At 69.7% G+C, this 57,671-nt stretch carries 42 protein-coding genes, 1 tRNA gene and 2 pseudogenes (1 of these 45 only partly in view); 5 read left to right on the top strand and 40 right to left on the bottom strand.

Going from position 1 to position 57,671, the window contains the following annotated elements:
• The 11 genes from ACFV4F_RS20080 to ACFV4F_RS20030 all read right to left on the bottom strand — a co-directional run.
• Window positions 1–521, bottom strand: the 5' end (the start) of a protein-coding gene (locus ACFV4F_RS20080) for an ATP-grasp domain-containing protein (RefSeq protein WP_380504125.1). It extends 697 nt beyond the left edge of the window; only the first 521 of its 1,218 coding nucleotides appear in the window; its start codon is at window positions 519–521; the stop codon falls past the left edge of the window.
• Entirely contained in the window at window positions 518–1,039 is a 522-nt protein-coding gene (locus tag ACFV4F_RS20075) for a flavin reductase family protein (RefSeq protein ID WP_380504175.1), read from the bottom strand. Before ACFV4F_RS20075 ends, ACFV4F_RS20080 begins: the two co-directional genes overlap by 4 nt.
• Window positions 1,026–2,288 carry a methylaspartate mutase gene (locus ACFV4F_RS20070; RefSeq protein WP_380435630.1) on the bottom strand — a complete coding sequence of 421 codons (1,263 nt, stop codon included), beginning with the start codon at window positions 2,286–2,288 and terminating at the stop codon, window positions 1,026–1,028. The genes ACFV4F_RS20075 and ACFV4F_RS20070 overlap by 14 nt, the downstream gene beginning before the upstream one ends.
• Window positions 2,289–2,301: 13 nt before the next feature.
• The gene (locus ACFV4F_RS20065) at window positions 2,302–2,802 is read right to left on the bottom strand and encodes a cobalamin-dependent protein (protein ID WP_380504122.1); all 501 of its coding nucleotides are present in this window, start codon (window positions 2,800–2,802) and stop codon (window positions 2,302–2,304) included.
• 135 nt (window positions 2,803–2,937) lie between these two features.
• The gene (locus ACFV4F_RS20060) at window positions 2,938–4,188 is read right to left on the bottom strand and encodes an MFS transporter (RefSeq protein WP_380435626.1); all 1,251 of its coding nucleotides are present in this window, start codon (window positions 4,186–4,188) and stop codon (window positions 2,938–2,940) included.
• A gap of 13 nt (window positions 4,189–4,201) precedes the next feature.
• Window positions 4,202–5,443, bottom strand: a complete 1,242-nt coding sequence (locus ACFV4F_RS20055; RefSeq protein WP_380504119.1) for an acetyl-CoA carboxylase biotin carboxylase subunit family protein — start codon at window positions 5,441–5,443, stop codon at window positions 4,202–4,204.
• A 48-nt stretch (window positions 5,444–5,491) separates the two neighbouring features.
• Window positions 5,492–6,562: an LLM class flavin-dependent oxidoreductase gene (locus tag ACFV4F_RS20050; RefSeq protein WP_380435622.1), complete on the bottom strand. Its 1,071-nt coding sequence runs from the start codon at window positions 6,560–6,562 to the stop codon at window positions 5,492–5,494.
• 11 nt (window positions 6,563–6,573) lie between these two features.
• A complete protein-coding gene (locus ACFV4F_RS20045; protein WP_380504116.1) occupies window positions 6,574–7,749 on the bottom strand; it encodes a hypothetical protein in 1,176 nt (391 codons plus the stop codon).
• Entirely contained in the window at window positions 7,739–8,959 is a 1,221-nt protein-coding gene (locus tag ACFV4F_RS20040) for a hypothetical protein (protein ID WP_380435618.1), read from the bottom strand. Before ACFV4F_RS20040 ends, ACFV4F_RS20045 begins: the two co-directional genes overlap by 11 nt.
• Window positions 8,956–10,359 carry a diaminobutyrate--2-oxoglutarate transaminase family protein gene (locus ACFV4F_RS20035; RefSeq protein WP_380504113.1) on the bottom strand — a complete coding sequence of 468 codons (1,404 nt, stop codon included), beginning with the start codon at window positions 10,357–10,359 and terminating at the stop codon, window positions 8,956–8,958. The genes ACFV4F_RS20040 and ACFV4F_RS20035 overlap by 4 nt, the downstream gene beginning before the upstream one ends.
• A 130-nt stretch (window positions 10,360–10,489) precedes the next feature.
• The gene (locus ACFV4F_RS20030) at window positions 10,490–11,650 is read right to left on the bottom strand and encodes an acetyl-CoA carboxylase biotin carboxylase subunit family protein (protein WP_380504110.1); all 1,161 of its coding nucleotides are present in this window, start codon (window positions 11,648–11,650) and stop codon (window positions 10,490–10,492) included.
• Between the two features lie 497 nt (window positions 11,651–12,147).
• Between ACFV4F_RS20030 and ACFV4F_RS20025 the strand changes: the two genes are divergently transcribed.
• On the top strand, window positions 12,148–12,300 hold the full coding sequence (locus ACFV4F_RS20025) for a hypothetical protein (RefSeq protein WP_380435612.1): 153 nt from the start codon (window positions 12,148–12,150) through the stop codon (window positions 12,298–12,300).
• 263 nt (window positions 12,301–12,563) lie between these two features.
• Here ACFV4F_RS20025 and ACFV4F_RS20020 read toward each other — a convergent pair whose 3' ends face one another.
• From ACFV4F_RS20020 to ACFV4F_RS20005, 4 genes and pseudogenes are all read right to left on the bottom strand, one after another.
• Window positions 12,564–12,839, bottom strand: coding sequence for a helix-turn-helix domain-containing protein (locus ACFV4F_RS20020; RefSeq protein ID WP_380504107.1), 276 nt, complete (start codon window positions 12,837–12,839; stop codon window positions 12,564–12,566).
• Entirely contained in the window at window positions 12,836–13,384 is a 549-nt protein-coding gene (locus tag ACFV4F_RS20015; protein ID WP_380504104.1) for a hypothetical protein, read from the bottom strand. The genes ACFV4F_RS20020 and ACFV4F_RS20015 overlap by 4 nt, the downstream gene beginning before the upstream one ends.
• Before the next feature lie 446 nt (window positions 13,385–13,830).
• Window positions 13,831–14,740, bottom strand: a pseudogene (locus ACFV4F_RS20010) (phosphorothioated DNA-binding restriction endonuclease).
• Window positions 14,741–14,790: 50 nt separating this feature from the next.
• Window positions 14,791–15,201: pseudogene (locus ACFV4F_RS20005) on the bottom strand (NUDIX hydrolase); the annotation flags it as partial.
• 400 nt (window positions 15,202–15,601) lie between these two features.
• Here ACFV4F_RS20005 and ACFV4F_RS20000 point away from each other — a divergent pair.
• The 3 genes from ACFV4F_RS20000 to ACFV4F_RS19990 all read left to right on the top strand — a co-directional run bounded on the left by ACFV4F_RS20000 (window position 15,602) and on the right by ACFV4F_RS19990 (window position 19,501).
• On the top strand, window positions 15,602–15,985 hold the full coding sequence (locus ACFV4F_RS20000; protein ID WP_380504101.1) for a hypothetical protein: 384 nt from the start codon (window positions 15,602–15,604) through the stop codon (window positions 15,983–15,985).
• Between the two features lie 88 nt (window positions 15,986–16,073).
• Window positions 16,074–17,531 (top strand): ATP-binding protein, encoded by a 1,458-nt coding sequence (locus ACFV4F_RS19995; protein ID WP_380504098.1) that lies wholly within the window; start codon window positions 16,074–16,076, stop codon window positions 17,529–17,531.
• Window positions 17,528–19,501, top strand: a complete 1,974-nt coding sequence (locus tag ACFV4F_RS19990; RefSeq protein WP_380504095.1) for a Druantia anti-phage system protein DruA — start codon at window positions 17,528–17,530, stop codon at window positions 19,499–19,501. The genes ACFV4F_RS19995 and ACFV4F_RS19990 overlap by 4 nt, the downstream gene beginning before the upstream one ends.
• A 144-nt stretch (window positions 19,502–19,645) precedes the next feature.
• On the opposite strand, the gene ACFV4F_RS19985 is transcribed toward ACFV4F_RS19990, so the two are convergent.
• From ACFV4F_RS19985 to bldG, 18 genes are all read right to left on the bottom strand, one after another.
• On the bottom strand, window positions 19,646–20,818 hold the full coding sequence (locus tag ACFV4F_RS19985; protein WP_380504092.1) for a hypothetical protein: 1,173 nt from the start codon (window positions 20,816–20,818) through the stop codon (window positions 19,646–19,648).
• The gene (locus tag ACFV4F_RS19980; RefSeq protein WP_380504089.1) at window positions 20,815–21,381 is read right to left on the bottom strand and encodes a DUF4365 domain-containing protein; all 567 of its coding nucleotides are present in this window, start codon (window positions 21,379–21,381) and stop codon (window positions 20,815–20,817) included. The genes ACFV4F_RS19985 and ACFV4F_RS19980 overlap by 4 nt, the downstream gene beginning before the upstream one ends.
• A gap of 138 nt (window positions 21,382–21,519) precedes the next feature.
• Window positions 21,520–27,087: a DEAD/DEAH box helicase gene (locus tag ACFV4F_RS19975; RefSeq protein WP_380504086.1), complete on the bottom strand. Its 5,568-nt coding sequence runs from the start codon at window positions 27,085–27,087 to the stop codon at window positions 21,520–21,522.
• A complete protein-coding gene (locus ACFV4F_RS19970) occupies window positions 27,084–28,175 on the bottom strand; it encodes a hypothetical protein (protein ID WP_380504083.1) in 1,092 nt (363 codons plus the stop codon). Before ACFV4F_RS19970 ends, ACFV4F_RS19975 begins: the two co-directional genes overlap by 4 nt.
• On the bottom strand, window positions 28,172–31,066 hold the full coding sequence (locus ACFV4F_RS19965; RefSeq protein ID WP_380504080.1) for a hypothetical protein: 2,895 nt from the start codon (window positions 31,064–31,066) through the stop codon (window positions 28,172–28,174). Before ACFV4F_RS19965 ends, ACFV4F_RS19970 begins: the two co-directional genes overlap by 4 nt.
• 643 nt (window positions 31,067–31,709) lie before the next feature.
• Window positions 31,710–31,783, bottom strand: a tRNA-Thr gene (locus tag ACFV4F_RS19960).
• An 80-nt stretch (window positions 31,784–31,863) separates the two neighbouring features.
• Window positions 31,864–32,523 carry a leucine efflux protein LeuE gene (gene leuE / locus ACFV4F_RS19955; protein ID WP_380435570.1) on the bottom strand — a complete coding sequence of 220 codons (660 nt, stop codon included), beginning with the start codon at window positions 32,521–32,523 and terminating at the stop codon, window positions 31,864–31,866.
• 102 nt (window positions 32,524–32,625) lie between these two features.
• Entirely contained in the window at window positions 32,626–34,218 is a 1,593-nt protein-coding gene (locus ACFV4F_RS19950) for an alpha/beta hydrolase (RefSeq protein ID WP_380504077.1), read from the bottom strand.
• Window positions 34,219–34,300: 82 nt separating this feature from the next.
• Window positions 34,301–35,446: a hypothetical protein gene (locus tag ACFV4F_RS19945; protein WP_380504074.1), complete on the bottom strand. Its 1,146-nt coding sequence runs from the start codon at window positions 35,444–35,446 to the stop codon at window positions 34,301–34,303.
• A 223-nt stretch (window positions 35,447–35,669) separates the two neighbouring features.
• Complete coding sequence (locus tag ACFV4F_RS19940; protein WP_380496686.1) at window positions 35,670–36,881, bottom strand: DNA polymerase III subunit delta'; 1,212 nt, start codon at window positions 36,879–36,881, stop codon at window positions 35,670–35,672.
• Window positions 36,882–37,256: 375 nt separating this feature from the next.
• On the bottom strand, window positions 37,257–40,673 hold the full coding sequence (gene tmk / locus ACFV4F_RS19935) for a dTMP kinase (protein WP_380504071.1): 3,417 nt from the start codon (window positions 40,671–40,673) through the stop codon (window positions 37,257–37,259).
• Between the two features lie 260 nt (window positions 40,674–40,933).
• Window positions 40,934–43,813 (bottom strand): type I DNA topoisomerase, encoded by a 2,880-nt coding sequence (topA, locus tag ACFV4F_RS19930; protein WP_380504068.1) that lies wholly within the window; start codon window positions 43,811–43,813, stop codon window positions 40,934–40,936.
• Between the two features lie 367 nt (window positions 43,814–44,180).
• The gene (locus tag ACFV4F_RS19925) at window positions 44,181–44,639 is read right to left on the bottom strand and encodes a DUF3592 domain-containing protein (protein ID WP_380499075.1); all 459 of its coding nucleotides are present in this window, start codon (window positions 44,637–44,639) and stop codon (window positions 44,181–44,183) included.
• Between the two features lie 214 nt (window positions 44,640–44,853).
• Window positions 44,854–46,386: a methyltransferase gene (locus tag ACFV4F_RS19920; RefSeq protein ID WP_380445073.1), complete on the bottom strand. Its 1,533-nt coding sequence runs from the start codon at window positions 46,384–46,386 to the stop codon at window positions 44,854–44,856.
• Between the two features lie 81 nt (window positions 46,387–46,467).
• Window positions 46,468–47,238, bottom strand: coding sequence for a small secreted protein (locus tag ACFV4F_RS19915; protein WP_380504065.1), 771 nt, complete (start codon window positions 47,236–47,238; stop codon window positions 46,468–46,470).
• Between the two features lie 198 nt (window positions 47,239–47,436).
• Window positions 47,437–47,805, bottom strand: coding sequence for a cyclophilin-like fold protein (locus ACFV4F_RS19910; RefSeq protein ID WP_380499072.1), 369 nt, complete (start codon window positions 47,803–47,805; stop codon window positions 47,437–47,439).
• A gap of 240 nt (window positions 47,806–48,045) precedes the next feature.
• On the bottom strand, window positions 48,046–48,465 hold the full coding sequence (locus ACFV4F_RS19905; RefSeq protein ID WP_380445076.1) for an ATP-binding protein: 420 nt from the start codon (window positions 48,463–48,465) through the stop codon (window positions 48,046–48,048).
• Window positions 48,466–48,623: 158 nt separating this feature from the next.
• Window positions 48,624–48,965 carry an anti-sigma factor antagonist BldG gene (gene bldG / locus ACFV4F_RS19900; protein WP_049659132.1) on the bottom strand — a complete coding sequence of 114 codons (342 nt, stop codon included), beginning with the start codon at window positions 48,963–48,965 and terminating at the stop codon, window positions 48,624–48,626.
• 223 nt (window positions 48,966–49,188) lie between these two features.
• On the opposite strand from bldG, the gene ACFV4F_RS19895 reads away from it, so the two are divergent.
• A complete protein-coding gene (locus ACFV4F_RS19895; protein WP_380504062.1) occupies window positions 49,189–51,546 on the top strand; it encodes a DEAD/DEAH box helicase in 2,358 nt (785 codons plus the stop codon).
• Here the strand turns inward: ACFV4F_RS19895 and ACFV4F_RS19890 are convergent.
• The 7 genes from ACFV4F_RS19890 to ssd all read right to left on the bottom strand — a co-directional run bounded on the left by ACFV4F_RS19890 (window position 51,541) and on the right by ssd (window position 57,514).
• The gene (locus ACFV4F_RS19890; protein ID WP_380504059.1) at window positions 51,541–51,864 is read right to left on the bottom strand and encodes an Rv3654c family TadE-like protein; all 324 of its coding nucleotides are present in this window, start codon (window positions 51,862–51,864) and stop codon (window positions 51,541–51,543) included. The two genes, ACFV4F_RS19895 and ACFV4F_RS19890, sit on opposite strands and share 6 nt — an antisense overlap.
• A gap of 292 nt (window positions 51,865–52,156) precedes the next feature.
• Complete coding sequence (locus tag ACFV4F_RS19885; protein WP_380445079.1) at window positions 52,157–52,558, bottom strand: TadE family type IV pilus minor pilin; 402 nt, start codon at window positions 52,556–52,558, stop codon at window positions 52,157–52,159.
• A complete protein-coding gene (locus tag ACFV4F_RS19880) occupies window positions 52,548–52,820 on the bottom strand; it encodes a DUF4244 domain-containing protein (protein WP_380445080.1) in 273 nt (90 codons plus the stop codon). The genes ACFV4F_RS19885 and ACFV4F_RS19880 overlap by 11 nt, the downstream gene beginning before the upstream one ends.
• A 124-nt stretch (window positions 52,821–52,944) precedes the next feature.
• Window positions 52,945–53,505: a type II secretion system F family protein gene (locus ACFV4F_RS19875; protein ID WP_380499067.1), complete on the bottom strand. Its 561-nt coding sequence runs from the start codon at window positions 53,503–53,505 to the stop codon at window positions 52,945–52,947.
• 203 nt (window positions 53,506–53,708) lie between these two features.
• Window positions 53,709–54,851 carry a type II secretion system F family protein gene (locus ACFV4F_RS19870; protein ID WP_380504056.1) on the bottom strand — a complete coding sequence of 381 codons (1,143 nt, stop codon included), beginning with the start codon at window positions 54,849–54,851 and terminating at the stop codon, window positions 53,709–53,711.
• 159 nt (window positions 54,852–55,010) lie between these two features.
• Window positions 55,011–56,390: a TadA family conjugal transfer-associated ATPase gene (locus tag ACFV4F_RS19865; protein WP_380445083.1), complete on the bottom strand. Its 1,380-nt coding sequence runs from the start codon at window positions 56,388–56,390 to the stop codon at window positions 55,011–55,013.
• A complete protein-coding gene (gene ssd / locus ACFV4F_RS19860) occupies window positions 56,390–57,514 on the bottom strand; it encodes a septum site-determining protein Ssd (protein ID WP_380499064.1) in 1,125 nt (374 codons plus the stop codon). The genes ACFV4F_RS19865 and ssd overlap by 1 nt, the downstream gene beginning before the upstream one ends.
• Window positions 57,515–57,671 lie beyond the last annotated feature (157 nt).

Here is a 57,671-nt window from a genome sequence, read left to right as displayed (position 1 = left end):
TCACCGGCGCGGGCCTGCGCCACGGCACGGAAGCTCTCGGCATCGGTCACCAGTTCCACACCGGCGCTGCCGGCGGAGGACAGCGGCTTGACGATCACCGGCCAGCGCTCGGCGGCCCAGGCCATCTCCTCGGCGAGGGAGTCGGTCACGGTGTACGCCGGCTGAGTGATCCCGGCCGCGGTGAACAGCGCTCGTTGCAGCGCCTTGTTCCGAGAAGCCGTCGCGGCGTGCAAGGACGGCCCGGGGAGACCGAACCGATCCTGGATCATGGCCGCGGCGATGACCTGGGGCTCGTTGAAGGCGATGACGCCGTCGAACGGGCCGTCCTGAAGGGCGAGGCAGGCACCCTCCATCCAGTGCTCGTCGAGCTCGCCCCGGGCCTGCGCCACACTCGCCGTTCCCGTCACCCGATCGGCACGGGAGGCCGCCTCGACAGCATGGACGCTCACCCCGAGTCGACCTGCGGCGGCGACGTACGGCCGACCCATCTGGCCGACCCCGATGAGAAGGAGCTTCTTCACAGGGCTCCCTCCAACACGGGCAGCGACGCGTCATGGTGAGACGACCAGGCGCTGTATTCGCCGCGGCGATACATCAGCGGGACGCGGGGGAAGACAGCGGTGCCTTCCACCCGGGCGATGAAGAGCCAGTGGTCGTCAGCACGGGTGGTGCTGACGATCCGGCACTCGGCGTAGCCCAGGGCGATGTCCGTCAGGAGCGGTGCCCCTGCCGCGAGGGCGGAGGGCTCCCAATCCACGTGCGCGAACTTGTCGGTCGCCTTGCTCGCGAACAGCTCCGATGCCGCCTGGCCTTCCACCGAGAGGAAGTTCACCGCGAACGCCTGCGAGGCGACGATCGCCGGCAGCGTCCGCGAGCCCGCACCCACCGAAATCAGTAGCGATGGCGTCGCGGCCGACACCGCGCACACCGCATTGCTGGTGAAACCGAACGGGGTGTTGCCCGCACCCATCGCAGTCACGATTGCGACCGGGGAGGGAAAGGAACCGAAGAGTTCCCTGAAGCGGTCAGAACTTTCCATCATCGCCCTTCTCTCTGTTTGGCTGACCGTGGTCATAGCGATGGGCGACATGATTCAACATGCGATAGAGCTCGCTCGACTGGAGCTGCCCCCTCGCATTCTGCCGCACCGATCCCCGGAATGGTAGATTCCCAATGTCGCCCCACTTGAGAGCACCCTGATCGTCCAGCACACACGTTGTCCTGTTCTGGTTATCGGCGTGCAGGCAAAAGGGAATGTCGAGCAATCCCAACGCGAAGGCACGGGTCAGCGCCGCGCCGACATCGGCGTCCAGATTGAGGACTCCTTCGATCAAGCACCGGGCTTCTTCCATTATTTCATCGAAGTATTCCTTTTCCTGCGGGACGGCAGCTGCCGGCGGCCCACCGGCGGCAGCGGATGCCACCCGCAGCGCGTCCAGGTTCTCCGCCACGCTCGGTATCTGCCACGCCTCGGAAACCGTTTTCACGATGAGGCGTTCACAGCGCGTATCACGGGCCAGCCGCGCGCTGCTGCGAATCAGCTCCGTGGCACCGTCAGGAGTACTCGGGAACAGCCCCATGTAGGTGTAGAGGACGACGTGCCACGTGACCGAAGGAAGATATTCCTGCGCCAATGCCCGCAGCACGCGCACAGCCGCTCGGTCCTGATCGTCGTGCGTCCCCTGGGCGTAGCTCAGCGACATGGACCGCACGCCGTGCTGTGCGAAGAACAGTCCTTCGAGCACCGTCATGGCGATCAGCAGCGACGGCGGGCACAACTGCCCCAGCAGGCACCCTCCGAAGCTCTCGATGTGCCCGTGCTCCACCTCGCCGACGAGGTAGCGGCAACTCTCGGCCCACGCCGACACCGCATGCTCGAGCGGGAGACGGCTGTACGGCATGCAGTAGGAGACCGGCCCGCCCTCCGTCGTGTCCAGGCCGGCGAGCACCAAGCTCTCGATCACCCGCAACGGCAGGGCAGTGCCGTGCCGGACTTGAATGGGGAACCCGGGCCCGTACAGTCCGGCGAGCATTTCTCGGGTTTCTTCCACCGGGTGGGAGACGATGGGGTACCCGTTGAGTTCCTCCCCCGCCCGCAGCCGCTCGATCGAGCTCACATGGTCGCCGACGCGGGTATAGCTGTCGACGGTGATGGTTCCGACGACCGGGATATCGAGGTCATGTACGTCGCGCAGGCCCGCGCGCATCGTGGCGATATTGCCGAACCCCATCCGGGGCTGCACCACCAGGGTTTCACGTCGGCGAGCGTCGGCGATGAACCGATCCATGTAGCCGGACATGCTACTGGGCCACGGACAGGCTGGCGGCGTACCCGTCCCACGGCGCGACCACCGGAACGCCGGGCTGCCAGGCAGCGAACCCGTAACGGGCGCCGAAAGCCAGGAATTCCCGGAAGCGATCGACGGCATTCTCGCCCAGGAAGACGTCGGCGCAGCCCTGGGAGAGCAATTCCCGGCGCACCCGGTCATTGTCCGACGGTGCCGTGGTGAGTTTGCCGCCCGCAACGCAAGGAACGTTGACGCCGGCGCGCTTGAGCTCCGTCAGCACGACGCTGGTGCCGTAGTAGCCATGACCGTTGACGCTGGAAACCACGAGCAGATCCGGCTGAAAGTCGTTGACCTCCTTGACGACCAGGTCCGCGGGCGTGCAGCCGCCCAGATTGCGAACCTCCCCGCCGTTCTCGGCAATGAACTTCTCCAGAAAGATGAGGTTCCAGAAATGCGAGTCGGATTCGACAGTGGTCAGCAGGCAGCGAAATACTCCGCCTTCCCCAATGCTCATGGTACGGGCTTTCTCCTATGTGGAAAGTGCGAAACTGAGCGAACATACCGTCAGCAACGAATGAAATGAGCCGACCCCATCAAGCGCGACCGCGGAGATCCCGATCGATGGCTGCAGCCGGCGGCTGGACGTCGCCTAGCTGTTCAATGCGCGATGGAAGGAACGCATCGTCAGCGGGAACAGGACAGCGGCGACTCCACTCAGCGCGATCGCGGAAACCGCGATCAGCGACTGCGGCCCGAGACTGGAGCCGAGGCCGGCCAGCAGCAGTCCACCGAGCGGTGCCGCCAGGAGATTGATCATGTAGAACGGCCCCATGACCTTGCCCAGGTGCTCCGGTGCGATCACCCTGATCCGCTGGGTGCGGTTGTAGACGTTGAAGTAGGTCACCCCGACCATCGCCATGACGAGAGCCGGACCGTAGATCAGCAGCGACGGCGCGAAGCCGAGCACCACCAGACAGGCACACAGGACGGCGAGTCCGACCACCCCGACCACCCTGACGCTGAACAAGCGCAGCAGGAACGGGATGGCCAACAGGTTGACCAGCCCGACCACGCCGATACAGACGTTCAGGAGGGCGAATGCCGATTCCGGACCGGCGAACACGTCGGTCACCAACGCCGCATTGGCGCTGAGTGCCGTGCCGAAGACCAGGTTGATCGAGAAGTTCAGACCGGCCAGCAGGACCAACGGCCTGCTCCTGGCCAGAAGTTTCCAGCCCAGGCCGAGCTCGGCCATGGTCTCCCTCGCGGTGCCGGGCTTCGCGGCCCGCGGTCCGCGGGGTATCGGCAGCCAGCAGCAGGCAGCGGCCATGAACACCGCTCCGGCGACGCCGAGGAGCATGGTCTTGTCGAAGAACATCACGCCCAGCAGCGCGAGCGCGGGGCCGACGGCCATCGCCGAAACCTCCATGCTCTGGACCAGCCCCTGCGTTTTCGGCAGGTCCTCGCCCGTGGCCACTTGTGGCACGACCTTCTCGATCGCCATCTGAACCGGCGCCATGAGCAGGGTGAGGAGCGCTCCGCAGGACATCAGGATCGGGGTCTGCCAGTCCGACAGCAGCAGGCAGCCGGCCAGGGCGAGGACGAGAACGACCGACCGGCCGGCGGTGACGACGGAGAACAGCCGGGGACCCCCGTCCCGGTCGGCTATCAACCCCGCGAACGGATAGGCCAGCAACGCCGGAAGCCATTCGATGGCATAGGCGAGGCCCAGGAAGCCGACATCGTTCGTCTTCTGGAAGACGAGCAGGGGAATGGCGAAGGCCACGACCTGTTCTGCCACGGCGACCAGCAGGACCCCGGTCAGGAAGAGGGGGCGTTGCCGGCCGGCGCGCTTCGCCACTGCCGGAATCGGCGTGACGGTCTTTACTGGCGACGACATCTCTCTCCCCCCTTCACGCCGGAAGCAGACTGGTCTCGATACGGAAGTTCTCAATGATGTACTGAATGTCCGCTTCGACCTGTGCTTCGTCCCCGACGAGGATGTACCGCCCGCTGTGGATGGCGTCATAACTGCCGTCCGGGTCCAGCACCTCCCCCGGGCTGGGCACGAGTTCGCGCCAGACCGTCGGGACCGAGGACCGCATCGAGGTCCGATGGAGCACCTTGGCAGGGAGCTGGTCACGCTTGGGAATGATCAGCCAGCCACCGGACGGGTCCGACGTCTTGGCCGGGAGGGAAACGGGCTCTCCGCAGATCGCCTTCAGCCAGACCCAGCTCAAGTTGACGCCGAAGAGCCGGTTGATGAGATGCGGCACCTCGGCACCGCCGACCCGCCCGGCGATCTCCAGGAAGACGATCTCCTCGTCCTTGGTCACGAAGAGTTCCAGGTGAATCGCCATCGACCTCATGTCGAGCGCGGCGACACAGGCCCGGACGAACTCTTCGACCCTTTCCCTCAGCGCGGATTCCTGCACGACCACGGAACCGAGTGGTGCTCCCGACGTCTCGAAAGCAAGGCAGTCGTTGATGTAGCGGGACACCACCTGGAAGGGCACCCGCGCCTCGTGGTCGGCGAATCCGTCCACGTGGTAGACGGTCCCGTCGATCAATTCCTCGATCTGGTAGTCGGCACTGTCGACGCTCGCCAGCCACGACCGGAGCGACGCTTCGTCCGCCACGCGGTGTACGCCCTTGCTGGCCGCCCCGGCGACCGGCTTGAGGATCAGGGGATAGCCGATGTCCCGGGCGATCCGGGTGGTCGTCTCCACATCCGCGCAAGGGGCGAACCGAGGCACCCGTACACCCGCGTCGGCGAGGAGCTGCTTCATGGTCAGCTTGTTCCGATAGGTACTGACCTCCGCCGGGCGCGGACCGGGGATCTCCAGTTCCTCGCGGACCTGGGCGGCCACGTCCAGCAGATACTCCGACAACGCCACCAGCTGATCGACGGGTCCGACGCGATCGGCTATTGCCCGTACGGCGGCGCACACCGCGGCGAGATCTGTCAGATCTTCGAGCATGACGAAATCCGCGATCTGCGAACGATCGGCAAGGACTCCGGTAGCCCCTTCCGCGTCGACCACATAGCTGATCCGGTGCCGGTCATGGTCGAGATCCTCGAATCGCTCAAGTTCGTTGTCCCAGCGCCGTTCGTCGGAGAACCTGGGCCAGCGGTTGAGAACCACGATGTGCATGGGGATCCCTCTTTCAGTGAGTTGATTTCAGCGGGCTCGAGCGAGCAGTCATGACTGCGGCTGCGCGTCACGCTCCAGCTCACGGATGAGGGGCACCACGTGGGTGAAGAAGGTCCTCATCTCCGGCCGGGTCGGCCAGCCGGAGAAGATGAACTCGCTGATGCCGGCGAGCTTGTACTGGAAGAGGTAGTCGGCCACCTCCTGGTAGCTGCCGACCAAGCACAGCGCCGGGCCTCCGCGGTAGGGGACGGCGCCGGTGTAGATGTAGGGCGAGAGCCAGTTTCCGTTCGCCTGATCGGCGAGCCGGAAGGAGGACTTCACCGCTTCGGAGTCGACGTTCTTGACGAATTCGCGGATCCACGCCTCGTGTTCGAGATCGGGATCGCCCATCAGCTCGGCGAGTTCGGCCAGCGCCTCCTCGCGGGTCTCCCGGGCGAGCACATGCATCCGGGTGCCGACCCGGCAGCCCCCCTCGATCAACGGCAGGCTCGCCTGCCGCATCCCTTCCGGGGTGTCGGCGTAACGCATCCAGCAATCGCCGTAGCTGAGGGCGGTCTGCTGCGCCACCTCCGAGGCACCGCTGATGTAGATCTGGGGACGCTTGCCACCCTTGTAGCCGAGGTGCAGTTCCGCGTCCTTGATCGAGTAGTGCTGCCCGTCGAAGGTCTGCGGGACCTCGCCCTCCCAGAATTCCCGGAGGATGTGGAGGAACTCACCCGCCCTGGCGTACCGCTGGTCGTGGTCCAGGAAATCACCGTAGCCGGCCTGCTCGGCCACCGAGATCCCGGCGACCACGTTGAGGGAGAGGCGGTCGTCGGACATCCAGGAAAGGGTGTTGACGATCTGCGTGAAGAGCGTCGGCGAAAGGAGCCCCGGGCGGTACGCGAGCATGAACTTCACCCGCTCCGTCTGCTGGGTGAGGGCCGCGATGATCGGCACGGGATCCGGCAGGTAGTGCCCGATCCCGAACAGGAGGCTGTCGACGCCGAGTTCCTCGGCCTCCTTGACGAAGTCGGTGATCTCGCCCATGTCCAGGGCGCCCAGCTTGTACTTCTCCGTGGGCTTGGCCTGGCCGCCCCCGTCCGTCGGTACGTCCCAATGAATGCGCAGCGGTTCCACTGTTGTTCTCCTCACTCCGGAAGGTTTACGGGTCGGTGTCCGGCGGAGCCGATGAGCAGCCCGCTGTTGGCCGAGCGGGCCTTCGGTGCGAGGCGCGCCGGATCCGTGGAACCGGGCTGCTGATACAGCCGGGCGTGTTCGCGCCGGACCTGGGCGTCCACCTCGTCCAGTGGGGCCAACCACCGCCGGGCGGTGCCGTCCGGTTCGACGACCGACATCAACCCGGTTCCGTGCACGGCCTCGGCCATGACCCCGGCGCCGGCCAGGGCTTCGGCCACGCCACGCTGGTCACCTGTGAACGCCAGGACGGGCTCGGCGGAGGGCACTGCCACGGCGACGAGTCCCGTCTCCCGCATCAGCGTGGCGACCTGGTCGGGATCGACACCGGTCGCAAGCCGGAAGACCTGGGCCTTCCGGTCACCGACCACCGCGGTCGTGCCCGCCCCCGGACCCACGACCGTTCCTCGGTCGTCGCCCAGGGACCGGCACGCGATGGCGACGCCGTACCGCCTGGCCGCCGCCACCGAGCCGCCGAACAGGACCTTGGCCCCGCTGTCCGACATCGCTTCGCACTGCGCGTAGGACAGCTCCGGCATCAGCCGAGCCGCTGGTTCGGTGTAGGGGTCGGTGGTGTACACACCGGGGACATCGGAGTAGATCTCACACTCGGTGACGCCGAGTGCCCCGGCGATGGCGACCGCGGTGAGGTCCGAGCTGTTGCGGCCGAGCATGGTGATGCGGCCATCGGGCCGTACCGCCTGGCCACCGGCCAGCACGACGACCTGATGCTCGGTCAGCGCCTTGAGCACGGGCGCGGGGTCGATCGTGACGATCCTCGATCGGGTGGCGGTGTCATCACCGACGATGCCCAGCTGGTGCGCCCAGAGATCGATCGCCGTACTCCCCTGTGCGTGCAGGGCGGCCCGGAGCAGAGTGGCGCTCAGCATTTCGGCGGTGGCCAGCGCCTGGTCCTGCACCTCCGGCTTCAGGTCCGGATCAACCGCCAACGCCGCCTCGAGCAGACGTCCGGTGGAGCCGGACATCCCGCTCACCACGGCGATCACCCCGGTGCGGCCATCGCCGGTCAGCTCGATCAGATGAGCAGCGACCCGGGCGTAGTCCGCCAGCTCCACGAAGGATGATCCACCGAACTTGACGACACGCAGGTGCTGGGGGTCACGCGGCATCGTTCACCATCCTCGACGACGAGTTCGCTGCCTGCGCGCCCTCGGACGTGCGCCTCTTCTCGCCGCCGAGCCCCCATTCGGTGGGCTTCTCCTGGCTCAGAATCGTGAACACCCGGCCGATGGCATCGCCCATCCCCCAGACGTCGGTGTACGCGGGCCACTTGGGGTGTCCGGCGTCGATGTCGTGCTGACGGGCGTACGCCGCACGGACCCACTCCTTGGTCGAGGGCCGCCGGTGGTGGAAGTCGTGCTGAGCGAGATCGCCGGGTACGACGAGGACTCGAGCCGGGATGTGGTAGCAGACGAGGCGGGCGCCCCATCGGAACCAGGCGCGGAACGCGGCGGCCCCGCCGAGGCCCACCGGCGGCAGCGGGTCACCGCAGAACCGTCCCCAGGAGTGCGACACATGGAAGGCCCGGCCGCTCAGGCTGCCGTCCTTGGCCTTGAACCAGGCGTGCTCGCTGAGGAACTCCAACAGCGCGACGACGTGGTAGATCGGGAGCATCGGGACCAGCACGGCGACGGTGAACTCCCACCACACCCCCTGCCAGGTCACCAGGCCGAGAATGACGGCCAGGTAGGCGAACCCCATGACCCGTCGGTACGGCGCACAGCGGACGAGGTTCTGGGCCAGCCGGGTGTACAGGAACTCGGCGTGGAACCGCGGGGACACGATCATCAGAGCCAGCCGGCGCCGCAACGCCCGGGTGGTCATCCCGGGCCGGAAACCGAGCATGAGCAGATGCTGGATGGTGGGATCGGCGAGGGTCGCGAAGGTTTCCTTGCGATGGTGGAGATTGACGTGGTCCTCGTAGTACTGATCCGCGTCGTCGGTGCAGACGAGCGTGGACAGCACTTGGTGGATCAGTCGGTCCTGCCGTATCCGCCCGGTGAAACGGGTGTGGATGGCGTGGTGCGCGATCACTGTCGAGCACACGCGCGCCGCGGACGCGGTGAGGCACCAGGCCAAGGGCAGCAGTGCGAGCGTCCAGAGCGGACCCCGTGCGACGATCCACCAGGCACTGCCGATACCGGCCGCGAGTGCGACGAGGTCGCAGATCAGGTACGTGACGGGGTTCAGGCGAACCAGTGGCTGCTGGCCGGGGAGCGCCTTACCGGTGATCCAGGTCCAGCCGTGTTGCGTCCACCGGGGGAAGCGCTGATAGGAAGCCCTGATCTCTTCCGAACGTGCTGCGGATGTCGCCGTCATACGTGGATCCCTTCCTTCTCGTGACTACCGTCTTGGCGGCCGACGGGGGCACCGAGCGCTTCGGCGCTCACTTCGGCGAAGGCCGCGCCCAGGATGTCCAGGGCCTCCTGGGCTTCCCCGCGGCTGAGGTTCAGGGGCGGCAGGAACCGGGCGACGCAGTCGTCCCGTCCTGCGAGCTCGAAGAGCAGCCCCCGGCGGAGCGCAGCCATCCGGACCCGGCCGGCGACCTCGCTCGCGGTCCAGCTGCCGAGCGGGTTCAGCTCGACACCGAGCATCAGCCCGCGCCCCCGGACCTCGCCGATCATGGGGCCGATGGCGTGGTTCAGCTGCAGCGCGTCCAGTCCCGCCCGGAGGAACTCCCCGATCTCGCGCACATGCGCCAGCACGTCATCGCGCTCGACGATCCGCATGAGGGCGGCACCCGCGGCGAAGGCGAGCTGGTTGCCGCGGAAGGTTCCGGTGTGCGCGCCGGGCGCCCAACCGTCCAGCCGCTCGTCGTAGATGATGACCGAAGCCGGGTGGCCGCCGCCCAGGGCCTTGGACGAGACGATGACGTCGGGTTCGATCCCGTACTGCTCGAAGGCGTACCACGTACCCGTCCGCCCGCAGCCGGTCTGCACTTCGTCGACCACCAGCGGGATGTTCCGCTCGCGCGTGATCCGGCGGAGCTCGGTGACGAACTCGGCCCGGGCCGGGACCACCCCGCCTTCGCCCTGGACCATCTCGAGCACCACAGCGGCCGGGAGGCGCACGCCGCCGTTCGGATCAGCCAGCAGATTCTCCAGGTAGCGCACGCAGTTGACCTGGCAGCTGTCCGGGTTCAGAGACAGCGGGCACTTGAAGCAGTACGAGTACGGGAAGAACGTCGTACCGGGCAGCAGGTTGTGCAGGTGCTCCTTCGAGCCACGCAGCCCGGTGATCGCAAGCGTGCTCTGCGTGCTGCCGTGAAAGCCGCCGTGGAACGAGATCACATCCGCCCGCCCGGTCGCGGTCTTGCAGAGCTTCAGCGCGGCATCGATTCCGTCCGCACCGGTCGGCCCGCAGAAGTGGATCTTCATTCGGTCCCGCATGGCCTCGGGCAGCATCCCGAGGAGCCGGGTGGAGAATTCCGACTTCGCTTCGGTGGGGAAGTCGAGCATGTGGGTGGCGACATTCAGCTGAGCCTGTGCTGCGGCGATCAGTTCGGGATTGCCGTGGCCGAGAGCCAGCACGCCGGCCCCGCTCAGAAAGTCGAGGAACCGGTTTCCGTCGACGTCGTGCAGATAGGAACCCTGTCCGCCGGCGACCGCGATCGGCGTGTGTCGCGGATAGGTACGGGCCGAGGACTCATCCCGCTCCTGCTGCTCCAGCAACCGCCGCGAAGCGGGCCCCGGGAGACTGGTGACAACGGACGCACTCACGACGAATTCCTTTCGCCCCACTCAGGAGCCGGGTTTGACTGCTTGATGCCCTGGTCGAGAGGGGCGACGAATGCGAAGTGGAGCGCGTCGCGCGCAATCTCGATGAGCCGTTCCGCTCTGCTTTCCGCTGTCACGGTTCGACGCTGAAGAGGTTCTCGCTGTGTGCCGCCGCCAGCTCCGCCACCCGCGCCTGGAATTCCTGGGAGTCACCAGGACCGCGCCCGTGCTCGAAGCACTCGATGAGGCCCTCGCGCCCCAGGTAGTCGGTCGGCGGGCGGGAGTGGTCGCCGGGCTTCGCCGTCACATAGAGCGCGCGCTCGACCGGATCGAACCCCTGCGGCCGGTGTACACCGGTGATCGTGCCGCCGGCGGCCTTGAGGAAGCTGATCGCCGCGATCCCTTGCGGCGTGTCGGGGATCTGCGGCAGCTCTTCGATCGTCCGGCGGTACGCCGCGATGTGCAGGTCGTACGGGCTGAACCCGTAGACCCGGTCGATGAGGTCCATGATGCCGTCGCCGCCGGGGCGGGCCCCGACCTCGACCACGCTCAACTCGTCCCCGTTGACCAGGATCTCGACGTGGGCGATGCCGCGGTCGATGTGGAGCGCCTCGCAGGCCTTGAGCGCGAGCTCGCGCAGTGCGGCGTTGCCGGTCTCCCGGCTCGGCACCAGCTGGCCGGTCTCGGCGAAGTACGGGGGTGCGCTCTTGCTCTTGTCGGTGACGGCCAGCACCGCGCGGCTGCCCTCGTAGTTGATGACCTCGACGGAGACCTCGTGCGTCGAGACGAAGTACTCCTCCACCTGGAAACGTCCGTCAGTGAGGTCGAAGGTCCCGGCGACCTCCATGAGCGAGGAACGGCAGTGCTCATAGGCGTCGTCGAGTTCGTCAGCCGCGTTGACCCTGATGATCCCGACGCTCCCGGCGAAGTCCCTCGGCTTCAGCACCAGGGGGAACTCCAGCTCCGCGGCTATTGCTCGCAGCTCCTCGGCGGTGGAGAACAACCGGTGCCGGGCGCAGGGAACACCGGCTTCCTCAAACGCCACCTTCATCGTGTGCTTGTCCCGCGAGAGCCGGAGCGCTTCGTCGGAGAGCGCCGGCAACCCGTAGTGGTGGGCGATCGTCACCGAGGCCTGCAGGGTCATCTCGTAGATGGGAACCACCGCGTCCGGCTTCAGGCCGGTCTGCCGCTCGAATTCCTCCACTGCCTTCAGCGCGGACTTGGCGTGGTAGGGACTGGCCGGGAGGACGTGGTCGAAATACCGGTTCGCACCGGAAACGGGATCCTCCGTCATACCAATCACCGGGCCGGGATAGGCACGCAGGGCGGAAACGATGGCTCGCTCACGCAACATCAGATCGGCACCGAGCAGCAGAAGGTACCGGTCCCCGTTAGCGTGGGCACGCTGCAAACTGAACATGGACTTCCTTAGCGCTTCGTCACCATGACGTGGCGAGGGTCTCAGCGCTGGTTCCCGAAACGTTCCCCCTCTGGTACTCAGGGCTTCGGCGCAGTCGCGTGACGTCCGTTTTGTGATCACGCGAGGCCGAGGAGGACGAGGGGCCGGGTCCGAGGAAGGCCAGGAAGTGTCCGCCCTGCTGTTCGTAGCGGACGGTCGGACGGCGGTAGCCGAACAGCCAGGCGGTGCCTGCCCAGGCGCTCCTTGGACTCCACGCCCGGCCGCGTGCACGTTCGCCCCGGAGGCGGCGACCACCAGGGGCAGGCCCTGGGCGTCGCAGGCCACGTGGATTTTTCTAGTGGTTGTCGCAACACTCCTGTTCGGGGAGTGCGATGGACTTCGGGATTCGGGTGGATCGACGGCCGAAGGGCCGGGTGAAGCCGGTGCGGGAGCGGGAGGCGTACTCGCGGCTCGTGCAGCAGGGCGTGAGCTACACCGAGGCGTACCGGATCGTGGGCGTGGACCGCAGGACCAGCCAGCACTGAAAACCACGAAGGCCCAGGTCAGACGATGTCTGCCCTGGGCCTTCCATGGAGCCGCCTGCGGGATTCGAACCCGCGACCTACGCATTACGAGCTCGAGAGTGATCATGATGGCTGCTGCCGGCATCGATCACTTGGTGATAAAACCGCAGGTCAGAACATTGCGCCGTGATCCACGATCCCGCCCGAACCAGCACGTGCTGCCCCGTCCGCTCACGCATCGCTCACGCAGAGACGCCCGCGCCGACGCCACTCATGCGTCGTCATCATGGTCGGCGGCGGCGCGGTTCAGGCGGCTTGCGGGTGGGGTCGAGCTCCAGGTTCGAGCGAGAGTCGTTGACCTCGCCTTTGGCAAGCCAGGCGTCGAGCGCAGTACGCCGGTAGTACACGCGGCCGGCCAGCCGGAAGCTCGGCGGCCCCGACCTTCGGTCACGCAGGCCGTACATGGCCTTCGGCGTCCTGCGTACATAGACCGCAGCCTCCGCCAGCGTCAGGACCGGCGACTCCACGTGGGTCCCGTGGGCCCGATTTGCGGCAGTCATGTTCGGTCTCCGTCGTCAGCACCCGCAGCGAGCTGCGCCCTGATCTCGTCGATGCGGCTCTGTGTAGCAGCGGCGGTCTTCTGCTGACGCTTGAGCTTCGCTTCCACGGACGTCAGCTCGGCGGCAAGACGCTCCCGCTCAACCGGACCAGGCGTACCGGGCTCGCGCGCGACGTCGTTGTCGCAGAGCGGCCCGATGCGCTCGCTGGACACCACTCCCCGGTCTGCCTCACACACCGGGCAGCGGGCGATCCCCAGCGAGTAGTAGCTATGGCTGCGGTGCTGTGTCGTCTCCTTAACGTGGTCGCAGGTCAGCGTCAGCTTCCAGACATCCAGCTCCTTCTTCCGGTCCTCCGGCCGCGAGGAGAAGAGGATCTTCGCGATCTTTTCGGCCTGCTTCGGGCCCATCGGCGGCGTAGGGCAGCAGCCGAAGCAGTGCAATACCGCAGAGCCAGAAATACCCCAGCGTCCCTCGTGGCACTCGCCGTGCCGCTCCTGAAACTGCTTCTCAGCGAGGTCACGCTCCTGACGCTCCTGATCTGTCATTGGCGACGGGGCCGGCCGATCGCCCGCTCGACCAAGAAGGGGTTGCCCACAGCCGCGACATGGCACGCCGGCCTTGTACTCCTCCCAGCTGAGGTACTTGCCCTCGCGTCGCCATCGTTGGCGCCGTTCCTCGTCCCGCTGGTGCCGTTCCTCACGGGCCAAGGCCTCGCGACGGGCCCGCGCTGCGGCCCGTTGCTGCCGTTGCTCCTCCGTCAGTTTCGCCATGACGCCTGCCGCATTTACGCCTCCTTGTTCAGGCCATTCGCAGCATCTTGGGCAGGCCTCCACCGTAATTGGCAGGGATGCACCAAACGGCCAGGAAACGACGGACCCTACCGAGGATTTGACCGAACTTGGCGGGACAGCAATGGAAAATGAGAGCTCCGAGATCGTTCTCCCCTCCACGGCGGGCCGCACCGACGATGTGCCAGATCTCCGCCGATTAGCTACCCGGCACACACCTGGTTCAGCGGTTGGCGGGGAGCGCCATGGAACACCTGCCGCACATGCCACTCCCGGTACCGGTCCGCGACCGGCGGGAGACCCAACTTCGGGCCGATAACGGGGCGTCCGGCGAGCACAAGCACATGCTGCCGGCTGGCCTCACTGCGGCCGCCGAAACGCTGGGAACAAGGATGCAGCGGTCCTTTCCCAAACCGAGAACGCCCTTGTCGAAGAGCTTATGGTGCAGTGAGCACAGGCACAGCCCGTTGTCGACCTCGTCCGGTCCATCGTGCGACCACCAGCGCACGTGCGCGGCCTCCAGCCCGACTGTGCTTGCGCCGAGTGTTCCGCCATAGCCACAATACGCGCACTGGAACTCGTAGACGGTGAGTATGAGTTCGCGCATTCGCCGGTTCCGCTGCCTCCGGGTGGCAGCATCGGCATTCAAGATCCCGGTCTCGGCGTGCTCCAGGTCGAGTCCCACGACTTCGCAGAGGTCTGCATGTAAGGACGATCGGACGTGAGCGTCCAGTAGCACCCTGGCATCCGGCCCAGCAGAGACGGTTCCTCGGCGAACAGCCCGGAGCCCGGGGGCGAGCCTGCCAGCGGCTCCGCTTGAACAAAGGACCCGAACCCCGCTTCCGGGGCTTCCCGGGCCTTGGTCGGTTCTGACTTCCCACACACCGTCACGGACCAGGTGGAGGAACGGGTAAGCAGGGGTGTCGGGCGCGACGGTCCGTACTCGGCGAGCAACCGCTTGAGCGCCTCTTCAACCGCGCTGTAGCGCAGTTCGCCGTCGGCGTCCTGCTGGTAGCCGCCCAGGGCGTACAGCCGCAGCAACGGCTTGTGTGGAGCGCGAACGCCGTTGTTCGTCCAGCGCCTCAGCCTCGCGACCCGATCGAGCCAATCCATAGCCGCCCAGTAGTTCGCGATACGGCCGGGGGATCGCCGTTGGCCGATGAACCGAGGTAGGGGTGGGCGCCGGCGACGTAATCGTCGATCTGCTGGCGCGTGCTTGGGAGGATGTCGTACTGACCGAGGTCGGCGGGCTGGACGAACCGGACGCCATCGACCTCGTCGTTGATCGTCGGCTGGCCACCCATTGGCGGCCGATATAGGTGCTCTCGTGCTGCTGCTGGCTCTCACCGTCGGTGTAAGCGACGATGTGGTTCGGGTTCGTGTAGACGCCGAGGAAGCCGGTGATCTCGGCGAGGATGCCAGTCTTCCTCCAGACACTCGCGCACGGCGCACTGGGCGGCGATCTCGTCGATGTCCTGGGCGCTGCCGGGCAGCGCCCACTGGCCAGCGTTACGGCGGCGCTAGAGCAGGATCGCGCCCTGATCATCGACGACGAGCAGGTTGCTAGCCGGGATGAGCGTGCGCGCCTGTACGAGTTGACCGCGAAGGCCGCGGGGCTGCTCGCTTACATGTCCGTCAACGCCGGACGGCTGTCACTCGCCTGTGCCTACAGCCAGGAAGCCCTCACGCTCGCCGCCGCCATCGCCTACAGCGACCTGATCTCCTGGGCCTGCGGCACCCAGTCCCCGGACGCCCGCGACGGTGACCTCCCCGGCGTCGGCGCCGACCCCACCCGCGGCTTCGCTCCCCGCTCCCCCAATCCCTCTGGTGCAGCGACGTCCCCGAGCCAGATGACATCTACCAGAAGGGACCCATCACCAACCGCGCCCTGCGAAGCAAGCGGCGAGCCCGTATCTTCACCCTTTGCCATAGGGGGTTGCGCACACCTCCCCCGGCTTCAGCCATGATGCTCACATGGCTACCATCCAGTCCGCAGCGGAGATCAACCACCTCCTGGCGCACCTCAAGGGGCGGACAATCGCAACGCTGCAGGTACTCGGCATCAACTCGCTGAAGTCCGTTTCACCGCCGCCAGAAGCACTCTCGGGTGAAGTTGTAACGGCGGTCGAGATCGTCGAGCGAACCATCAGCATCAACACTGCCAGCCACCTCATCACGTTCGATCTTCAGCGGACCGGTCGTGTTGTCCTGCACGAGGCCACGGAACCATTTCGGCTGGTGGCGGGGACCGCCCGCCCCACCGTCCGCCTCCTCATGGACGACGGATCGGGCCTGGATCTCACCGAGCCCGCGAAGACGAAACGGATCACGGCCACGATCTCAGCCCAGCCTGAATGACCTGCGCTGCATCGAAACGATCAACTTCCCAGGCGGCATCGATGCAGCTACTCTCGACGCAGGACTCGAGCACGTCATCGGGAGAGCCATGGCCCAGCAGAACCACCGCAAGGACGACCTCCTGGTCTCCTACAACTTCATCCGTGCAGTCCGAGAGTCGGGCTACGTCAGCCTCTCGACGGCCCTCGCCGAACTGGTCGACAACTCCCTGCAGGCAGCCGCAACGGTAATCTCGGTCACACTCACGCGTCCCGTGGCCGGCGGATTCCCGGAGATCCGGGTCGAGGACAACGGGGTGGGTATGTCGCGCCCAGAACTCGAGGCGTGCCTACGGTTCGGCGGTTCATCGCGCTTCGACGAGCGGAAGTCGTTCGGCCGGTTCGGAATGGGCCTGCCTGCTGCGTCCCTTAGCCAGGCTCGGCGAGTCGAGGTGATCTCCTGGCAAGGCAACAAGGCTGCCCACCAGGTCTGCTTGGATGTTGATACAATCGTCGCAGGCGATCCTGTCGACCTTCGTGCTCGCCGACGGAGCGGCGATACCACGGGGTCGGGCTGCGTTGTGGTCTGGCAGAACTGTGACCGCATCGAGTACCAGCGCCTCGCTTGGCTCGAACGTGCTTTGCGCCGCGACCTGGGCCGCATGTACCGAAGGTTCCTCAGTAACGGCGATGTCACCCTGAGTATCAACGGGAAGCAGGTTGACCCGGTCGACCCCCTGCTCCTCACAGCCAATATCGAGGGTCACAGCGCCCGCCTGGCCTTCGAGCCGCTCCGCTACGAACTCGCATCATCTTCAGGTGAGACAGCCTTCGTCACAGTTCGGTTCGCCATGCTTCCTGTTCATCACTGGCACCACCTCGACAACGCGGCCAAGCGACGTGTCGGCATCGTAGGCGGCGCTGGCGTCTCGATCCTCCGCGCTGGCCGTGAGATCGCAAGCGGCTGGCACCTCATGGGTGGGAAGCGAAAGGAGAACTACGACGACTGGTGGCGCTGCGAGATCGAGTTCGACCCTGTGCTCGATGAGCACTTCGGCATCACCATCAACAAGCAGGGCGTACGACCCTCCCAGGTGCTCCAAGAAGCACTCGGGCCGGAGTTGGAGTCGATTGCCCGACTGTTGAACTCTCGCGCACGCCAGGCCTTCGAGGAGGTCAAGTTTCGAGCGGCGACGGAGACGTCATGCCGGATTGCCGAGGCCGCTGATCTCGACCTGCCCGTGATCCGGAGGACCGGGAGGGGTTCAGGCGCTTTGTCCTACCGGATCGGATCACAGCAACTCCCAGTCGGAACCATGTTCACCTCGGCCCTGAAGCGGCGCACGCTCGACGTAACGCTGAACGTTGATCACCCTGCTTTTGCCGCGCTCTACCATCCGCTACAAACACTAAGCGACGAGGCGGCAGGAGAACTGCGCGTCGCCCTCGAACTCTTCCTCTTGTCCCTTGCTCGCACCACAACACTCCTGGGCCGCGATGGCCAGAACTGCGATACGCTCCTGCAACTTTGGAGCAGGACCTACGGACGGATGCTCCAGAAGTCATGAAAGAAAAGGCCGCGCTCCTTCGCCTCAGCCTGCCGACCGACGCCTCTCGCCAGGAACGCCAAGGCTTCGCCCGCCTCTGCGCCCTTCTGGAGACTGCGGCGGCCGACGGCAAGGACGTGAGTGACCACGAGCACTGGATCCGGGCCGCCAAGATCACCAAACTCTATGAGCAGCCTATGCTCGCGGCGGCCGCTCACTGCGTCATCGACCTCGTGGACCAGGGTTGGACTGTCAAGTGGGAAAGGTCCGCAGCGGTCTTCGCGCCCCCGTCCGCACATGGTGACCGCGAGACAGAGAAGGCCCGGATCCGACGCCAGGAACTTCTCCGTCGAGATGAACAACTCTGCAGGAGCAGCGTTCGACGATTCGTCGAGGGGATGGAGCGCACGCATGAGCACGGCGGCCGACTGGTCTCCGTTTTCAACCTGATGCGAGATGGCCGTGAATTGGCAGACGCGCTTCAGAGCGCGACCATGGCCGCGGACGCCATCAAACCCTATGTCCAGATCGTCGATTCCTCGACGTGTGAAAGGACCGGATTCAAGCTCCACGACATCTGGCGCTACTTCCGCCATACCTGGTCCAACGCCTACGCCACCGTCCCCGGCCGCTCGATGCCAATCTTGATCCGGGATGCCGCCACCGAGTTTCACACCGTGATTGGACTGGCGGCGATCTCCAGTCCGGTCGTCCAGATCGCCCAACGCGATCACTGGATGGGCTGGGAAACCGATCAGTTCCTTGAACATCTGCGCGCTGAGCCGACCGACGATGGCGCTTCATGGCTAGCCCAGCGGATCGAGGCCCAGCGGAGCGAGATCTACGTCGATGACCTCCTGCGTGACGACATCCTCCAACCCACTGACCTGGCAATGCCCACCCCGGAGGCAATCGCTGCGCTGCGAAAAGATGCCGATCGACACCACAAGAGGCATCACCAGGCCAGCACGATCCGTGAGGTCCGCAACATCGGGCGCGACGCGTGGGTGGAGCGTGCCAAGACCGACCTGTTTCGCAGCAAGCGCTCGGCAGCACTCGCTGATGCGCTGGAAATCGGAACCTTGCTCGGGGCCTACCTGTCTCCGCCCACAGCCGAGGGGCTCGCCAAGGCCTTCTCGGATCGCAAGGCCCGTACGCAGATGCGTCGTGTGGTCCGTCGCGCGCGAGGAGAGCGAGTCGGCACTGTCATCGCCGACCTCACGGTCTGTGGCGCCGTGGCACCCTACAATGCCCTGGCCGCGGGCAAACTCGTGGGCGCTTTGGCTGTCTCCCCTCCCGTGCTCGCGGCCTACCGTGAGAAGTACGCGCGACCGAGTGAGATCGCATCCGCGATGGCCGGCCGTCCGATCATGCGGGAGGCCCGCCTCTCCTTTGTGGGAACCACCTCCCTCTACGGCACCGGGTCAAGCCAGTACAACCGGCTGTTCTGGCCCTCCGAAGTTATGGGGGGAAGCCGCACCACTCGGATGGGCTTCCACGAACTCGGACGTTCCCGCTCGTTCGGAACCTCCCACTTCTCCGAGGAGACCGTTAACGCCCTAACCCGGCTGCCGGCGCTGCGCGGCTCGCTCGTCCGCGTGAACAGCCTCTTCGGCGAGGGCGTCAGTCCTCGCCTGCGCAAGGTGCGGCTGGGGCTCGCGGCACTCGGATGGCCGGCCAACGAACTCCTCCGGCACGGCCGGGAACGCATCCTCTATGGCGTTCCGCTGGTCGAGAACCTCCGTGACTACTCACTAGGTGTCGACCGAGAACCGCAGTACCTGCTGGATCCAGAACTGCCAGAGGCTGACGCCAAGGTCGCCGATTGGTGGCTCGAGCGCTGGTGCCGGCCGCGGGCAAGGCGCAACGAAGTCCTGGAGTCCATGCGTGCGCACCGGCTGGTCCGTCCGGTTGAGCACGGTGCCCGCGTGCCGCTGCCTTCCAGAGAGGTAGAACTGCCTGTCGGCGAGGGGATGCTCCCGCTCGCCTAGCACGCACCCACACGGCCAGTACAGATAGGCCCACGTCGCTGGCTGCCGCACCCAGAGATCTAAAGGTGCGGCAACCAGCGGCAATGGCGCACTGGCGCGGTGAATGCATCTATCGGGAACCGTAGGGGTAAAGCACAGCCAGCCCTAGGCTCCTCCGAGGTCCGGAGCCGAAGAGCCTGAAATGTGACGCAGGAAACTCGAATCGACCGCGATGTCGCCCCTCAGGCGCCATGCACGGCGCTCGTAAATCAGGTCCCCGGTCACCACGAAGGGGATTTTGCGCTCGTACGACATAATGGCCCAGCCATGATTCTCTCCCGTCAGAGGAACCTGAACCCGCAGGGACTTTCCGTCCACCTCCGCCACAACGGTAACGACCGCAGCCTCGTCGCCACTGGGCATGGAGTCGTCTCGCGAGAGTGATTTAACGAGTCCAACGAGTGTTTCTCGCCGGGCGGGCTCATCCCTCTGAATGAGCCTCTCCCGGATATGAGGAAATTCGCCAATCAAGTCCCGGTCGAACACAATAGTGGCCAGCCCGACATCCGGCTTTCGTTCTGCCGCAGCCCACTCAAATGACAAATCCAGCGAATTGAGATGTTCCGGCGCCGACAAGTCTTCGAGCGACTCAACCAGGTCCACGCTAAGCCCCGAACCGCCCGCAGAGGCAAGGGATTGATGTCTCCCAACTTGCGCCAACAGTCTCGTGGTTTCCAGACCTCTCGCCAGAGTCTCCATTACTCGTCGGGGGAACGTGATCGTCGATTCCTCGGCGTCACCCAGGCGCGTCACAACGGTGAACACAAAACTGCCCTGCTTAGTGTGGCCGAGCCGTACAGCCCGATCTAGGAATTCCCCTACCGCCGCCGGCCGGCGCCCCTTGTGCGGGTGATTGGGGTCCGCTGTTGTCGTAGCCGACGCCTTCATCATCTTGTGGATCCCCTGCAGTGTCCTTTCGGCCTGCCTGAAGGGGATCGTACCGTCGGTCATGCGCTGGTCGAGGCGAACGAAGAACAGATCTGCGCGCGTTGCCAGGACATGCTCGAGAAGTTGACCTGCGTCCCAGTCATGGATGTGCGCCAGCGATTCCAGCGCATCGATGAACCGTGGTATGAAGTCGACGTAGTCCGTGGCCAAGGGGATCATGACCCGCGGTGCCGTCAGAAGTGGACCATCCGATCGGTAGCGCCAGACTTCACGGACTTTAGCCTGACGCTGTTCCAATTCCCAGTCTTGGGAAGCGAGAAACTGAGACACTGCCCCCGGATTCAGCGCGGACGCGACCTCGCGATACGTGTCAAATTCCGTCCGGCTCACCTCTGCCTCTCCTCTGCATCGCCAATGGACTTCATAATGCCCCGAAGCTGATCCACAGTGAGCAGGTTCCGACGCGGCAGATGGACCGTGTGGTAGTCCTTGATCGGTCCGTCGTATCTCAGGTTTTCGGCCGACTCCCAGAACATGCGGCTACGCGTGAACAGTCCCCATTCGTCTACGCTAAGCCACGGCTCTGGTTCACGGGGTATCAGGAGCACGCCAAGGTATGCCGGAATAAATCGCTTGCCGCGCGTTAGCTTCCGGAATGGCTTCGCCTTCATCCGCCAAGTCATGCTGTCGTCTTTGAGAAGACTTTCTTGATAGGTACACTTCAACTGAAGCTCGAATTGAGGACCGTAGTATCCATGGTACTCACGCGAAGAGGCGATCGTAATGTCGACGCCTTCGTAATCAGTCTCGTGAGGCTTGATGGAGCATCCAGCCGCATAGGCGATCATTCGCGTGAACGAAACGCTGAAGTGTTCCTGTAGTGCGGTTATGGGAACCTGGCCTTCCGCAAGGTCGTCTTCACCCATCTGGTCTTCGCTGGCGTCTGTTGACATATACCCCCTCCTGGCTTCTCCTGACGGCAGTCCGACACTGTCGCTCTGATTGCCACTTCGACGCGTACCGTGCCGTAGCCACAGAAGGCCCGCCGCCGCCGGATTGCGGTGGGGCGGCGGGCCGCTGTCCGCTCTCGCCTAGGTCAATGTCTGAAGCACCTGATTGCTGGCGAACGGGAGGTTGCGTGAGATGACCGTGTCGTCGATCAGATAGACCGGCACACTGCCCGCCTCCTTCGCGCGACGCAGTTCGTCGGTGGGTGCCACATCGGGACTCAGCGGGTCGTGCACGCCGAAGATCCACTGCTGGTTGCCACGCTGCGCCAGAATGGGCACGGTGATTACTCCGAGGCCCTCGATTTCGATCTTGGCGCCACGCTTAAAATGCGCATCGCTCCCTCGGCTATTGAGGTCCTCGAAGAGAGTGTCGGCCGAGAGTTCGAGCCGTTCCTCGCTCAGGGTAGGTGCCGTCCCGTGGATCAGGTACCGCAGGAGGCTGGCACCGACATGACGGTCGAGGAGGCTGTGCTCAAAGCGATTCCGGAAGCTGCGCAGACACCTGTAGCAGGACTGGTCGCAGTTCTCCGGGCAGTCCTCAAGAAGGTTCAGCGTCTCCTCGAGGATCTCCACACCGTAGTCGTTGACCCTTCGAGCGAAGCCGGCTCCGCCCGCAAGCGTGTCGTAGAGGTAGATCTCGGCTTCCAGGCCTTCGTTACCTAGGGCAGTCAGCGCCGGCCGGTACTCCGCCTGCAACTCCGTGGCTTCAATGCCGAGCTTCAGGGTCGCCGCGATCGTGAGCGCCTCAGCAACTGAGCGCAGTGCGATGTGCGTCGAGAGATTCGCTGGCCTCAGCGTGATTGGCGAGTCGACCCTCAAGCGAACCAAGAGCACGTCGGAAATGAAGTCGGTGCCCAACACCATCCCCCGGGTTGAGCCGGTGCCGGGGCATTCTGGTGCCTTCAGGTCGGGGAAGGGCTTCTTGTGGGTAGCGAGCAGCCTTCCCGTGGCCATAGCGGTCGGTTCGATTAGGCCGCAGCGGGTGCAGTACGTGTATCCCTCGTTGCGGGGGCCGGTGTTGGTGACCAGCAGAGTCTCTCTGCGGTACGTCTGTGCCACGCGTTCAGTGACTCGCTTCCAGGCGGTCTCCTCCGTCGGCCCAGGTGCCATGAGCTTGGCGCGCGTCGCGTAGCTGCGCGCCGGGGCGTCGTCCGGGCTCGTTCCCGGATCCTGGTCTGCCGGGTGCGCGAACCCGGGCGGTCGCATCCAGGTCTTGGCCTTGCCGAACTTACCCTCGGCCCCGCAGGCCGGACAGTTGCGCTCCTTTCCGCGCTCTGCCTCATCGAATGGGAAGTGCTTGGCGTAGTGGCAGTCCTGGCATTCGAAGTAGAGCAGCCGTTCCTGCCATGCCTGATAGCGCTCCTTCTGGACCGGTGAGTAGATGGCCCCAGAGGTCCATTCCTTGTTGTCGATCCACACCACCTTGCCCGGCGCATACTGGCTGAGCGCCACCGTGAGACCCTGACTGGCAGCATATTGGAACTGGGTGTTGAACCGCGTGGACGAGTTGACATCGAAGACGTGGAAGGCGACCACATCGGTCGGAAACGCATAGCGCGGCAGGACGCCCTTGTACAGGAGACGGTCGAGCAGGTTCTTCTGGCTCCGTCGGGCGTTCGGCTCCTCCGCGTCGAGCTCTACCGGGGGTTCAACCTCCTCCTCAGAGTTCAGCAGCGGGTCTTCGACCGTATTCACCTCTACGGGCGACCCGTCAAGGTCAAGCTCGAGAGCTCTGTCGATCTCGAAAAGCGTTCGCGTCACGATGGCTTGTAGGATTTCTGTACGGGCGTCTGCGCTCAGTTCGTCGGGAAGCCAGGCCGCGACCTCTTCGCGAAGCACGTTCTCCTTACTCCTCAGCCACTCTTCCAGGTCCGTTCGGTTGAGCGGGGATGTCGTCCCTGTGAATGAGGTGACCCGTCCCAGAACTTCGAAGAGCTGAGGCTGGTCCTCGGGCTGGATTGCTGGCAGTCGATCCTGGTGGTACCGCTGCAGCAGATAGGCGATGACATGGCGCCGCACGATTTCTTCGTTGTCCATGGTCAACACCGGATCATCGACCTTGCCGCGGATCATCAGGTCTGGCTGGCGGAAGTAGTGGTCGTCGTGCGTGTCAGCGCTGCCGAAGGCAAGCACTGTGGCGACCGCATTGCCACGGCGGCCGGCCCGGCCCGCTCGTTGTTGGTAGTTGGCACGAGACGGCGGCATGTTGCGCAGGGCCACACCGGTCAGGTTGCCGATGTCGATGCCGACCTCCATGGTGGTCGTGCAGGAAAGCACGTCAATGGCGGCGCGCGACTGCTCTTCCTGCGAGGATCGGCCGAGATCAACGTCCTGGAAGAGCAACTCGTGCTCCTCGGCCTTAGAGAAGACGGCGTCCGACTGCGCGGCGTTGAGCTGGGCCGTGTGCTCGGCGGCGATGATACTCATGGGCAGCTCAGGCGGGCTGTTGAGAGCCCGGACGGCACTGGCTCGGTAGTAGCCCTTCCGGGCCTGGAAGACCGGATCGGTATCGGGGTCCAGGGTGCGGACTCGATCGGCGCCACAACTGCCGCACTTGCAACTGCCAGGAAGTGGCCGCTGCGTGAAGCGACACCGCTCGCAGTAGCCCCACTGCCCACCGAGTTCCAAAGCCAAATTCGAGGCCAGCATGCGGTAGTTACCGCTACCTACCGATTCACAGAAGGCTGTGAGCAGTGTGGGCAGCCACTCCTCCCTGAACTTCTTCCTTGCGGCGTTCGATCCGAGCAAGCGGTCGACGGACTTGAACCTTCCCGCGTGTGGCTGGACGCCACCCCTCTGCTTCCACCAGTCCCCGTCAGTCATCGACGGAAACCAGATGCCAGGGCCACTCCAAGCAGCCAGCCACAACCGGACAAAAGCCAGCTTGGCTTCGGCACCCTCTGCGATGCCGCCGATGTCCGGCAAATTCGCGAGCAACTCGTCCGTGAGGTTCGCCCGCTCACGGATCGAGGCCAACCCAAGCGATGACAGCCCGTAGTACTTGTCCGTGAGCGTTGCATACATAGCGCGCAACAGCGACTGCGGCGGCTGGGCGGTGGTGAAGAGCGCACCCATCTCAGCGAGGTTGCCTGTGAGCGCGCCCTTGTCGATTGCCCGTGCGACCGTGCCCATCACCTGGAGCGACTCTGTCGGGCGCAGTTCTGGACGCAGCCGCACTGACAGCACATGTGATCCGGCCATAACCGCCACATACAGCCTGTCCAGAGCGAGAATCGGCCCCAGAACTTGGTGATTAGCGAGTTCCCGCCACCCCCGCAGGATCACCGGCCGCATGACATCGCGCAGCGAGTAGGTCTGCAGGTTGGGCGCAAGTCGCGCGGCAACTTGCCGGGAGTCGGAGAACGCGAGCACCTTGCGCCCGCGCAACGGGGCGAAGTCGCTGTACGGTTGCGCGCCAGGCGGTTGGACCTCGACTTGACGAGTCACCAATGCCTGGAAGGGCTGATCACCCTTCGTCTGGTGATCCTGTACCGATGATCGACCGAAGCCAGCGAGTCGCCCGCACACGCCGCAGGGCTTGAACTCGCCGTTCGCCTCGCCCTCTTCGCCATCATCGTCATTTCCGACGGACTCTCCCCCGCGGAGCCGAGGGATGAAGACGCTGCGCGTGCGTGGCCCGAGCTCCCCTGGTGGATTGAGTCGCCCGGTGATGAGATCAAGGTCCGCAGGCTCCACGTTAGCCGCGTCATGCGACGGGGCCTCCAGCAGTAGATCGAGCGCTTGGAGTTCGGGGATGGAGCCAGTGGAGGAATAGAAATCCGCGCCTGGCTCGTGCCAGAGATGGGATGGTTCAAGTACATCGTCCGTATAGGCTCGCGCATAAGCGGAGCCGCAGTGCCGGCAGGTGTACAACTCGAAGACACGGGCTCCGCATCCGCATGTGGCCTGCGGCTGGGCGTAGAGCTTGCCGACCGGGCCAGGTTCCGAGTTCGCCTCCCGGTCGGCCTCTGAACATTCGGGGTCGAGACAGGCCCACAATCCTGCCAGCCCTCGGAAGAACGCGTGCACTCGGCACGGCAGCAGCCCGGCGTCATCCGTTGACCGGCGGGCGGCGCTTCCGAGCGCTACCAGCGTTGAGGCCGCTCTATCGGCAAGCTCCTTCTCCGCAGCGGGAAAGATGCTGACACCCAGTTCATCGAGCGGATGAGCCCTTTGCATCGTCTGGTTGACGAGCAGATTCATCGGGGCGAAGTCGACAAGGGCCTCGTGGAGCAGTTGACCCGCACTGACTCCGGGCGCCTTCTCAGTGACCTCCCGGTAGTCCAGCAACCCGCGGACCGCGTCAATGCGGCCAGCGTCTGACTCCGCCTCGTAGAACGTGTGCATCGGTACGGCAGCGAGGACCTCTGCGTCCTGGATGGTCCCGGTGGTGGCGGGTTCCCGCAGGGCGAGTCGTCCTTCCACCGTCTTGAAGTCGTCCGGAGACTTGCCGCTCAACTGCGCGGCAAACAGGCGCGCGTACTCCGCGCTGGCAAAGCTCGCGCTTGTGCAGATCACCTGCAGCCGATCGGGCGTGATCCCAAGCCTTGCGCGGAGTCGCCGGAGCAGGAGCGCTACCTCGGCGCCAGCCGCTCCGCGGTAGAGGTGGGCCTCGTCTACAACCAGGAGGAACCTCTCGTCCGGGTTGTTCTCCAACCATGCCCGGGTCGCATCGAAGACCGGCCGCTCGAGCGGACGCATGAGCATGTACTCAAGCATCGAGTAGTTCGTGATGAGCACGTCTGGTGGCGTGTCCAGCACTTCATGGCGCGTCAGGAGCTCGGGGTCCTCCGGCCGGAGGACCGCACGAATGAACTCGCCCTCCCTGTTCTTCCAGCGGGAGCCGCGTTCTCCGTACCAGGCTTTCAGGTCCGGTTTGGCCGGCCACTTTCCACGCGACTGCAACTTCTCAATGAGAGCGGTGGCTTCACTATGTCCTTGTGCCGAGGAGTTGGATGCCCGGTCAATGAGGTCGATGTAGAAGTCCTCAATCGACCGCAGCCGCTCTTGATCCTTCTCGACCCGCCGAACACCGGGGTACAGCGTGCGGCTCGTGTAGCGGGCGAAGCGTGCTGGACGTCCGGCCCATGCGGTGAACTGCGCGGTGACTCGCGGGTCGCCGAGCAGCAGCCGGAGACGTCCCAGTTGGTCGTTCACCAGCGCGTTCATCGGATAGAGAATCAGGGCCCGTACGGAGGGTGCTGCGAATGACTCAGGCTTGTGTGCAGCCTCCGTTGCGAGCTTCGCCAGCATCGGTTCGAGGAACGTCTCCGTCTTTCCGGAACCTGTGCCGGTCGTCACAGCCAGGCTGAGGCCATCTCGAGTCGTCCACTCCAGGGCCTCCGCCTGGTGGGTGTACGGCGGGTCGTAGAGGAGTGGCTGGTGAGCACCGACACGTGCGCTCAGGGCACCAAGGAGCGTCTTGGCTGCTGCATCGAGGTCGAGATCACCGAAGCATCGGCCAGTCTGGTAGCGGGGAGTGCTCTCGATGAACGGCGCGCGGAAGAGCACGCCCTCCCGCTTCAGCAACTCGCGACGCTGCTCGATCACGGTGGGGTGTCCCACGTGGTACGTGGCCTCGATGTAGTCCCGAAGAGCCGCCTGAATGCTGGCGACCGTCTCTGCGATCGTGGGCGCTTCCGTGGTCACGCCACTCCTCCCTCATCGTTGACGTGCATCCACAGCATGTCAGTGAAGAACTCCGTTAGTTCGCCGATCGCCCAGAGCGGCACGCGATAAGTGATCAGCGCATCCCTGGCCCGCGGGACAGGAACGGCCACGAGTTCCAGGTAACGCTGCGCCCACCCAGGCACGGGGCCGAAAAGATCAAGAGTGTGACTCCCTGGAGCTCCGCCGGCAGGCCGAATGCGCACAAGTTGCGGCTCTCCCCGTGCGGCGTCGATCGCTGCCTGAAGCCGCCACGCCTCGTCGCACGCTGAGCCAGCAGGATCGTCAGTCGGCAGATCGATGAGGGCTAGGGGCCGACCACTATCCACGCGAACGAAAGACCACAAGTCAGCGCCATATGCCTGCGGTCGACGAGCAACGTAGTCTCCGGAGTCACCGTCGGTGGGAAGCCGCCAGCGGGCCCGATAGTGGAGGACCGACGACTCAGGATCGAGGAGCTTCAGATCGCTCACAAGACCTGACTGTGCTGCCCTGTCCAGGCGTTGACGCATCCCGCCGACGATACTGGTGGCGCTAGCCACGCTCGGTTGCCTGCGCCAGTCGTGAATGCTGATCTCATGGAGTCCGGCAGCATGCAACCGGGCCGGCCCCGTCGTGGCATCCAGTTCGATGGACCGCACATGGCCCTCGTGGCGCACGTCCGCGCCGACGGACTCGTCCAGGAGCAGGAGGCCGTCGGGACGCACACCCAGCAAGAGGTAGCGCCCGGGTGCCTGCGTCACATACGAGGGCGGCGCAAGATAGAGCTTCCTACTTCCACGATCCTTCCGGTTCGGGAGTTCGACCAGGTCGCCGATTGCCACCAGCAGATCCAACTGGGTGGCTAGCTGGCCACGACTGGCTGAGGACGAGACGTCGAGCGGACCGAGCACCTCCATCACCGCGTCGACGAGTTCACGCGGTGTCGCCGGGCACAGGAACGAAGCTGCCCGGCGCAGTGACGAGCAGATCGCTTCGGGTGCGCTCAAATCGATCGCCGTATCATCCAAGCCGAGCGTGTGGACGGTACGTCTGGCGACTTCATGGCGGCTGAGCGCGCTAACACTCATCGGCGGACCCCCGAAGCCGGCTGGTCCGGTGCGTCCCGGAGGGCTTCAGTCCCCAACACCGCGAACCTTCCCGCCCTGATGAGTGCAGGGGAGATCAGCACACACCTCAGGAGCCGGTTCCTTTCGGGCTCTGCCCAACTCGCGACCGACCCCGGCTTGCTCGCGAGCGCCAGAAGGAAGTCTGCTGCAGCATGAGGATCACCCATGCCGCTGGACTTCACGATGACTTCAATGGCGTCAGCCAATCCGTCACTCAGCGCAGCCGGTGAATCCACCCACTGCCAAAGATGACGAGCGATCTGCTTGGCTGTGGCACGTTGTTTGAAGCCCTCGCCTACGAGCTTCTCCATTTCATCGAGCAACTCGATCTGCCGGTGCGCACCTGCTGTCTTGCGCTTGCGCTCGAGGTTTGCCCATCGGTGCCCGGCGATGACGGACACAAGCGCCGTAGTGACCGCCTCGAGGACTTGCTCCTGCTGGTGACGAGCGAACAGGTCAGCCGGGAGATCGGCATCGAGCCACCGGCGGTGACCTTCGATGAGCCGCTGGACCTCATGGAGCGCGTCACCCGAAGATCGCGGCACGGCTGGGTGGGTGTGGCGCAGTAGGTTTGGCTCGGGTGGCAGGATGATCGCTGCTGCCAGTTTGCCGGAGGTCGCTTGGAGGAGTCCGCCTGTAGCTGGCACAGTGATGGGCCCACGAGGATCCCACTCCTTGCCGACCAGCGGGTCCTCCACCGAGAACATATGCACCTGAGTGTCGTCGCTCCCTGTCCGGTCTACCAGCCGAGCATCGTGTTGCCCGCTGTGCCGCTTGACGAGCACCCAGCGGAGCGGGTCGAAGCCGCGTTCGCATACCAGGGATGCGAATCCAACTCCATTCCGAAATACCGACACCTCACATGACTCGGCCTCTTCGAACGCGCTGAGCATCTTCTTCTTGCGCGAGACCTGCTCCGTCAGCCTCTCCCACGCTCCATCACTGAAGGGCACCGAGATGCCGTAGAGCTGCGTTTCCAGATCCGCACCATCACCGCCGCGAAGCGTGATCGATAGTTCGGCCCTTGTCTCCAGCGGACCGTCAATCGAGAGACTCGCCCTGCCATCCCATAGTTCAGTCATCTTTGGGCGCGCCGGTGTGGTGAACAGCCGGATCGCAGTACCTTCCGTCGCGGCTTCACGGCTGCTGTGCGGGTCACGGATCGTAATCGCCAGGGAGCCGCTGAAGCGGGGCCGATCCGTCTCTGGAGTGAGCAGCGCAACGTTCACATCGTGCGTACCCACTGTGAGGTTCTCCAGAGCAAAGAACAGCTCCGGTTCGCCTTCCGGGAACTCCAGCACGAAGGGGAGGCCGCGGTCTACGGTCACGGCACACTTGTCCGCGGCGTGCGCAGACTTGACGGCCAGCATGGCCGGCTCCCCGGCAAGCCACTCGATGGCACCGTCTCCGTCCCAGGATCCTGGCACCAGTCCGACTGGTCGAATCGCGACGTCGGACGTCACTGTTAGCCCGACAGCTTTAAGTTGCTCGACTTCCGCCGCGCCGATGATCTCCGGGACCGCGCACTCGAAGACATGGACGCCTTCCACCGGGGTCATGGTCGGCACGATCCAGGGCAACGACGGCGGGCTACTGCCGGCTCGTCCAACCAGGTAGTACTCCTTGCCGGGTCGGACGAACTTGCCCTTCACCTCAATGGCTTCCCTGACTGATCGTTTCGCGAACAGCCACCACGGCCCCGGATCGATGGAGCAGTGCTCGGCGATCAGCTCATTGACGGCATCCGATCCACGCTCCAGTGCGATGGCTGGAGCGCCGGGTCGGGGCCAGGTTGACAGCAGCACTTTGTCGGGCCACAGCAGCCGCCCGCGCGCAAGCGGGCGAGGAATGCCTTCGACCCGTGGACGCAGACTCCGAAGCTCCTGATCGATTTGTGGGTTGCTTGCTTGCAGCGGTGTGAGATCGGGCAGTTCGAGATACGGCTGCCAGCCACCATTTTGGTTGCGCAGGAACAGCCTTGGGTTGCTAACAGCCGGGACGCGGCGCCTTCGCTGGACAGACGCGGAACCGGCTCCTGTCGGAAGGAAGCCGCTCGAGCGGATCACATTGGCGGAGTGCCTGGCACGCGACAGCCAACTACGCGAGACCTGTTCATCGCTCAGGCCGGCGACCAGGCGAACGAGTGTCGACCGCACCAGGTATGGAGACTCGTCCTCGTCGCCCGAGAGCAGTGCAACTGCGACCTGGCCCAGGAGGCTCTGATTGTCGCAGAGGATGCGGAAGCGCTCGCTGTATCCGCCCGTGCGCGACGCCAGACATGCACCCAGCGCGTCAGGATCAGCCAGCAACTCAGCAGTCAGCACTCCTCGCGAATCGAAGAGGAGTTGGGCCATCTGTCGTTGAAGGTCCGCAGGCATCACGGCATGTGTGATCGGCCACGCAATGATGGTGAAGTTCGAGGCGAAGCCGCCTGTCGGCTCCGCCCCTCCGTAGGCGTCTGCAAACCGCCTGAACCACTGCCTAATGCGTTTCCGGTTGGCTGGGACGTTCCAATCGGGCCCGCCCTCCCACCCCGGCGCCCGCTGTGCCCAGAGAGGCCAGAACTCGCCCCCGCCATAGTCGTAGCCGATCTCAGCGGCAAACACCACGAAGGGCAACCACCATGCGCGATAGCGCGCGTCGAGTCCGTCAGCGACGGCCCCACGCACTGCGGCCAGGAGCAGTTCGAGTTCCTCACCGACGAGGTCGTGCTCCAACGCGTAGACGGGAGCTGGCGGTTGCAGGGCCTGGCGACGCTTGTGGAGTATCCGAAAGTGGTGATCGAGTTGCAGGTGTAGGTGTTTGAGCACCTCCACCGACCCGCCGCGTGCTATCCCCTCCACGCTCGACACCACCTCCTCCCCTGTCACGTCTAGTGAGGTGTCGTTAGACAAGGATAGTGACGCTCGGAGGATAGATCGCCACTTACCGTAGATCGCGACGTCGCAGTCCGTTGAGTACGTGGCCGCAGGTCGGTCGCTCCGTATTGATCGCCAGCCCCTCCTGGACCAGTGCCTCGCGCAGGTTGGGAGACACCTCCTTCCAGTACAGGTGGGCGACGTGCCCCTGCGGCCGGTCGTCGTGGCCGACGCGCGCCAGCGACTGAGGAACGTAGGCGTTGGTACGGCGTAGTGCTGGCGGGACTGCGAAGCTGCGGCCCCACTCGTCGACCTTGGTAGTACCGCCGGAGAACGCCGACGATCTGCCGCATGGCCTCCCGCCTCCCCAAGCCGATCCCGTTCAGCCGCCTACACCGCTCATCATCCCCGAGGCCGACCACGGTCTGCTTGTCGGGTTGCTACATACCGCCTCGCGGCTCCGCTCCCACCGGGATCAAGTCCGTGTCCACCGGCGTGCACGCTCGCTGCACGAATGTCCACCGGATGTCCACCGGGAGTGATCATGAAGCGATTTCCGCTCACGCGCGCCCGACACCAAAGATCACAGGAAGGCAAAAAGCCCAGGTCAGAGGCTATCTGACCTGGGCTTCATCTGAGCCGCCTGCGGGATTCGAACCCGCGACCTACGCATTACGAGTGCGTTGCTCTGGCCAACTGAGCTAAGGCGGCGTCGCTGCCCTACGCGCTGGCAACGCGGGCCAGTCTACACAGGTTCGCGGGTGATCCGTAACGGGATATCGCGGCGGGGGTCAGGCGGAGGAGACGGCGAGCTTGGCGGCGAAGCCGGCGAAGAGGACGGCGACCCCGCTGGTGAGGGTGGCGGAGAGCCGCTTGCGGCGGCGGAAGGCGGTGGCGAGGGTGGTGCCGGCGAAGATCAGCAGGGTGAGGTAGAGGAAGCTGAAGGTCTGCAGGATCCCGCCGAGCAGGGCGAAGGAGAACGCCGGCTGGCCGTAGGACGGGTCGACGAACTGCGTGAAAAATGACAAGAGGAACAGGATCGCCTTCGGGTTCAGCAGGCTGATCACGAGCGCGCGCCGGAACGGCCGCTCGACGGTCCCGGTCGTCTGCTCGTCCGCCGTCGTGCCGGCGTCGGCGGCGGCGCGGTGTTCGCGCCACAGCTGGCGGGCCGCGCGGAGCATGCCGAAGCCGATCCAGAGCAGGTAGGCCGCGCCGCCGAACTTGACCACCGCGAAGACGGCCGGGTTGGCCTTCAGCAGCGAGGCGGCGCCCAGCGAGGTGAGGCTGATGAGGGTGAAGTCGCCGACGAAGACGCCGGCGGCGGCCCGGTAGCCGGTCCGGACGCCCTTGCGGGCGGCGACGGACAGCACGTACAGGGAGTTGGGGCCGGGCAGCAGGACGATGACGAGGGCGCCGATGACGTACGTCGCCAGGTTGTTGACACCGAGCACGGTGCGCTCCGGGGAGAGGAGGGGGCGGGGAGGCGCTCATCGTAACGTCGTACCGGTGATCGATTGAAGCTGAAACTACCTGGTGGGACGGCCCTTGCTCGTCTACCGGCCGCAGCGCTTGCCCTGCTCCGGCGGTTCACCGGTCAGCAGGTAACGATTGACCGCGCCGTCCACGCACGCGTTGTGCCGCCCGTACGCGGTGTGGCCGTCCCCGTCGTAGGTGAGCAGCCGCCCGGACTCCAGCTGGCCCGCCAGCGCCTGGGCCCACGCGTACGGCGTGGCGGGGTCGCGGGTAGTGCCCACGACGACGATCGGGGCAGCGCCCGCGGCCCGGACGGTGTGCGCCGAGCCGGTGGCCTTCACCGGCCAGTAGGCGCAGGTCAGCGCCATCCACGCCATGTCGCGCCCGAAGTGCGGCGAGGCGTGCTCGAAGTCCGGCACCGCCCGCCGGACGTCCTCCGGGCCGGCGAAGGGCGCGGGCAGGTCGAGACAGTTCACGGCCGTGTTGGCGAACATCAGGTTGGGGTAGGAACCGTCCGGCTCGCGCCCGTAGTACGAGTCCGAGAGCTTCAGCAGGCCGGTGCCGTCCCCGGCCGCGGCGTCGGTGAGCGCGCCGCGCAGCTTGGGCCACAGGAAGTCGGCGTACATCGCTTCGAGGACGCCCGTGGTGGCCTGGGCGTGGCTGAGGCGGCGGCCGCCGTCGGTGGTGGCCAGCGGCTGCGCGCGGACGGCCGCCAGCAGGGCCGCGAGCCGGTCGCCGGCCTCCTGCTCGGTGCGGCCGAGCGGGCAGTCGTCGCGCCGGGCGCAGTCCTTGGCGAAGGCCGCCCAGGCGGTCTCGAAACCGCCGGCCTGGGTCCGGTTGCCGGCCACGGAGTCGAGGGACGGGTCCATCGCGCCGTCCAGGACGAGCCGCCCGACCCGCCCGGGGAAGAGCCCGGCGTACGTGGCACCCAGGAACGTGCCGTAGGACTTGCCGACGTAGCTGAGCCGCTCGTCGCCGAGGAGCGCGCGCAGCACGTCCATGTCGCGGGCGGCCTCGACGGTGCTGACGTGGCCGAGCGCCGCGCCGGCGCGCTCCCGGCAGCCCTCGGCGAACTCCTTGTCGGCGGCCACCAGGGCGTCGACCTCGCGCTGGTCGGCGGGGGTGAAGCCGACGGACGTGAAGGCGTCCATTCGGTCACCGCTCAGACAGGTGACGGGGCTGCTGCGGCCGACGCCGCGCGGGTCTAGCCCGACGAGGTCGTACCGGGCGCGGACCCCGCCGTCGTACGTCCGGGCGGCGGCCTCCACGTACTCGACCGCCGACCCGCCGGGCCCGCCCGGGTTGAGCAGCAACGAGCCGATCCGGCCCCCGGCCTGCGAGGCCGCCGCGCCGGGGATCGCGGGGGCGCGGACGGCCGTCAGGGCGAGGTCGCCGTCAGCGGGCCGACCGTAGTCGACCGGCACCTTGAAGGTGGTGCACTCGAACCCGTCGTCGCACGGCTGCCACGCGAGCCGCTGCGCGTAGTACGCACCGAGCTCGGCGGGCACCTCGGCGGGCAGCGGCTCCAGCGCCGTGACCTCGGCGGGCGGCGAACCCGGCGAAGACGCGGCCTCCGCCCCGCCGCCCGAACCGGGCACGCCCGCACTGCACCCGCCCGCCAGCAGCCCGGCCGCGACGAGCGCTGCGGCCAGTACCCGCCCGGTGGCCTTCATCCGGATCCCTTCGATTCGATTCGGTCCGCTCGACTTCGCCCGGACCGTCCGACCACCGGCGACTGCCCGCCGAAAGCGCAGCTCAGGAGGCCTTCCCCAGCGTGTCGGCCAGGTACTGCGCCGCCTGCCGCACGAGCCGCAGCCGCTCCCGGTCGGGCGTGAAGTCCTGCACGTTGTCCGAGATCCGCACGTCCGCCTTGGCCGCGGGACCGGCCCCGCCGTGCAGCGCGGCCTGGAGCTTGCGCGCCGCGTCCAGCCCGGCGGCGTCCGCCTTCGCGGCGGCGAGCATCAGCTTCGCCGCCGTCCCCGTGGGCGCCTCCGCGCCGGCCTGGGTGAGCGCGGCGGCGTCGTACCGCCCGGAGACGGCCGCCGCGGCGCCGTACAGGTCCGGGCGGGCCAGCCCGGCCGCCGCGGCGCACGGCGCACCGCCCTCGACCCCGAGGGTGCCCCAGGAGGCCGGGCCGGGCGGCAGGGCGCGGAAGGTGGCGGCGATGGTGGTGCGCAGCGCCGCGTCGTCGGCGACGGCCTGCGGGGCGGCGGCGACGAGGTCGCAGGGGTGCGCGGTGCCGTTCGGCGCCTCGGGGGCGACCAGGATGAACGGCCGCGCCTTGCCGGTCTGCAGGGCCGAGCCGATGCCCTCGAAGACGTCCGGGACCTCGGCGTCGGCGGTCTTGCGCGGGGTCGCGGCCTGCATCACGACGACCGGGAAGCGGGCGTTCGGCTCCTTGGCGTACTGCGGCGGCAGCCAGACCCGGACGTTGCGCGGCTTGCCGTCGGGACCGAGCACGGCGGACTGCAGCAGTTCCCCGCCGCCCGGGTGGCCGACGCTGTCGAACCGGCTCGGCACGGCGGCCGGCGACGTCGCCGCCGCGGCCTGGGCCACGGCGGCCTCGGCCGTGGGCGGCACCGCCTGCTGCCGGGGGCCGGCGCCCTGCGCACCGCCCGCGGCGGCCGCGTCCACGGCGGGCTCCGCGCGCTCCGCCGGCTCCTCAGCGGTCCGGGTCATGCCGCCGAACGCGCCGAAGGCGGTGAGCAGCGTCAGCGCCGTGACGCACACCCCGCAGACCATCGCCCCGGCCGCCCGCAGCAGCATCGGCCACCGGTCGCCGGCCAGCTCGTACGCCTGGGCGGCCCGCAGGTCGCGCCAGCGCAGGTGGGCCCCGCGGGCCAGCCAGAGGCCGCCGAGAGCGGCCGCCAACAGGGGGATGACGAGGAGCGAACGGACCACGGAACGCACCACCTAGGGCGGAGGACCGGACGACCGGGGCGGACCCGGCGCCGTACGGGACGCGACGGCCCCGGCACCGGGGCGCAGTCGGCCCCCAGCGTGCGGGACGACCCGGCGGTCACACGCGGGTGTGCCCGGCGCGTACCGACCGTTCACTCGAAGGTGGGACACCGGGGTAGGGCGGGAAGCGGAACGCGCCCGCCCCTGGACCGCCCCGCGCGCCTCAGCCCGCGCGCAGTGCCACCGTCATCGCCTCGACCGCGAGCAGCGGGTCGACGTTGCGGTCCAGCGCCCGCCGGCAGGCGAGCACCGCCTCGATGCGGCGCAGCGTGCCCTCCGCGGGGCCCGCCTGGGCGACCCGGTTCAGCGCCTGCCGCTGGTCCTCGTTGGCCAGCGCGCCGGTGGAGCCGAGCTGCAGCGCGAGCACGTCGCGGTAGAAGCCGAGCAGGTCGAGCAGCGCGACGCCGAGGGTCTCGCGGCGGGTGCGGGTGGCCCGGCTCTTCTGCCGCTTCTCCAGTTCCTTGACCGCACCGGCCATGCCGCGCGGCGCCTTGCCGCCCTCGGCGGCGCCGTAGACGGCCTTCAGGTCGTCGGTCTCCTTGGCGTCCTGCGTCTCGGCGAGCGCCTCGGCGTCGGCCTTGGCCGTGTCCACCAGGCGCTGGGCCGCGGCGAGGCAGCCGCCGATGTCGGAGACCTCCAGGGGGATCCGCAGCACCTCGGTGCGCCGGGTCCTGGCCTGGTCGTCGACGGCCAGGCGGCGCGAGCGCTCGACGTCGCCCTGCCCGGCGAGCGCGGCCAGGCGCGCTGTGTCCGGGTCGACGCCGTCGCGGCGGACCAGCATGTCGGCGACCGCCTCGGCGGCCGGGGTGCGCAGGACGAGCAGGCGGCAGCGCGAGCGGATGGTCGGCAGCACGTCCTGGACGGAGGGCGCGCAGAGCAGCCAGACCGTACGGGGGGAGGGCTCCTCGACGCCCTTGAGCAGCGCGTTCGCGGCGGCCTCGGTGAGCCGGTGCGCGGCGTCCACGAGGATCACCGACCAGCGCCCGCCGGTCGGGTAGCTGGAGGCGCGCAGCACGAGGTCGCGCATGTCGCCGACACCGATCGACAGCCCGTCGGTCCGGACGTACTTCACGTCCGCGTGGCTGCCGGCCAGCACGGTGTGGCAGCCATCGCAGAACCCGCACCCGGGCGTGCCGCCGAGCGCGAGGTCCGGACTGGTGCACTGGAGCGCCGCGGCGAACGACCGCGCGGCCGTGACCTGCCCGGCCCCGGGCGGCCCGGTGAACAGCCAGGCGTGCGTCATCAGGGAGGCGTTGGCCCCCTCCGCCGGCCCGGCGCCACGGCCGGCCGTCACCATCGCCCCGGCCGCCTTGGCGGCGGCGGTCAGCTGCTCGACCACCCGCTCCTGGCCCACCAGGTCGTCCCAGACGGCCACTGCTGCTCCCAAGCTCCGTACGACTGCGCTCCGCCGTCGAGCATACGTGCCTGCCCGGACACCCACTGCGCCGTCCGAGCGACACCCCACCCAGCACCACCGCACCCACCTAACCCCCCTTTCCCCCCGACCCCACCCAAGGCGAGAGGGTCGGGCTGCGGGAGGGGGTGGCGGAGGGGGTGGGCCGCGGAGAGGGGCGTGACGGGTGATTTTCAGACTGCCAACGGTCTTAACCACCCACCCCACAGAGTCGGCAGTCGGAAAATCATCCAGCCCCCGGAGCGGCCACCCCCGGAGCCACCCCCGCGAACCCCACCCACCCGAAAGCCCATGCCCCGCCACCAAGCCCCGCGCAGCGGAACCCGCAGCGCAGGATCAGCTCCGGCGCCCCCAGCGGCGCCCCTTGCCCTTGCCCTGGTCGTCACCATCGCCCTCGGAACCGGTGCCAGCGCCCGCGCCCGCTCCCGCTCCCGCGCCACCACGCGGAACCTGCGGGTCCTGGCCGGGTCCGCCGCCCCGCTCCCAGTGGGACCACTCATCGCGCGAGCCGAGCAGCGTGTCGGTGAGGCTCGGGAGGTCGTCCATCGGTGTCTCCTCGGCCCAGTCCGGCCGCCGGCGCGGCTCTGCGGCGTCGGTCGGGGCCTGCCCCTCGCCGACCACCGGAAGCTCGCGGGTGGTGTCCGCGGGCTCCTCGCGCCACAGGCCCGGGGGAACCCGGTCCTCGGCCCGGCCGGGCGCGACCTTGGGCAGCACTGCGGTCCGGTCGGTCTCGTCGGCCGGCACCTTCGGCAGCACGGCGGTCTCGTCCGCCGCGGCGGGGCCGCCCGACACCCGGGGCAGCACAGCGGTCTGGTCCGCCGAAACGGGCGGAACAAGCGGAGCGGGCGGAGCAGCCGGAACCGCCGGAAGCTTCGCAGTCTGCTCCGCAGCCGACTGCCGATCCCGCAAGGACAGCTCACGGGTGGTCTCGTCGACCTCCTCGGCCGAACCCCGAGCACCCGAACCCTGAGCACCCAAGCCCTTAGGCGCCCGTAGCTGAGTGGTAGCCGCGTCCTCCGCACGCCCCACCGCCGTCTCGGCCGCTGCGGAAGCCGCAGCAGCGGCCTCCGCAGCCGCAGCGAGCGCGGCCGCCTGGGCCAGACGGGCCTCCTCGGCGCGCTGCAGCGCCTCCTCCGCACGGCGGCGCTGCTCCTCGCGCTGGAGCTCCCGCTGCCGCTGGAGTTCCGCCTGCGCGGCCGCCTCGGCGGCGAGCCGCTTGCGCTCGGCGGCCTCGGCGGCGAGCCGGGCCTCCTCCTCGGCCTTGCGGCGCGCCTCTTCCTCGGCCCGTCGGCGGGCTTCCTCCTCGGCGCGGCGCCGCGCCTCCTCCTCGGCCTTGCGGCGGGCCTCGGCGGCGACCCGCTCGGCCTCCTCCTTGGCCAGCCGCTCCTTCTCCGCCTGCTCGGCCCGCAGCTGCTCCAGGAGCTCCTGCCGCTTGCGCTCGGCGGCCTCCGCCTCGGCCTTCTTGCGGGCCTCCTCGGCGGCGCGCCGTTCGGCCTCCTCCCGCGCGAGCCGCTCCTGCTCGACGCGGGCGGCCTTCTCCTTCTCGGAGAGGGGCAGCTCGCGGTCGAGCCGGTGGCGGATCGCGGTGGTGACGAAGCCGGGCGCCTGGCTGCCGTCGACGACCAGGTAGCGCGCCGGGTCGGCCGCCGCGAGGGCGAGGAAACCGGCCCGGACCCGCTGGTGGAATTCGGTCGGCTCGGACTCCAGCCGGTCCAGCGCCTCGGTGAAGCGCTCCCGGGCCTTGGTCGGGTCGACGTCCAGGACGACGGTCAGGTCGGGCACCAGACCGCCGGTGGCCCAGCGGGAGATCCGGGCGACCTCGGTCGCGGCGAGGTCGCGCCCGGCGCCCTGGTAGGCGATGGAGGAGTCCATGTACCGGTCGGTGATGACGACGGCGCCGCGCGCGAGGGCGGGACGGATGACGTTCTCGACGTGCTCGGCGCGGTCGGCCGCGTAGATCAGGGCCTCGGCGCGGTGGGAGAGGCCGGTGTTGCCGACGTCCAGGACGAGGCCGCGCAGCCGCTGCCCGACCGGGCTGCCACCGGGCTCGCGGGTCAGCACGACCTCGTGGCCCTTGCCGCGGATCCATTCGGCGAGCGCCTGGGCCTGGGTGGACTTGCCGGCGCCGTCGCCGCCCTCCAGGGCGATGAAGAAACCGGTGCCGGTGGTGCGGTGCGCCGCCGGGCCGCTGCCGCCGCGCACGGCGTCGACCAGGTCGCGCCCGAACGGGGCGGTGCCGCGCCGGTCGTCGGTCTTGACCAGCACGACGGCGGCCAGCACCAGGGTGAGCAGGCCGGCGGTGGCGACGGCGAGGGCCGCGCCGCCGTGGATGAAGGTGAACGAGCCGGGCTCGACCGTGCCGTACTCGACGTCGCCGTAGGCGCCGGCGATCAGCGGGACGGCGACCACCGCGGCGCCGACGACGGCCCGCAGCACCGCGTACAGGTGCTCGGTGACCTTCGGCAGCCGGGCCTCCTCGACCTCCTGGGCGAGCAGGGTGCGCCCGGCCGAGACGACGATCCCGGCGGCGAGGCCGGCCAGCACGGTGAGCAGGAGGACCAGGACGTAGTCGAGCACGAGCCCGGCCAGGATCAGGGTCACGCCCTCGGTGATCAGCGCCAGCGCGAGCAGCCGGCGGCGGGAGAGGGCGGGCAGGGTGGCCCGGGTGAGCCGGACGCCGGCGGCCGGCGCGCCGGTGGCGGCGAGCACGAGCAGGCCGTAGCCGATCGGCCCGGCCCGGTGCTCGACGGCGGTGAGCAGCGCGAGGGCGGCGACGCCGGCCATCGAGGCGTAGGCGGCGGCGACGGCGAAGGTGAAGTAGGGGGCGCCGCCCGTGCGGCCCTTCTTGAGGGCGGGGCCGGGGGTGGCGTCGGTCGGGGCGCGCAGGCCCTGCAGCGGTGAGTACGGGGCGGCGGTGACCGGGCCGAGGGCCAGCTGCTGGAGGTAGCCGCGGACGGCGGAGGCGGTGAACAGGCCGGCCGCGCCGAGGGCGGCGAAGGTCACCTGGTGGGCCCGGAGCCAGTCCGAGCCGAGCGCCGCGAAGATGTTGTTGAGCAGGGTGAGGCCGACCAGGCCGACGGCGGCGAGCGGCAGGCAGACCCAGCCGGTGAACCGGTCGACGCTCCGGACGGTCTCCAGGTGGGCCGCGGACGGCCGCTGCTCGGCGAGGGGGGCGTACGGGTCGGCCGGCGGCAGCAGGCCGGGGACGGCCGCGTCCTTGGCGACGGCCCACACGCGCTCGGCGGCGCCGGTCACGAAGACGGTGGCGAGCAGGACGTACGTGGCGGCGCCGGACGGCTTCGGGCCGGAGCCGAGCCACACGATCCACCACGGCGCGACGCCGATCAGCAGGGCGCGCAGCGCGTCGGCGCCGAACAGCGTCCAGCGCCGGTCCAGCTTGCCGGCGACCAGCCGGTGCACCGGTCCGAGCAGCAGGACGCCGGCGATCAGGGTGGCCGCCAGCCGGGCGGCGAAGACCCCGGCGACGGCGAAGGCCAGGCTGCGCGGCAGCTCGCCGAACCCGCCGCCGAGGGCGGCCGCGATCACGGTGAGCGCGAGCAGCACCAGCAGGCCGAGCCGGTCGGCGGTGCCGCCGATCAGCTGGTTGGTCCACAGTCGCCGGTAGGACCGCGTGCGCAGCAGCGCGCGGGCCCGCTCCACCGGGGTACCGGCGGGCGCGACCTCGGGCAGGTCGGGCATGGCGGCTCTGGCGGCCGGGGCGGCGCTGGGGGTGGGCTGCTCCTCGCTCGTCATACGGTCAGCGTAGCGGTCGGGGGTTGGCCGGAAAGAGACGAACGACGTTCCGGATCGGGCTCATCACCGGGTTGTGACGATCCCCGCACACACACCCGCCGTCCCCGAACGGCCCCGCCACCGCCCTCGCACGGCCCACGCCCCCTCCGCGAACGGTCCCGGCCCCCTCCCCCGAACGGCCCACACGACCTTCCCCGGACACGCCTCGGGCCCGCACCCCCGGTGAAGGGGGCACGGGCCCGGGAGCCGCCGTCGGAGGATCAGCCCTCGTCGGTGGCCGTGGCCTTGCTCGTGGCGGTCTTGCTCGCGGTGGTCTTCTTCGCCGCCGTCTTCTTCACCGCGGCCGTGGTGGTCTTGGCCGCCGTCTTCTTCGCGGCCGTCTTCTTGGCGGCGGCCGTGGTGGTCTTCTTGGCCGCCGTCTTGGTGGCGGTCGCCTTCTTCGCCGGGGCCTTCTTCGCGGTCTTCTTCACCGGCCCGCGCGCCCGCTTCTCGGCGAGGAGCTCGTAGCCGCGCTCCGGCGTGATCGAGGCGACGTCGTCGTCCTTGCGCAGCGTGGCGTTGGTCTCGCCGTCCGTCACGTACGGTCCGAAGCGGCCGTCCTTGACCACGACCGCGCGCTCGCTGACCGGGTCGGTGCCGAGCTCGCGCAGCGGCGGGGCCGCGGCGGCCCGGCCGCGCTGCTTGGGCTGCGCGTAGATCGCCAGCGCCTCGTCGAGGGTGATCGTGAAGAGCTGGTCCTCGCTCGTGAGCGAGCGCGAGTCGGTGCCGCGCTTGAGGTACGGGCCGTAGCGGCCGTTCTGCGCGGTGATCTCGACGCCCTCGGCGTCCGCCCCGACCACGCGCGGCAGCGAGAGCAGCCGCAGCGCGTCCTCCAGGGTGACGGTGTCCAGCGACATCGTCTGGAACAGCGAGGCGGTGCGCGGCTTGACCGCGTTCTTGCCGGTCTTCGGCGTGCCCTCGGGCAGGATCTCGGTCACGTACGGGCCGTAGCGGCCGTCCTTGGCGACCAGCATGTTGCCGCTGACGGGGTCCTGGCCGAGCTCGAAGTCACCGCTGGGCTTGGCCAGCAGTTCCTCGGCCAGCTCGACGGTGAGCTCGTCCGGCGGCAGGTCGTCCGGGATGTCGGCGCGCTGGCCGGGCTCGCCCTCGACGGCGGAGGCGCGCTCGACGTACGGGCCGTAGCGGCCGACGCGCAGCGTGATGTCGTCGCTGATCCGGAACGAGCTGATCTCGCGGGCGTCGATCGCACCGAGGTCGGTGACGAGCTCCTTCAGGCCGCCCAGGTGGTCGCCGTCGCCGTTGCCGGCGTCGGCGGCGCGCCCGGTCTCGACGCCCTCGCCCTCGCCGAAGTAGAAGCGCTTCAGCCACGGCACGGACTGCGCCTCACCGGCGGCGATCCGGTCGAGGTCGTCCTCCATCTTCGCGGTGAAGTCGTAGTCGACCAGTCGGCCGAAGTGCTTCTCCAGCAGGTTGACCACGGCGAAGGAGAGGAAGGAGGGGACCAGCGCCGTCCCCTTCTTGAAGACGTACCGGCGCTGGATGATCGTGTCGATGATCGACGCGTACGTGGAGGGGCGGCCGATCTCCCGGTCCTCCAGCTCCTTGACCAGCGAGGCCTCGGTGTAGCGCGCCGGCGGCTTGGTCGCGTGGCCCTCGGAGGTGAGCTGCTCGGCGGCCAGCGGGTCGCCCTGGACGACCTGCGGCAGCCTGCGCTCGCGGTCGTCGAGCTCGGCGTTCGGGTCGTCCGCGCCCTCGACGTAGGCCTTGAGGAAGCCGTGGAAGGTGATGATCTTGCCGGAGGCGGAGAACTCGACGTCCCGGCCGTCGGCGGAGGTGCCGCCGACCCGGACGGTGACGGACTGGCCGACCGCGTCCTTCATCTGGGAGGCGACGGTGCGCATCCAGATCAGCTCGTACAGCCGGAAGTCGTCGCCGCTCAGGCCGGTCTCGGCCGGGGTGCGGAAGCGGTCGCCAGAGGGGCGGACGGCCTCGTGCGCCTCCTGGGCGTTCTTGACCTTGCTGGCGTAGGTGCGCGGGGCGTCCGGCAGGTAGTCGGCGCCGTACAGCTGGGTGACCTGGGCGCGGGCGGCGGAGATCGCGGTGTCCGACAGCGTGGTCGAGTCGGTGCGCATATAGGTGATGAAGCCGTTCTCGTACAGCTTCTGGGCCACCTGCATGGTCCGCTTGGCGCCGAAGCCCAGCTTGCGGCTGGCCTCCTGCTGGAGCGTGGTGGTGCGGAACGGCGCGTACGGCGAGCGGCGGTAGGGCTTGGACTCGACGCTGCGGACGCCGAACGAGGTCCGCTCCAGGGCGACGACCAGCTGGCGGGCGGCCTGCTCGTCCAGGTGGAGCGTGTTGGTGCTGCCGGCCTTCAGCCGGCCGTCCGAACCGAAGTCGCGGCCGCTGGCGATCCGCTTGCCGTCGACGCTCGACAGCCGGGCGCCGAAGGTCTCCGGGTTGGCCGCGTCGGCCGGGGTGCGGCCAGTGCTGAAGGTGCCGACGAGGTCCCAGTAGGACGCGCTGCGGAACGCCATCCGCTCGCGCTCGCGCTCGACCACCAGGCGGGTCGCGACGGACTGCACGCGGCCGGCCGAGAGCTTCGGCATGACCTTCTTCCACAGCACCGGCGAGACCTCGAAGCCGTAGAGGCGGTCGAGGATGCGGCGGGTCTCCTGGGCGTCGACCAGACGCTGGTTCAGCTCGCGTGGGTTGGCCACCGCCTCCTGGATCGCGGTCTTGGTGATCTCGTGGAACACCATGCGGTGCACCGGCACCTTGGGCTTCAGGACCTGCTGGAGGTGCCACGCGATGGCCTCGCCCTCGCGGTCCTCATCGGTGGCGAGGAAGAGCTCGTCGGACTCCGCGAGCAGCGACTTCAACTTGCTGACCTGGGACTTCTTGTCCGCGTTGACCACGTAGATGGGAGCGAAGTCGTGGTCCACGTCCACCCCGAGGCGGCGCACCTCGCCGGTGTACTTGTCCGGCACCTCGGCCGCGGTGCTGGGCAGGTCGCGGATGTGCCCGACGCTCGCCTCGACGATGTAGCCGGGGCCAAGGTAGCCCTTGATCGTCTTCGCCTTGGCCGGCGACTCGACAATGACGAGTCGCTGTCCGTGCGCGGTCTCGCTGCTCGGGGACACCTTCGCTCTTCTCTCCCGGTCGTTATGTGAGCTGGTCGGCGCCGGCAGCACGGGCTGCGCTCCGCCCGACCCCTCCACCGTCCCGGGGCTGCCGCTGAACGACGACCCCACCAGCGGAGTGTGACCGTACCCCGGCCACCCTTGTCAAACGGACGGATCCCGCGTTTTCACTTGCCAGGCCCACCGACGCCACTCGAACGGTAACCCGATGATGGAGCATCGCGCCCCGTGGAGGGGGGCATCGGCGGGTTCCGGAGGATGGAATGACGGATTTCAAGATCTGTCAACGGAGTATCCGCGGAGCGCGGGGCTCCGGATGGTGCGGTCCGCCGGGGCGGCCGACCGAACCGGCCGCGGCCCTGCGGATTCAGCCGACGACGGCCGCCAGCAGGCCCGTCCCGGCCGCCAGGCAGCAGGTGCCGAGCGCGCTCCACAGCAGGTCCGCCACCGCCGGGCGGCTGATCTCCCCCGCCGCCAGCACGACCCGGTCCGGGCGGCGCGGGTCGTAACAGATCCGGACGGACGTGCCGGGGGCGAAGCGGACGGGACGGCGCAGCGGCGTGTGGCCGCGCGGACGGGCGAGCACCCGCTCGGCGCACCGCCCCGGCCCGGGGCCGCCGACCGACGGCAGCGCCGAGAAGGCGAGCAGCGGCGCGCTGTCGAGCTCGCCGCGCGCGTCGTCCTCGGCGACCACGACGGCCTCGGCCGGCACCCCCCGGCGGCGGACCCGGTGGCGAAGGCGCACTTCGGCGGCGCACCAGAGCAGCAGCGCGCCACCGAACAGGGCGAGCACCAGCCCGCCCACGACCGCCGTCGTCCTGTCCACCCCTCGCCCCCCGGCTCCCCAGCTCTGTCCACAGCCTGTGGACAGAGCCTCGCAGCGGGCGGCCAACGCGGGACGGCCGCCGGGAGGCCGACGGACGAACCGGGGGCTACCGGGAGGTGAACCGGGCGCCCGCCCGGTCCTCGAGGCAGGCGCCCGTCCCGTCCTGGCAGGCGGGTGCCCCTCCCGCTCGGGCAGTGGGCGCCGGGGCTTCGGCTCAGGCGACGGGGCGGATGAAGCCCTGCTCGGTCAGCAGCCGCAGCGACTCCGGCACGCGGTCCCGCAGGACGACCCGGTCCTCGCCGAGCAACTGGGCGATGGCGTCCACGATCTCGCCCGCCGACAGCGTCCCGTCACAGACGCCGACGAAGCCCGCACCGACGGTGTCCACCTTGGTGGCCCGCCGCATGCCGCGGTTGTGACGCAGGATCACGTGCTCCGGGTCCTCCGCGCCGGGCGCGCCGACCTGCTCCTGGACGACCTCGTCGGCCAGCACGTACCGGGCCGCGAGCAGGCCCGCGTCGTCGTGCGAGCGCAGGAAGTCCTGCCGGTCGAACCACTCCTCGATGTGCGGACCGAGCGGCTGCTCCACCGGGTGCGGCCACTCCTCCACCCGGACCGTCGGACGCTCGGCGCCGCTCGCCCGCAGGGTGATCCAGCCCATGCCGATGCCCTCGACCCGGCCCGCCTCGAAGGCGTCCAACCACTCGCCGTAACGGGCCTGGTAGTCGCCGCCCGGACCGCGGTGGTCGCCGCCGTCGCGCAGCCACAACTCGGCGTACTGGGCGACGTCCTGGACCTCGCGCTGGACGATCCAGGCGTCCAGCCCGGTGCCCGCGACCCAGCCGGCCAGCCGCTCGTGCCAGTCCTCGCCCTTGACGTGCTGCCAGTTGGCCAGCAACTGGCAGTAGCCGCCCGGCTCCAGGTGGGCAGCCGCGGAACGGACCAGGGTGCGGCACAGGTCGTCGCCGGCCATGCCGCCGTCGCGGTAGGTGAACCGGCCGGCCGGCGAGATCACGAACGGCGGGTTGGAGACGATCAGGTCGAACTTCCGCTCCCCGACCGGCTCGAAGAGGCTCCCGGCGGCGGCCTCGGTGTTGTCGAAACCGGACAGCGCCAGGGTCAGCTCGGAGAAGCGCAGCGCGCGCGGGTTGAGGTCGGTGGCGGTCACCTTCTGGGCGTGCCGGGCCGCGTGCAGCGCCTGCACGCCGGAGCCCGAACCGAGGTCCAGCGCGGCGCGGACGGGCCGGCGCACGGTGATGTTGGCCAGCGTCGTGGAGGCGCCGCCGACCCCGAGCACCAGGTCCCTGCGGGCCACGCCGTGCGCCGTCTCGCCGGAGCCGATGCCGCCCGCGCCGCCCACCGCGCAGCCCAGGTCGGAGACCACCCAGGCGTCCGAACTGGGCAGCCCGGCGACCTCGTTGGCGTAGGGGCGGACGTCCACGGTGGCACGCACCAGATCGCCGTCCGGGCGCAGCCAGCCGTCCGCGAGGCAGTCCTCGACCGGCAGCGCGGCCGCGGCCGCCTTGTAGGGCACCGGCTGCTGGAGCAGGAACAGCCGGACCAGCGTCTCCAGCGGGCCGTCGCCGCGGGTCGCGCGCAGCGCCGGGACCGCCTCGCTGCGGGCCAGCGCCGCGTAGCCGGTGGGCCCGAGCAGGTCGAGGCAGCCGTCGGCGGTGAACGAGGCGGCGAGCAGCGCCTCGCGCAGCTTGGCGAGGCGGGTGGGGTCGAGAACGGGGCTACTGATCACCCCGCCATTGTCCCCCGGGCCGCGGGCGCACCCGCCGTGCCCGGGCCGGGCGCGACGGGTGTGCCTCGGGCGTGCGGCGGGTCAGCTCGCGCTGGGCGCGGGCGCGGACGGGGCGGCGGCCGGCGTGGTGGCGGGCGTGGCCGCCGGGCCGGCGCTGCCCGTCGCGGACGGGGCCGGGGTGCCGCCGGGCGCGGCGGAGGGGGCGCCGGTCGCGCCGTCGGTCGGTGCGGCGGTGCCCGGAGCCGTCGCCGGGGCCGTGCCGCCGCCGCTCGGGGCGGGGGTGGCCGACCCGGCGCTCGGGGCGGCGGTGGCCGCGGAGGGCTTGCAGCCGTCCTGCTTGGCCATGGCCGCACCGAGGTCGCCGCGCTGGAGCTTGCCCTGCGCCTGGGTGGACAGCGTGGCCAGCTGCTGCACCTGGTCGGCGACGCTGCGCAGCCCGTCCGCGAACTTGGACTGGTCGGCGCTGGACAGCGCGTCCAGCTTCTTCTGGACGTCCAGGTAGCCGTCGGCCGCCTTGTTCAGCTCGGCGACGGTGTCCTTCTGCAGGGTGGCGCCGTCGTCGACCTTCGGCGCCCCGGCCGCGTCGATCGCCTTCGCGATGTCCTGGTTGGTCTTGGCGAGACGCCCGACGTCGGCGGAGAGCCGCTTCTGCAGGTCGGCCGGGGCCTCGCCGGTCTTCACCTGGCCGGTGTCGGCGAGCGCGCTCTGGGCCTGGGCGATCGGGTCCTTGGCCGCGCCGCAGACGTTCGACGCCCAGGACTCCAGCTGCTTGCTGTTGTCGTCGCCGCAGCCGACGGCTCCGAACGCGAGCAGCACGCCGAGGGCGGGTACGGCCAGCAGTCGCTTGTTCACCGGGAGAAGCCTTTCGGTTCGGTCGTCTTCGGTCGTCGAACCTACACGCCGCCGATCCGCTCCCCGGTTCCCGGCCGCCCTGGCCGGGTTCGGGCCCGACGAAGGCCCGCCTCGGGCACGCCCCGGGTCTCGCTCAGCCCGAAACCGGTACGCACCCGGCCCTGACCCGGCCCTGACCCGGTACGTACCGGCCCGAACTCAGGCGCGCTCGACGCGGATCGGGTCCCCCGGCCGGACCGTCCGCAGCACCTGGGCGTCGCCGTCCAGCGCGCCGAGGATGTTGCAGGGGCTGGCCAGCCGGCACTCGTCGCCGCGCGAGATCGGCGTCGGCCCGTACGGCAGGGCGAGGCTGTCGCCGTCCGTCCAGAACGCCACCGTGCCCGGCTCGACGACCTGTTCGGCATCGTCCTCCCGCAGCACGCTGACCGGCGTCCCGAAGTACACCTCCTCGCCCCAGGTGCTGGCCGAGGAGCCGATCGGCAGCTCGGCCCAGAGCGCCTCGGCGGTGGGGGTGGCCCGCAGGGTGGCGGTCGCCTGACCGGCCGGCCACAGAATGCGTATCCGCATGGTCGTCCTCTTCCGCGACAGGTCCGATCGTCGATCGTGGATGGTCGATCGTCGATCGGACCCGGTCGTGCCGGAAGCAGCGAACCGCCGGATTCAACAGTTTGTCAACGGGATCCCGAGGAATGGACGCACGGCGTCACGGGGCTGCGGCCTCACGGCACTGCGGCGTCACAGCACTGCGGCCACGCAGGCTCAGGGGTCCGCCCGGCAAAGCCGGAGACCGTCCGGTCCTCCAGGTCCTCAGACCGCGAGGGCATCGACCGAAACCGGCCAGCTCATCCGGATCAGGCCACCGTCCGTGCCGTTGGTGACCTCCAGGTCCTCGACCAGGCCGGTGATCACGGCCAGGCCCAGGGTGTCCTCGTCCGGATCGCCGCCCTCGGCCGCGCCGGAGGCCGGAACGGCGGACGGGCCCGCCTCGTCCTCGACCTCGATGAGGAAACGCTTCTCCTGATCGGTCAGCGCGACCCTGACGGTGCCGCCGATGCCGCCGCGCTGGTGCAGCCCGACCGCGCGGGAGCACGCCTCACCGACCGCGAGCCGTACCTCGTCGAGCACCGACTCGTCGACGCCGGCCCGTCTGGCGACTGCCGCGGCGACCAGTCGGGCCGTGCGGACGTGCTCGGGAAGCGCGCTGAATCGAAGTTCGACGGTTGCCATCTCTCCCCCTCGGGGTGCTCCGACCGGGGCCGACGCCGCGGCCCCTGCGGGCCGGCCGAACCGGCCCCGGTGCGGCCGGGCACGACCGGGGCGAGGCGCCCCGACCGTCCCGACCGCGTGGATCGGGCGGGCCGGCCACCAGGACCGGCCCGGCCGCATCAGTCGGTCGCGTTGACCGCGTCGTCCACCGAGGTGTGGATCGGGAAGACCTTGGTCAGGCCGGTGATGCGGAAGATCTTCAGGATGCGCTCCTGGTTGCAGACCAGGCGCAGCGAGCCCTCGTGGGCACGCACCCGCTTCAGACCGCCCACCAGTACGCCCAGACCGGTCGAGTCGAGGAAGTCCACGCCCTCCATGTCGACGACGAGGTGGTACTTGCCGTCGTTGACGAGCTCGACCAGCTGCTCCCGCAGCTTCGGGGCGGTGTACACATCGATCTCGCCGCCAACCTCGACGACCGTGCGATCGCCGACTGAACGGGTCGACAGGGACAGGTCCACGGAACCTCCAGCACCTTGCCTTGCTACGTCATGTGCGTTCCTCGGCCGGACGGCCGCCACCGCATGGTCGCGAGCCCCGGGCGCGCCCAGCCAACGCGTGGCAAGCCTCGGCGCTGCGACCCACGGCCATACGGCCGTCACGGCCACATTCAACCACCTGCGACCATGCCCGCACGATGGCTTACGACGATTCTCCGTCACGCCGGTGACACACTGGGTCCCCATGCCGCCCCGACACAGCCTGCCCGAGGCACTGCTCACGACCCTGTCCACCACCAGGGGGCGGTCCGACCGGCTCACCCATACGGAGCACCTTCCCGCCCGACCTGCGCGTTATGCGCCTTGGCCGGACTCGATCCGCGCCGAGATCACGGCCGCCGCGCGCGCCGTCGGCGTGGAACAGCCCTGGGCGCACCAGGCGGAAGCCATGAACCTGGCCAAAACCGGCCAGACTGTGGTGATCGCCACAGGCACCGCCTCGGGCAAGTCGCTCGGCTACCTGGCCCCGGTCCTGAGCGATCTGCTGGACGGCACCGAGGCCCGCAACGGCCGCGGCGCGACCGCCCTCTACCTCGCCCCGACCAAGGCGCTCGCCGCCGACCAGCGCCGCCGCGCCGCCGAACTCGCGCCGCCCCGGGTCCGGGCCGCCCTCTACGACGGCGACACCCCGCCCGAGGAGCGCGAGTGGGTCCGCCAGTACGCCTCCTACGTGCTCACCAACCCGGACATGCTGCACCGGGGCATCCTGCCCGCCCATGCCCGCTGGTCTTCATTTTTCAAGGTGCTGCGCTACGTGGTCGTCGACGAGTGCCACAGCTACCGGGGCGTGTTCGGCTCGCACGTCGCCCAGGTCCTGCGGCGGCTGCGCCGCATCTGCGCCCGCTACGGTTCGTCACCCACCTTCCTGCTCGCCTCCGCCACCACCGCCGACCCGGCCGCCACCGCGGGGCGGCTGACCGGCCTGCCCGCCGTCGCCGTCACCGATGACGCCTCGCCGCGCGGACCGATGGTCTTCGGCCTCTGGGAGCCGCCGCTGACCGAGAACGTCGGCGAGCACGGCGCACCCGTCCGCCGCACCGCCACCGCCGAGGCGGCCTACCTGCTCACCGACCTCGTCGAGCAGCAGACCCGCACCGTCGTGTTCGTCCGCTCCCGGCGGGCCGCCGAACTCGTCGCCCTGCAGGCCCAGGACCAGCTCGGCCGACCGCTCGCCGAGCGGGTGGCCGCCTACCGCGGCGGCTACCTCGCCGACGAACGCCGGGCCCTGGAACGTGCCCTGCACAGTGGTCGGCTCCTCGGCCTCGCCTCCACCTCCGCTCTCGAACTGGGCGTCGACGTCTCCGGCCTCGACGCCGTCCTGATGGCCGGATACCCCGGCACCCTGGCCTCGCTGTGGCAGCAGGCGGGCCGGGCCGGACGCGAGGCCCAGGGCGCGCTCGCCGTCCTGATCGCCCGGGACGACCCGCTGGACACCTACCTGGTGCACCACCCCGAGGCGCTGTTCGCGGCGCCCGTCGAGGCCACCGTGCTCGACCCCGACAACCCGCACGTCCTCGCCCCGCACCTGTGCGCAGCCGCGGCCGAACTCCCGCTCACCGACGCCGACCTGGAGCTGTTCGGCCCCTCCACCGCACCCCTGCTGCCCGTCCTGGAACGCCGCGGCCTGCTGCGCCGGCGCAGCGACGGCTCCTGGTACTGGACCCGCCGCGAACGCGCGGCCGACGCCGTCGACCTGCGCGGCAGCGGCGGCAGCCCGGTGCAGATCGTCGAGGCCGCCACCGGCCGGCTGCTCGGCACGGTGGACGCCTCCGCCTCCCACACGACCGTCCACACCGGTGCCGTCCACCTGCACCAGGGGCGCACGTTCCTGGTCCGCGAGCTCGACCTGGAGAACTCCGTCGCCCTGGTCGACGCGGCCGACCCGCCGTACACCACGGCTGCCCGGGACATCACCTCCATCTCCGTGCTCGACACCGACACCACCGTCCGCTGGGGCGAGGGCCGGCTCAGCTTCGGTTCGGTGGAGGTGGTCAACCAGGTGGTCGGCTACCTCCGGAAACGGATCTCCACCGGGGAGATCATGGGCGAGAGCAAGCTCGACCTGCCGCCCCGCACACTGCGCACCCGGGCGGTCTGGTGGTCCGTCACCGAGGACCAGCTGCTCGACGCGGACATCCCGCTCGACCGGCTGCCCGGCGCCGCCCACGCCGCCGAGCACGCCTCGATCGGACTGCTGCCGCTGTTCGCCACCTGCGACCGCTGGGACATCGGCGGCGTCTCCGTCCCGCTGCACCCCGACACCGAGCTGCCCACCGTCTTCGTCTACGACGGCCACCCGGGCGGGGCCGGCTTCGCCGAACGCGGCTTCCAGCGGGCCGTCCAGTGGCTGACGGCCACCCGCGAGGCGATCGCCGCCTGCGAGTGCGAGCGCGGCTGCCCGTCCTGCGTGCAGTCGCCCAAGTGCGGCAACGGGAACGACCCGCTGGACAAGACCGCGGCCGTCCGGCTCCTGGACGTCCTGCTGGCCGGCGCCCCGAAGGCGGCGGACGGGGCTCCCGCCCCCACCGACACGGACTCATGAACCCTCCTCCACCGGGGTGACCGCGGCCCGGATCGGTCCGGCGCGGGCCCGCGCTCGCGCCGGACCGACCGGAAGCCGCACCGGCAGCCCCGCGACGGGCACCTCGGCCACCACCTCGACGGCGTCGTCGTCCCGGTCCAGCACGCAGGACACCAGGCCCGCGCCCTGCGCGGCGACGATCCCGGCCGCCCGACCGCACCCGCCGTCCGGGTCCAGCAAGAGCCGGTCCGCCGCCGCGAGGGCCGCGAGATCGGCCGCCGCCTCGGCCCGGTGCCGGGCGGCGACGACCGCACCGACCGCCCACGTCGCCGCGCACACCGAGCAGCCGAGCAGAGCGCCGGCCCCCCGCCCACCCAGCGCCGCCCCCTTGGCGGCACCACCCCCCCGGGGGCCGCCCCCCCGCGGCGCCCCGCCCGGCCCGCCGCCCCCGCGGGGGGCCGCCCCCCCACGACCGCACCGACCGCCATCGTCGCCGCGAACACCGAGCAGCCGAGCATCGCGAAGGCCACCAGCCAGACCGTCGCCGAGCCGGTGTCCGCAGCCCCGCCGAGCCCGCGCGCCGCAGCGACCCGGGACCGCGCGCCCACGATCGCCGGCACCAGCCGGCGGGTCAGGACGGCCATGCCGTTCCTCCTCCCACCAACGTGTCCTCCCGCGCCGCCACCGCGACGGCGCTCAGCCGCACCGAGAGCAGGCCTCCGAGCCTGCCGGGCGCGCCGCAGGGCGCGTCCACCGTGACCCGCACGGTGTCGGCCGCCAGGGCGACCTCGACCTGTGCCCCGGGCGGGGCCGCCTCACGGGCGACCACAACGGCGTCGGTCTCCCCGCGGGCCGCGGCCCGGGCGCCGACCCGGGCCGCGTCCACGCACCGGATCTGGGCCGCCGCGGCGAGCACGCCCCAGATCAGCAAGGCCGCGAGCAGGACCAACGCCGGCATGGCCACCGCCGTCTCCGCCGTCACGAACCCCGCGTCACCGCGTGCCCTGCCGCGCCGACACCCGCTACGTCGCATGGAGCGCCCGCTCCAGCAGATCGGTCAGCGCCCCGGTGACGGTCGCGCTGGTCACCACCTTGTAGAGCCCGGCCGCGAACGCGCACGCGCCCAGCGTGCCGACCGCGTACTCCGCCGTGGTCATCCCGGCGTCCGAGCGGCCCCTGGCCCGAACCACCCGCCGGACCCGGCGCGCGGTCCAGCGTCCCCGGCGCCTCCACACGCCCGGCAACGGCCGGGCCGGAAGGGCGTTCACGAGCCTGGGCGCGATCACAACAGCCATGGTTTTCTCCTCATCGGTTTCGGTTGCACGCGATGCACGCGATGCGTTGCGATGCGTGCGATGGATTCGGCGGACTCAGTGGATTCGGTGGATTCGGTGGATTCGGCGGGGCTGCCGGGGCCCCTCACACCGCCAGTGCGAACCGGCTGGTCAGCCCCACGACGACCGGCACGACACCGATCAGCACGAACGCCGGAAGGAAGCAGAGCCCGAGCGGCGCGGTGGCCAGTACCCCCGCCCTGCGGACCCGGGCGTGGGCCGCCCTGCCCGCAGCCGTCCGCCGTGCGTGGGCGAGTCCGATCAGGGACCCGGCCACCGGGGAGCCCCCGAGGCTCGTACGGACCATGCAGCGGACCAGCGGTGCCAGCGAGGGGTGCTGGTCGCCCAGCCGGTCCCAGCACAGCTCCGGCGGTGCGCCCAGGGCCAGTTCGGCCCCGATCGCCACCAGCCGGGGTCCCATCGGAGCGTCCACGCTCCGCCCGACCGCCATGACCGCCACGGAAGGCGAGGCAGCCGAGCCGAGGCAGGCCGCCAGCAGCTCGGCGCTCAGCGGGAGTTGCCGGGTGAGCAACTCCTCCGTCAGCTCGGTCCGCCGATCGGCCGGTGACCGCGCTCGTGCAAGCGCCTGGTAGGCGCCCACCGCCAGTACCACCCCCAGCAGCAGCCCGAGGCCACCGCCGAGCACCAGAGCCGCTCCAGCGCCCGCCAGTGCCGCCATCACCGACCGCCGGAGCACCCCGGCCCCACCCGCCTCCCGCGCCAACGGCGCCGGCCGCGCCGCGGGAACCCGACCGAAGAGCCTGACCGAGGCTCGGCGCCGCCTCACCCACCGGCGCCCCGGCACAACTCCCGCCGCCACAGCGGCCATCAGGACCGCCACACCCCACATCACCCGGCCACCGCCTCTGCCCTGGCGCTCCTGCTACTCACCGGCCTGCGCCAGGCCCGGCGGCGTGGCAGGCCGCTCAACGCCCGCCCGACGCCCCGGACTCCCCACTCGCCACGTACTCGCCCGGAGCGGCGTGTGGCGGCCTTCAGGGCCCGGGCGCCCGCCCGCCCGGTTCTCGGCGCCCACGGCGCCCACAGCCCCCTCGGCACCCATGAGCCCGGAAGAGCAGCGCCGCGCTCCGGGCCTGCGGGGCCCTCCAAGCCGCCCCGAGCCGCCGCCCGCACGATCCGAGCCGTCCAGGCCACGCCCAGCCCCTCCAGCACGGCACCCACCGCGAGGCAGCCGAGCCCGGCAGACGTGTGCAGGAGGACGTCCACCGGCCTCGCCCCCATCGCAGTGCCCAGTAGCAACCCGGCCGCCGGCAACATCGCCAGGACGGCGATCGTCGTTCGAGGCCCCGCCAGTTCACCGGCGATCTCCTCGGCCAGGGCCTGCTCGCCGCGCAGCGCCTCCGCGACCCGGTCCAGCGCGGCGGCCAGCCCCGCGCCCCCGTCGGACGCGACCCGCCAGCAGGCCGCGATCGCCGCCGCCCCGCTCCCGCCCGGCAGTTCGGCGAGCAGGTGCAGCGCAGCGGGAACGTCGCCCCCGTAGCGGCCGGCCGCCAGCCGCGCCACCGGCTCCTCACCCAGCCTGCGCAGGGCATCCGGGTCGGCCGCGGTGCGCGCCGTCACCACGTGGAGCGCCTGCTCCGGTGTCGACCCGCTGCGCAACTCCCCTGCCAGCCCGGCGCAGAGCTCGATCACACCGGCTGCCCGGCACCTTGCCCGCGCCGCCACGGCCCGCCGCAGACGCCACCTCCGGAGCGGCACCACGGCGAGGGCACCGACGAGCACCGGCACCGGCGAGGCCGTCACGTACCCGGCCGCCAATCCCACCGGGAGGAACAGCAGTTCGGGAACCAGCCACTGCGGCGGCCCGAGTGCACCCACCGGCCTCATGGGAGGCACCGGCGGCCCGGCGCCCGCCAGCACCAGCCTGGAACGCCGCCCGCCCGGCAGCTGCTGCTGCACCACGTGCCACCCGCCGAGCGCGACCACGCACAGCGCAGCGGCCCACCACAACGAGATCTGACCGTCGATCATCTCGTGAACCTCCTTGTCATCGACGTCGTCCACGTCGTCCACGTCATCGGCCTTTCCGGCCCCAGTCCCCCAGCAGCGCGAGGGCACCCACCGAGAGCACGCTCAGCAGCAGGACGAAGCCGAGTTCCGCCGCTCGCGCACTCGCCCCCGCGAGCCCTGTCACGGCGGACCCGCCGAGAGCGTGACGCCGCGCGCCGCCAGCAACCCGAGCAGTCGCTCCCAGCCCGCCTTCGGGGCCATTCGGCCCTCCGCCGTGAACTCCACCGCCGGGATGGTCACGGCCAGGCCCTCGCGGTCCCCCGCCAGCGTGTGGATCTCGGCCACCCGGCGCCGCCCCGAGCCCGGCTCCCGGACCAGGTGCACCACCAGGTCGAGTGCGGCGCGCAACTGGCTGTGCAGCGACGGCCGGTCGAGCCCGGCGAGCGAGCCCAGCGCCTCCAGCCGCACCGGCACGTCCGCCGCCGTGTTGGCGTGGACCGTCCCGCAGCCGCCCTCGTGGCCGGTGTTCAGCGCGGCCAGCAGGTCCGACACCTCGGCCCCGCGCACCTCGCCGATGACCAGGCGGTCGGGCCGCATCCGCAGCGCCTGCCGGACGAGGTCCCTGAGGGTGAGCTCGCCGAGCCCCTCCTGGTTGGGCGGTCTGCTCTGCAGCCGGACCACGTGCGGATGGGCCGGTCGCAGCTCGGCGGAGTCCTCGGCGACCACGATCCGCTCGTCCGGGCCGACGAGGCCGAGCAGGGCCGCGAGGAGCGTGGTCTTGCCCGTCCCCGTGCCGCCGGAGACCAGGAGCGACAGCCGCGCCCGCACGATGCCGGCCAGCAGGCCGGCGCCCTCGGGTGGCAGCGTCCCGCCCGCCACCAGCTCGGCGAGCGTGAACGGCCGGGGCCGGCAGACCCGCAGCGAGATGTGCGTGCAGCCGGCCGCGATCGGCGGCAGCACGGCGTGCAGCCTGGTGCCGTCCGGGAGCCGGGCGTCCACCCAGGGGCGGGCGTCGTCCAGCCGCCGCCCCGCCGCGGTGGCCAGCCGGTGCGCCAGCCGCCTGACCGCCTCGGCGTCGGCGAAGCGGACCCCGGTGGCGCGGTGCAGGCCGCCGCCACGGTCGACCCACACCTCCCCCGGCCCGTTCACCAGGACGTCCGTGACGTCGGGCGCCGCCAGCAGCCGGTCCAGCGGGCCCGCACCCACCAGTTCGGCGCGCAGGGAGCGCACGGTGTCCAGGACCTCGTCCCCGCCGAGCGGCGGCCGGGTGGCCCGCAGCGCGGCGGCGACGGATCCCTCCGTCGGGGCGGCGCCCGACTCGGCCAGCCGCAGCCGGACCGCGTCCAGCAGCGCCGCAGTCCGCTCCTCCCGGGCCGTCCGCCCGTAGGGGCACGGACGGGACTGTTCCGGCGGCCCGTCGGGTGGCGGGACGCTCCGGAGCAGCCGGTGCTCCCGCGCACCGCCGCCCCGGCCGGGCGAGCCGCCCATCCCGCCGGCTCCGGCGGAAGCGCCGGTGCCACCCGAGCCGGACCCGATCCCCGTTCTGCGCAGACGGACCATCAGTACACACCTCCTCCGACCGCCGGCACCGGCGGCAGCACTTCGTCCAGGAAGGTCGCGCAGAAGCGCGCGAGCGGGCCGTTGTCCCGCGTCCCGGGCGGCACGCCCTTCTCGACGTCCTCGACCAGCCCGGGCTCCGGCTCCAGCTCTCCCGCGAGCTCCAACCGCAGCCCGCGGGCGATCCGCCCGGCCGGGAGGCCGCGCGCCCGCAGCGGGCGCACCACCGCCCGGACGTCCCCGAGTCGCATCCGGACCGCCGCCGCGACCCGGTCGGCGGCGGCCACCGCCCGCAGTTCGGCCGGGACCACCAGCAGCGCCAGGTCCGACTGCTCCAGCGCCTGCCCGGCCGCCGCGTCGAGGTGGCGCGCCACGTCGACCACGACGAGCCCGCCGCGCCGTCTGGAGGCGGCCAGGACGCTGCGCATGGCCTCGGGCGGCACGGCCAGCGTGTCGCCGCGGTCCCACGACAGGCAGGACAGTCTGGACGGCCGTTTGAGCGCCGGCAGCGCCCGGGCCAGTTCGGTCCCGCTGACCCGGCCGCGCGAGCCGGCCAGATCGGGCCAGCGCAGCCCGCGGGCCGTCTCTCCGCCCAGCAGGATGTCCAGGCCGCCGCCCAACGGATCCCCGTCGATCAGCATCGTCCGCCGGCCGGACCGCGCCGCGGTGACCGCGAGGGCGCACGCCAGGGTGGAGGCCCCGGCGCCGCCGCGGCCGCCGAGCACGGCGACGGTGAGCGCCGGGGGCCCGACGCCCTCGGCCGCGTCGGCGATCCGGTCGAGCAGCCAGGCCTCGGCGTCGGGGAGGAACAGCACGTGCTCGGCGCCGAGTTGGACGGCTCTGACCCATACCTCCGGGTCGTCCAGGTCCAGCCCCAGCAGCAGGACCCCGGCACGACGGGGCAGCCCGGCGCACCGGGCCACCTGGTCGTCCCCGACCAGGACCAGCGAGGAACTCTCCCAGAGCCCGCGCGGCGGCGGGGCGCCCCGGATCAGCTGCGGCTCGGTGCCCGCGGCCGCGCAGAGCCGCACCAGGTGCTCGGCGAGGCGCTCGTCCTCGGTGAGGACCAGCGGCCCGGTGGCTCCGGGCCCCTCGACGGTGGTGTGGCCGGTGATCGGCGTCGACATGGTGCTCTCCCCTCCGCGGGGGGGGGCCGCCGGGAGCGCGCGACGGGCCACGGCGCACGCGGGGGGGGGTCCGGCGCCGCGGGGGGGCGGGGGGCGCCGGCCGGGCGGGGGGCGCGAACCGGAGCAGACGCGAGGCGGGCGGCGCCGCCCGCGGCGC

The sequence above is a fragment of the Kitasatospora sp. NPDC059722 genome (assembly GCF_042733235.1).
Taxonomy (GTDB): Bacteria; Actinomycetota; Actinomycetes; order Streptomycetales; family Streptomycetaceae; genus Kitasatospora.
Note: the sequence above shows the minus strand (reverse complement) of the source record. Positions and strands in the feature narration are given on the sequence as shown.

Bases quoted from the DNA above. Each gene is read 5' to 3' on its own strand.
- ACFV4F_RS20075 (WP_380504175.1), bottom strand. From the start codon at position 1,039: ATGGAAAGTTCTGACCGCTTCAGGGAACTCTTCGGTTCCTTTCCCTCC.
- ACFV4F_RS20070 (WP_380435630.1), bottom strand. From the start codon at position 2,288: ATGGATCGGTTCATCGCCGACGCTCGCCGACGTGAAACCCTGGTGGTG.
- ACFV4F_RS20065 (WP_380504122.1), bottom strand. From the start codon at position 2,802: ATGAGCATTGGGGAAGGCGGAGTATTTCGCTGCCTGCTGACCACTGTC.
- ACFV4F_RS20060 (WP_380435626.1), bottom strand. From the start codon at position 4,188: ATGTCGTCGCCAGTAAAGACCGTCACGCCGATTCCGGCAGTGGCGAAG.
- ACFV4F_RS20055 (WP_380504119.1), bottom strand. From the start codon at position 5,443: ATGCACATCGTGGTTCTCAACCGCTGGCCCAGGTTCTCCGACGAACGG.
- ACFV4F_RS20045 (WP_380504116.1), bottom strand. From the start codon at position 7,749: ATGCCGCGTGACCCCCAGCACCTGCGTGTCGTCAAGTTCGGTGGATCA.
- ACFV4F_RS20040 (WP_380435618.1), bottom strand. From the start codon at position 8,959: ATGACGGCGACATCCGCAGCACGTTCGGAAGAGATCAGGGCTTCCTAT.
- ACFV4F_RS20030 (WP_380504110.1), bottom strand. From the start codon at position 11,650: ATGACGGAGGATCCCGTTTCCGGTGCGAACCGGTATTTCGACCACGTC.
- ACFV4F_RS20025 (WP_380435612.1), top strand. From the start codon at position 12,148: ATGGACTTCGGGATTCGGGTGGATCGACGGCCGAAGGGCCGGGTGAAG.
- ACFV4F_RS20020 (WP_380504107.1), bottom strand. From the start codon at position 12,839: ATGACTGCCGCAAATCGGGCCCACGGGACCCACGTGGAGTCGCCGGTC.
- ACFV4F_RS20015 (WP_380504104.1), bottom strand. From the start codon at position 13,384: ATGACAGATCAGGAGCGTCAGGAGCGTGACCTCGCTGAGAAGCAGTTT.
- ACFV4F_RS20000 (WP_380504101.1), top strand. From the start codon at position 15,602: ATGGCTACCATCCAGTCCGCAGCGGAGATCAACCACCTCCTGGCGCAC.
- ACFV4F_RS19995 (WP_380504098.1), top strand. From the start codon at position 16,074: ATGGCCCAGCAGAACCACCGCAAGGACGACCTCCTGGTCTCCTACAAC.
- ACFV4F_RS19990 (WP_380504095.1), top strand. From the start codon at position 17,528: ATGAAAGAAAAGGCCGCGCTCCTTCGCCTCAGCCTGCCGACCGACGCC.
- ACFV4F_RS19980 (WP_380504089.1), bottom strand. From the start codon at position 21,381: ATGTCAACAGACGCCAGCGAAGACCAGATGGGTGAAGACGACCTTGCG.
- ACFV4F_RS19970 (WP_380504083.1), bottom strand. From the start codon at position 28,175: ATGAGTGTTAGCGCGCTCAGCCGCCATGAAGTCGCCAGACGTACCGTC.
- ACFV4F_RS19950 (WP_380504077.1), bottom strand. From the start codon at position 34,218: ATGAAGGCCACCGGGCGGGTACTGGCCGCAGCGCTCGTCGCGGCCGGG.
- tmk (WP_380504071.1), bottom strand. From the start codon at position 40,673: ATGACGAGCGAGGAGCAGCCCACCCCCAGCGCCGCCCCGGCCGCCAGA.
- ACFV4F_RS19910 (WP_380499072.1), bottom strand. From the start codon at position 47,805: ATGCGGATACGCATTCTGTGGCCGGCCGGTCAGGCGACCGCCACCCTG.
- ACFV4F_RS19905 (WP_380445076.1), bottom strand. From the start codon at position 48,465: ATGGCAACCGTCGAACTTCGATTCAGCGCGCTTCCCGAGCACGTCCGC.
- ACFV4F_RS19895 (WP_380504062.1), top strand. From the start codon at position 49,189: ATGCCGCCCCGACACAGCCTGCCCGAGGCACTGCTCACGACCCTGTCC.
- ACFV4F_RS19885 (WP_380445079.1), bottom strand. From the start codon at position 52,558: ATGCGACGTAGCGGGTGTCGGCGCGGCAGGGCACGCGGTGACGCGGGG.
- ACFV4F_RS19880 (WP_380445080.1), bottom strand. From the start codon at position 52,820: ATGGCTGTTGTGATCGCGCCCAGGCTCGTGAACGCCCTTCCGGCCCGG.
- ACFV4F_RS19870 (WP_380504056.1), bottom strand. From the start codon at position 54,851: ATGATCGACGGTCAGATCTCGTTGTGGTGGGCCGCTGCGCTGTGCGTG.
- ACFV4F_RS19865 (WP_380445083.1), bottom strand. From the start codon at position 56,390: ATGGTCCGTCTGCGCAGAACGGGGATCGGGTCCGGCTCGGGTGGCACC.
- ssd (WP_380499064.1), bottom strand. From the start codon at position 57,514: ATGTCGACGCCGATCACCGGCCACACCACCGTCGAGGGGCCCGGAGCC.